Origin of the sequence: Flavobacterium sp. HJ-32-4 (assembly GCF_022532105.1) — a bacterium.
Taxonomy (GTDB): Bacteria; Bacteroidota; Bacteroidia; order Flavobacteriales; family Flavobacteriaceae; genus Flavobacterium.
Window position 1 is genome coordinate 2,896,176 of the sequence record NZ_CP092832.1, and the last position, 57,482, is coordinate 2,953,657.

The following is a 57,482-nucleotide window of genomic DNA, read 5'->3' on the forward strand; positions in this document are numbered from 1 at the left end:
GGCTGCCTTTGACGGGCTCAACGACCTGCAGCAACGCTATGCGGGCAAAGCCGACTTCATCGCGGTCACCTACCTCAGCAAGGCCCAACTGGCCGATGTGCTGACCGAACGACCGCTTCACTTCCGCCATTGTCGGACGACACAGGACGAGCTCGACAGCATCGGACTCTCGAACGGCTATCCTTTCACCCTGATCACAGTCGATGGCGTCATTGTGTACTGTACATCGGGTGGTCCTACTACTCCGGCTGCCGTTGAAAAACGGAGAGAAGCGTATGAGGAGGTGTTACGGGTGTATTGTGAGTGAAGGGCGCTTAAGGTCATCCCTACGCGTAGTTTACCTCAAAACCCTCCCGATTCTTTTTCGACGTTCTGCAGCCACAATCCGACAGATAGAGAATCGCCTTATATTATCAATCCGATGCTTGCAGCGACCTTGTAAAGAATTCAGGCAAGCCGCTGCTAATCAGAAACGGAGCTTAGATTGTTTTACAGCCACAGAAAGTTAGTTCAATAATTTTTCATAATTTCGACGAACCAATTCAAAACATCATGGAGCAAACCGATTTGAGACTCAAGCTAGAACAACTTCACCAACGGGTTGACTCTCTTAAAGATCAGATAAATACCGAGGAGGCTACTAAGAACGCTTTTGTAATGCCATTTATACAAATACTGGGGTATGACATCTTCAATCCGACAGAGGTGATACCGGAGTTTATTTGTGATATCGGCACTAAAAAAGGAGAAAAAGTAGATTACGTCATCAAAAAAGACGGTGAACCCATTCTAATAATCGAGTGTAAGCACTGGAAGCAAAATGCTGACGCACATAATTCCCAACTCCATAGATATTTTCATGTCTCGAAGGCTCGATTCGGTGTACTGACGAACGGTCATATTTACAATTTTTACGCCGACCTGGAAAAGCCAAATATCATGGATGAGAAACCGTTCTTCACCCTTGATTTGTCAAATCTAAAAGATGCGAGTTTGAAGATTTTGGAGAATTTCACAAAGACGGGTTATAGTCTTGAGAATATTCTCGACTCTGCTGAGGCGCTTAAGTACATTAAAGCAATTCGAAACGAGTTTGAAAAAGAGCTTCAAGATCCATCGGAACAGTTGGTCAAAATGCTGGTAAGCCGTTTTTTTGACAAATCCCTTACCGCTCCTCGTCTGGCGACATTCCGCGAGTATACTAAGAAAGCATTTTCCAACTCGATAAATGAATCCATAAACTTTCGATTAAAAAACGCTCTGAATATGAGCGAAACGGTGCCAACGAAGACCCAAACGGCAGCCTTAATAGATGAAAATGTTGAAATTCCTAAATTCGTAACTACAGAAGACGAAATGGAGGGTTCTCAAATTGTAAAGGCCATACTACGCGAAGTGCTACCGGCTTCACGCATCGCCTTCCGGGATACCCAGTCTTACTTCGGCATTCTTCTCGACGATAACAATCGTAAGCCGCTTTGCAGGTTACATTTCAATTCTGCTAATAAATACATTGAACTTTTCCAGAACGGAAAGGACAATGGAGAGAAAAAAATCTTGACATCGCTTGAAGATATCTACAATTACAAGAAAGAACTGCTGGCCACTGTCGGTAATTACGAATAGACTTATTTAACATACTTTGGGGCCCGTTTGGAACGATAATGGGAGAAAACCGAAGGACTGTTACTCTGATCCCTAAGATTTGCAGTCCACACTCGTAATGACGATAGTGTAGAATACACCTAGTATCCAACATGATGTGCAAGCAAGGCAGGACGCACAGAATTTATTAGAATTGGTAGGTACGGGCTGCAAATCCACGACCCTCAAAAGAATACTATAACGACAAATAATGGCGTCGGCATTTTGGACACTGGAAGACGGACGAGGCATGGCAAAGCGTTGGGCCTTGATGTCGGAACTATTGGAACTGATTACGCGCGAATTAAAGGAAATCGAGGGTGCGGAAGCGTTCTATGACTATCTGGAACGGCTCATATTCAGGGAAGAAAACGGTGATATCTATAATGGCTACGGTGGTTTTTATCGAAAAGACGAGTGCTTTACGCTTAATTTCGACTTGCGTTCGTTTGCCCCCAAAAACCGTGATTATTTTTGGCGGGCCACACAACGCGCCCTAACGCGACTAAAAATCGAGAACGACCCATTGCGGAAGGGAGACGAACTTCTATTGACGCAACTCCTGGATATGCACAAGCGAATAAAACAAGGCGAAGACCCCATGATTCTAAACTTTTATGACATCGTCGAACCCGACCCGCAAGAGAAACTTGGGCCTGGATGGGAAGTTTAGACTTTTGATGCTGAATTAAATATGGAAACACAGTTTGTTATCCATACCCAACCGGTTACCACTATTAGTATGAAACCCCTTTACTTTCTGTTTTTCCTAAGTTCTTTTCTCCTCCAACGCAACGATCTTGTATATGAGAAAGACAATCTAAGAATTGAAGTCGTCATCGACAAGGGCGGTAAGAATCTGGTGTACGGAAAACGTTCGGTGCTGACATTTTTTCTAAAGAACGTAAACCCCGGATCACTGCACATTATCGGGCTGGGCCTGAGACCCCTACCTGAGCATTATCCCAACAAGGTGCGACTGGAGATTACGCCGGATGCGAAAAGCAACTATGAGAAAGACGAACTAAAAATGACTATCAGTCTTCCGGCTAACGGGAAACGGCGTATTCATACGTTCTACATTCCGATAACGCGAGAATGAAACTGGAAACTTTGCAAAACTCAAAACGCAACCCTCAAAACGCAACCCTCAAAACCCAAAACTTCGGCCCACTTTCCCTTATATTTGCCCTTCCTACTCCTTTATAACAAGGCGCTATTGATGAAAACTACCCTACTGTTTCCGTTCCTGCTGCTGGCTGCCACATCCGTTGCGTCGGCACAAACGATGTCGGCCACCAATACCGGCGCGCTTTCCACCAACCAACTCATCTACTCGGTGGGCGAGGTTTTTGTCGTTCCGACCAATGCGAACCAGGCAAGTTCGGGATTGATCGGCGCGGTGTCGCGCATTGAGTTTACCTCATTGTCGATTGACGAGATCGACACGGCCGACCGGGTGCGGTTTTACCCGAATCCGACGTCGGGTTCGCTGTTTCTGGATATAGCCGAAGGCAGCGTCCGCCAGGTGTCGGTCTTCGACCTGTCGGGCAAATGCCTCGAAACCCAAACACTGCAAAACGGCCGGCTTGACCTGGGGCACCTCCCGACGGGCACCTATCTTATTGTAACGGATAATACACAACTTTCCCCTTTTAAAGTACTAAAACACTAATCATGAGGATTCTTTCTACTCTTTTACTTACTCTTTTCATTTCCTTGCAACTGTCGGCACAGGCCCCGCAGGGTATCAGTTACCAGGCCGTGGCGTTCACTACTTCCGGAAACCCGGTCATCAATGGCAACGTCGGCATTAAAGTCAGTATCCTTTCGAACTCGGTTTCGGGTCCGGTGGCGTACGCCGAAACGCATACAAAACCCACCAATGCACAGGGACTTTTCAACCTTAACATCGGACAGGGTACGCCGGTGACGGGCACGTTCGCGTCTATCGACTGGCAAAACGGGAGCAAGTTCCTGAAGGTGGAGGTTGACCCCGCCGGTGGCACGAACTATACCATCATCGGTACCAACCAACTTATGAGCGTGCCGTATGCCCTGTATGCGGAAAAAGTGAACTACGACGCGCTGCCGCAGACCATCAAGGCAAAAAGTAATACGAGCAAAGTGATCGTCATCTATACGAACAACATGGCGTACGGCTTTTATCAAAACAACAACTCAAGCGGGTATTGGGAAACGCAACCCCTGAGCGGCACACCACTGGGCGCCATCGCTACGGATACGAATATCGTCGTCTACACCACGACGAATGCCTACGGCTTTTACCAGAACAACGGATCTTCGGGCTATTGGGAGGCGCAAAGTTTGAGCGGAACCCCTATAGGCGCGGTGGCTTCCAATAAGAATATCGTGGTCTACACCACTACCGGGGCCTACGCCTTTTACCAAAACAACAACTCTTCCGGTTATTGGGAAACGCAGTCGCTGAGCGGAACGCCGCAGGGCGCCGCGGCGTCTAACGACAATATTGTGGTGTATACCAACAATACGGCCTACGCTTTTTACCAAAACAACGGCTCATCCGGATATTGGGAACCGCAAAGCCTTAGCGGGACGCCAAAGGGCGCGATCGCTTCGAAAAGTACGATTATGGTGTATACCACGAATACAGCCTATGGTTTCTACCAAAACAACGGTTCTTCGGGTTATTGGGAGCCGCAGAGTTTGAGTGGGGCGCCGGTTAATGCGGTGACGAAGTAGCGGGTGGAGGAACGGAGGAATGGAGAAACTGAGGAACTGAGTAACTGAGGAACTGAGAAACTGAGAAACTGAGGAATTGAGGAACGGAGGAACGGAGGAACGGAGGAACTGAGTAACTGAGGAATTGAGGAATTGAGGAATTGAGGAACTGAGGAACTGAGGAATTGAGGAATTGAGGAACTGAGGAATTGAGGAACGGAGGAACGGAGGAATTGGGAGCGCACAAACCGCTTCGGAACTGTAACATCCTCGATGTATGGCGACTTACAGGGAATCATCAATCAATCAATCATCATGAAATCCCTTCTCTTATCTTTTCTCGTGTGCTGGCTGTTGGCACCCGGCCTGGTGCAGGCACAAAATACCCCGAATTCTTTTGTTTCGGTGGATAACCGTAAAATGGCCTACAAAGTAGTCGGGCTTGAAAACCGGAAAGCCGGGCAACCCATTATCGTTTTTGAAAGTGGACTCGGGATGGGCGGTGGTAATTTCGAGCCGGTCTTTGCCCATTTGCCGAAAGACGCCTGTTACGTTGTGTATGACCGCAACGGCCTGGGCGAATCGGAAGCCGACGACCGTTTGAAAACCGATACGGATGTGGTGGAAAAGCTGCACCGCATGCTGCAACAATTACACTTAAAAGCGCCGTACCTCTTGGTAGGCCACTCGTTGGGAGGCCCGTTTATCCGTCTTTTCGCCTCGCGGTACCCCCAGGAAGTAGCCGGGATGGTGTTTATCGATCCTACCGATTTTATGCTTACCCCGGAACAGAATGAGACGGCGCGCCAAAAAGCAGAAAGCGCCATCGGCTACCGCGAACTCTGGCCCAAAATGCTGACAGAAATGAGCGCCGACGCCAACATGCCTGAGGGCGTGCGTATGGAAACGAAACGTGAACTCAGTGGAAGTACCCCTTCTTTTTTCCATGAATACCAAAACCTGGCTCCCCTCCCTGATATTCCGGTTGCGGTTTTGATTGCCTACAACCGACGTATTGAAAAGTTTGAAGAGGAAACGTCGATACGATGGGGCATCAAGCTCCGCCCCTGGATGGATGCGTTCGATAACGTCCGGATCGAGAACTACTCGGGCATGATCCAGAAAAACCGGAATTCATTTGTGCTGTTGCTTCCTGAATACAGCCATGGCATCCACAACCAGGATCCGGAGTTGGTCGCGGCGATGATTGGACGGGTGCTGAGGAATGGAGGAATTGAGGAATTGAGGAACTGAGTAACTGAGGAACTGAGTAACTGAGGAACTGAGGAATGGAGGAATGGAGGAACTGAGTAACTGAGGGATTGAGGAACTGAGCAACTGAGGAATGGAGGAACTGAGGAACGGAGGAATTGAGGAACTGAGGAGCGGAGTACTGCCTACCGCGCACCCCTCCGATGGCAGGCGGGTATACTAAAAACACCTTTCAAACATTACCGCGAAGTCGGAGACGTTCGCGGAGCTTAGTGCTTCGGGGAGATGTTGCGGAGCGGGAATTCGTTTGTGCTGTTGCTTCCTGAATACAGCCATGGCATCCACAACCAGGATCCGGAGTTGGTCGCGGCGATGATTGGACGGGTGCTGAGGAATGGAGGAATGGAGGAATTGAGGAACTGAGGAACTGAGGAACTGAGTAACTGAGGAACTGAGGAACTGAGGAATGGAGGAACTGAGTAACTGAGGGATTGAGGAACTGAGCAACTGAGGGATTGAGGAACTGAGCAACTGAGGAATGGAGGAACTGAGGAACGGAGGAATGGAGGAATGGAGGAATGGAGGAATTGAGGAACTGAGTAACTGAGGAACTGAGTAACTGAGTAACTGAGGAACTGAGGAACTGAGGAATGGAGGAACTGAGTAACTGAGGGATTGAGGAACTGAGCAACTGAGGGATTGAGGAACTGAGCAACGGAGGAATGGAGGAATGGAGGAACGGAGGAATTGAGGAACTGAGTAACTGAGGAGCGGAGTACTGCCTACCGTGCACCCCTCCGCTGGCAGGCGCGGGTATACTAAAAACACCTTTCAAGCATTGCCGCGAAGTCGGAGACGTTCGCGGAGCTTAGTGCTTTGGGGAGATGTTGCGGAGCGGGTGTAGTTAGCAGGTGGGTCTTTTTTGCCCGTCATTTGTTGTCACGTTATGTATTTTGCATTGTGTAGCACATTGTCTTTGTTGTCGGCTCAATGAAAATGTATAAATTTCCGTCACACCAAAAATTTAGTTTTTCGAAGTATTCTGCCATCCCATCTGACGGAACCACATTACTAAATGTCGATTTAATTTCACTGAAACTTCCTAATTGACATAAAAATTTCATAGGCTTTCCACTTTTCGGACATATTGGGATTTCAGGATCTTGTAACCAGTCTGGCTGTCCACAGATTCCTATACTATTATATTCGTCAATTTCTTCTTTCTCTTCTAAACGTACCCTCACACCTTCCCAAATTATCTTAGAATTTTTGTCAATTTCGTCAAACGCACTTGTCGAGGAAGCGGTGTCAATTGGGTCAATAATTGTCGGTTTGTTTGGATTGGTATAGTCAAGGAAAACGGAATATTCATCTGTGTAAATGGGATGAATTAAGTGCACTTTGAATGGTAGCCAGGAAAATATTGGGTCAGTATTATCAATAAAGCCCAAATATTGAAATCCTGCCATAAATTCATTTGCCGGGATCGTAAAGTCTTGTGGCGCTTCACCCCCAATTTGATGTTTTCCGTTTTCGTCTCTTACTATTTCGTATTGCACTTTTTTAGTCTTAAAAAGCTTGTCAAATAGTCCCATATGGCTCTTTTGTGTGTCGGTTTTAGAATGACTGCTACTGTTTTGCGGCTCAAACGCAATGCGCCAGGTTTGGAAACCGAATATTCCCCCGCTGGCGTATTCTTGTCTTCACAGTGCTAAAAGCTTATTTTCTGTAATTACTTTTTTCAGATTGTCACCCCAAAAAGCAATGTTGCCAAACCGGTCTACACAATCTTGAAGTGTATTCAATTTGTCTAAAGTCGGCAAAATGTGATTTTCAAAGTCCGATTTAAGTTCCGCTACAAAGTCATTCAAGTCCGTTTGCTCAGTCAAAACATAGCCCGTTTTGCTTTTAAATTTATACTCCTGTCGGCTGTCTGGCAAATACGAATTTTCTCTGAGATAAACCGTCAGGTCGTAAACTGTCGGCTTCTTTTTCTCGGTGTCGTTCATAGTAGCTTTTAATGCAACACCGATATTGAAACAAAAGTCAACGCTGTCCTTACTGTTCCAAGAGAAATTCTGTAAGTTGATTACCGTAAAGAAGTCGCCTTTTTCTTTCCACCAAGTTTGTCCACTAGTCCGATAACCGAAATTTTTCAAAGCAGGCTTCAAATACGTCTTGATAAACTGAGTTTGTTTTTCTTTTGCCGTCATTTCTGGTGTCAATGTTTTGTGTCGCTCTGCTTGCCTTATAGGTTCCACAAACATTCGCATATCCCTCCTGCATCATCCGCATACGCGAGGTTTGTAGTATCGCACTGTTCTCAACGGAGAAAAGGCTACAACGACGTGCCCCCTGGTACGAAAAACCCACAGCCATAGTTGCGGGTTTGCTCTTTCCTTTCGGGAAAGGGTTGAAAATACGAATTTGCGGGGAAAAACTGGCACCTATTTATAAGTAGGCACGAGCGTGACGCTCGCCAGCGGGGGCATTGCGGGTAGCCGCTTAGCTGTAGCTTTATTTAAGACCAATTTTAAAATAAAGAGATTCTAAAGATTGCCTATTTAAGAAAATGTCAGTTGCTATAAACGGCTCTGCTTTCGTATACCTGTCTTCAAGTATTATTGATGGATTTATATAAACCGAACTTGAAAAAACCTTCCCATTTGATAAAATAACGTTTGACCAAAGTGTCTGAAAATATTGATGTTCTACATTTGCGGAATCAAATAAAGTTATTATTTCTTCCCTACTTATTGTTGCTGTCCAAATATCGCTTTCACTTAATTTTTTTTCAATTCCTAAGTTCTTTCTTACAATTATTGTTTGATAATCGTTCATAGAACCAATACCGATAGAATATGCAATAATTGTCGCCGGTTTAGTACTAATATTGCAAATGCTAATTCTAATATGATCAAAGGGCTCATCACTAGTACCAATAACACTTAGTTTTACTTGCTCATCTTTCTTATACTTTAGAATTGTAAAAACTGCAAGTAATGTAGAAAGTCCTGCACCCCAAATTGTTAAAAAAAGTTCTATGGTTTCTTTAGTGTTCATAACAGTTACAGCTAGCTAATTTATAGATTCAACAAACATTCGCCTATGCCTCCTTCATCATCGCATACGCGAAGTTTGTAGTATCGCACTGTTCTCAAACGGCGAAAAGCTACCACCACGTGCCCCCTAGTACGAACATCCCACACCAGAGTTGCGTGTTTACTTTTACCTTTCGGGACAGGGTTGAAAATACGAATTTGCGGGGAAAAACTGGTACATATTTATAAGTAGTTATGAGCGTGAGGCTCGCCAGCGGCGGTTGTTAAGAACCTTCTATTAGCTGATGTATCGTCTACATAGGCCCATGGAAGTCATATCGATTCTCTCAGTTTAAATGAATTTCGCCATCAGGGAAAAACAATCGCAATATAAAAAATAGTATTGACAAGGCAGAAACTGCAATTACTCCCAACGATGACCATCGAATGGTAATAAGATACTCCGTGGATGAAACTCTATTTAAAGTTCTATGGTAGAACCAATTGGTTATGTTAGTTTTTTGGAGAAAACGAAAATACAAGGTCTGTCTAATAATACGCTGTTGCACTTTTTCGGCGTTGAAAATATTATATAACCCCGCGCCTAAAAATAGTATAGGAATTACTATGAGATATGTTGGAGCCACTTTCAAAAAATTAATCAAAATCGAACAAACGCCAAGTATAGGAGTAACTTACTCCAAAAGAGGCCGATCCAATACCAACTCCGACAGCATATTTGCACCGCTGGCGCGAGCGTCATGCTCGTGCCAAATACTACGGAAAAACCGTATCCAGGTTTACTTCTACCTTTCGGGAATGATTCGAAAATACGAATTTGCTGATACAATTAGTCCTTATTTACAAAAAGGCACTAGCGTGACGCTCGCGCCAGCGGGGGGAGAAACGAATTTATAAAAAACAAACGTTCCCAATTCACTTGACCCGCCATTTGCGATTAGCCGCTGTTAGTGACTAGCATAATTAGAATCTTCGTCTAGGCTTTTTGTATGTATTGTAGCCACGAATTAGTGGAATTCCTATCCTTGTATAAACTACTCTGTTTGATGAGTACAACATTCCTTGTTGACTTTCTCTCCGCCTTATCTCGTCTCGTTTTCTATATTCATTTATGAATTCCTGAACTCGGAAAGTCCATTCTCCATTTGTGGTTGTGTTTATAAAAGCTTTACGTGAAATCACAGCAACTCTGGCATATATACCAACTTGCGGAAATAAACAGCAAAAATTATTTCGCAAGCCTTCAGGATCATCAATTGAGCCATCCCCGAAAAAATCAAAGATAACAGGCACAGAACTTTTCAGCCACGGCTCCGGAAAACAAAACTCTGGAAACCAAACCTCAAATATTCCCGGTTTCTCCGTTTGATGTACTTCACTAATTCCGTCTCTTTTCCACTCTTTAAGAAAACGAGGAAAATCCCTTTTCAATCGTGTCCCGTCAACTACCCAAACCATGTTTTTATAAAAACGTTCTCGTGAGGTTCGTTCTTGAGGATGAATATTCGAATGTTTGAAATTCTAATACGAGACTATTAGCTGTAAGAACATCCGCAATGTGTTTTTTCGCTTGTTCTTTTATCAAATAAAGCTATTTCCTGCCAATCCGCTGGATAATTGTTTTTCCAAGTTCGGTGCCACTCTGTTTCCGGTTCCCACCAATTATCACAATCTGTTTTGCTTTTATGTGCCCAATGCCAAATTTTTCGTGTGCCACATTTTGCAATAACTGGCTTCGAACAGCAGCAGCACAATCCGTTAAGTTTCGGTTGAGCTTCTATTCGATTATCGCCTAATAAAGCAAAACGCATGTGTAGATTGTTTAGATTTTAACAGTTCTGGTCAATGCTTGCCACTAACTAGCTTATACCCCCCCGCTGCCGCAAGCGTCGCGCTCGTGCCTCATACTACAAAAACCCACACCCAGAGTTGCATGTTTACTTTCACCTTTCAAGAAAGGGTTGAAAATACGAATTTGCGGAGAAAATGGCACATATTTATAAGTAGGCACGAGCGTGAGGTTCGCGGCAGCGGGGGAATTAACTAGCAAGTTGTAGCTGATTGAATTGAAAACACGTTAAAGTTGAGTAATTTATTAAATGATTAATTTTTTGAACTTTAAAGTTGTATATTTGCCTTGTAACAATTTAAAATAATTAATTTATGAAAAGAAGACACCGGATCAATTTAAACACAAAGCCCAATGCTGCAAGAGCAAGTTTTTGAACTTTCTAAGAGAGTTCAAGGCAGCGATGAGTATATCTTCTAGAATACTTTTTGCTGCTAGAAAAGAAAATGAGGAAAACAATTTTAGATTTAGAATTGTCACAGAAAAAAGTTGAAAACATACTAGCCTCATTACAACTAATAGATTATTCTCAAGGTCCAATTCCAAATGACCAATACGGCAATATGCCTATGTGGGTGTTTGGAAAAAACATTAAAGGAAAGGAAGTGTATATCAAAATCACTTGTGCAAATAACGGACCTTTTTGTATTTCCTTCCATTATTCTAGATTTAGGATGAAATATCCTTTCAAAAACACATGAAGAGCCCTTTTACGGACAAAGAAATGAAGGTGGTAAGAGAGAAAGATGTTTTGCAATTTCGCAAGGAATCTTTCTCTTTCTACCGTTTTGCATATAAATGCGAAGATACTGGCGAATTATTTACTGACAGTGTCATGCAAGAATTAAATCTAAATCAGATTTATAATCAGTACAGAGAAAAATATAATATCCCATTTCCAGAAGAAATAAGGAAGATTAGAAAGAAGTATGGCTTGTCTGCTTCTAAAATGTCTTCAATTCTGGGTTTTGGGACAAATTCATATCGGCAATACGAAAATGGTGATATTCCATCAATTTCAAATGCTAAGCTTATTCATTTAGCTAAAAATCCCCTTACTTTTAAACAGATGGTTCTTGATTCCTCTGATTTAACGAAAAAAGAATCATCCGCCATTTGCGATAAAATTGATGAGTTAATTTCAAAAAATCATCATGATAAAACTTATTCACTTAAAGCATTATATACTAGGCAATGAATCTCCAGATAGATTTAGTGGCTACAAAAGTTCCAGACTTAGATAAGTTCTGCGAAATGGTCATTTTTTTTCTCAAAACAATTAACTCCTTTAAAGCCGGTCTTAAGCAGTCTACTTTTTTTGCTCGGATTTTCAAAAATTATCAGAAGACGACTTATTCTATTAGTGGAATGAGATATTTAGAGAATGATTTTGGACCTGCTCCACATCATTTTCATTCAATATTTGAAATGCTAAATGATATGGATTGTATTCATATTTCTTACGACAGTAAAAAATGGTTATTTAGGGGAGAGGTTTGAAGTTTCGCCAAAACAAATTATTTAATGAACATTTGTTTACGAAAGATGAAATACAGACACTTGAAGAAGTCGCATGTAATTTCAAATCTCAAAAACATTACAATAGGAATGATCAATATTTAAAATCTTGTGGTATTGACCCGAATACGTCAAGTAAATCGATTATTGATTATAACAAAGCGTTTGAACTATATAGTTTAGACGACAGCTTGGATAAAATAGCTGCTAACGTTTCGCGGATTACTCTTAGTCGACCAAGTTGTGGGAACTGAGTATTCTCCGCCACCCGCTGGCGCGAGCATCGCGCTCATGCCCCCTAGTACGAAAAAACCACATCTAGAGTTGCGAGTGTACATTTACCTCTCGAGAAAGGGTTGAAAATACGAATTTGCGGAGAAAAGTGGGACGTATTTATAAGTAGGCACGAGCGTGACGCTCGCGCCAGCGGGTTTTTTTTTTGTGCTTTACGCATATTGGTACGAGACTATTCTTGAAGAAGAAAGTTTTTTCCACTACCCCAGGATCCATTTATTAGAATTGCAAATTGAGTATTAGGGGTTGTAACATAATCCTCAAAATTTTCTCAATGTATTTACTTTCCATACACGCTCTAATTTTAGCTAGGTCTCATAACGTTTCGCGGGTCGGACGCAGTTTGTTGGATTATGGAAATGAGTATTTTCTGTTACGAGACAACGAAGATGCGTTCACTTAATCAGCAACCCTCCCATTGTGCCTAGCCGCTGTTAGCTGCAGCCTTTATAATATCTGATTCCAAAAATCAATATAGAATTTATCATATTTATTTTCACCAAAAATAGTCTATATACTTGAATCCAACGCTCTTTAAAAAGAACTTTTTTTCCCACGTTAGATGGGCTGCTCTCATCAAAATTGATATACCAACCTTTTCTTGATTTTTCAGGAAATCGTTTAAAATATTTCGCGCGCTCTAAAAGAAGCCAACGAATAAATACTTCCTGCTCGTCTAATCCTAAACCAAAAATACAAATGTCTTTCTCAAAAAGGATCTTCAACCAAGTTCTTTCAAATTCGGGATTGATTACATCACGATGTTGAAATGGAAAATGTTTCTTTACCTGATTAACCATTAGTAAATAATGATTTAATCCAAGCTTTATGCTCCGTTTATAATTGGTTTGACCGTTAATATGCCAAATTGAAAAAGTCATCAAACGGATTTGATTTTAACGAATTTGAATAATAACTATCCCAAGGATAGAAGTCAGATAAAACTCGATGGTTAGGTATTTTGTGTCTAAATGAATTACAACGAGCAGCTTTTTCAAGAACTAAGTCAAAGTTCGTAGTCAAAATTGGAAGCTGTAATGAAATTATTTTTGAAATAATATTACGATGATGTTCGTCAGGTTCCCAATCTAATTTCTTAATGAATGCTCTCTGAATATTTTGGGATTTACTAGCTGAAGCTAAATCTAAGACATCATGAAATTCGGTAAGCGTAATTCCCTTTGGAATAAAGTTTATGTTTTCTCCCGGATATCTCATTATAAATTTCAACCAACATTTGTTCCCACGATCTTTCTGGAGGATTTTTTGGAATACCTAATTAATACCGTTTCCGATACAACCAAAGCTAATATTTCTAGAACCCTATTAACTTTCAGAAGATCTTTCTCGATTTTATTCATTGGGATTGTTTAAGTTCACAGCCAACGTTTCGCGATTCAGGAGACAGTTGCCAAGGTTTTGGAGCCGATTACTCCTCCGCTACCACCCAAATGTAATTAGAAAACCTGATTTTTTTAATAAACTCTAAACCTTGGCAATTACGCCTAGACCGCTGTTATGGGATTTAATCACTGATTTTTTTTACCATCATTAAACATTCACTTTTCTAAACTTCTCCTTTTTCATCGGTAATGCTTCAAAGGTCAATCGGGCTATGATTGGGATAATTACCCGCTAAAATTACGTTTTGAGTAATTTTTCCTCTAATCATTTCTTGAACATTGTCCGTCGGCAATAATCGCTATTATCCTAAATGAAAAACTAATTCCGTTGTCAATAATCTCATTTTAACGCTTTGAGAATCGTAAATCTTTTAATTTTTTTATTTATACATAGTTTGGTTAAATATTAATAGTAAAGTAAGAAAAAGCAAAAGAAAGAAGAGGCCATTCGTGCCATGCTCGCGAATCTTCCGCTAATGTAGACAAACAATGAGGGCCCAACTCACACGTCACTTCCTAAAGGCGCTCCTCTTTTGTTGGCTCCGGCTGTTCGCTAGTTCCTTAAAACGGTTGTTTATTTCGATGGCAATTTGAACAATCATCGTCTACCAAGACTATCGGATAACTTTAATTTACCATTTATCTCCGGTTATCCTAAATTTATACACATAATTTCAAGGTTGGTCATTTTTAAATTTCGTATAACTAATTCATAGACTCAACACAAAACTTCCATACCTCCCTCCATTCATCCGCATAAGGCTGAAGTTTTGTGTCATCGCACTGGTTCTCAAACGGACAAAGAAGCTCCAAATACGCAGCTGGCCGCCGTTTAGGTCCTCTCGTATCGTAACTGTCCGGTTTATAACTAACCCCCTGCAACCCTATCGAAACGTACAAATTTTATTCCAAAACACACCTTACTCCCCGCGGTTTGTTCCTATTGAGGAATGTAATCCCTTCCCCATGCTGTAAGAGGGTACCGGGCCGGCTATTATGACATTACACAAAAAACTTATCCAAAAGCGCCCTACCACCCTCCACCCCACCCTTTCTTCTTTCCTGCCCGCCAAGGCATCGAAGCGGCCACTAGGGCCTTTCGGCAAAAAAAATACAGCGTAGTGGCGGCCACCATGCCTTCCCGGCACGCCGAAACGGTTTGGTGGGAAACCACGAGGGCATTCCACGGCGCGCCGAAACCGTCAGGTGGTAACCACTGAGGGCCTTTCGGCAAAAGAAGAGCGAGCATGGTGGTGGAAAATAAAGGGGGGGGGGGGGGGGGGGGGGGGGGGGGGAAAAAATTGTGCAAAAATGAGGAACTGAGGAAAGTGAGGGAACTGAGGGAACTGAGGAAAACTTGAGGAAACTGAGAGAACTGAGGAACTGAGTGACTGGAGAAACTGAGGAAACTGAAGTAGTAAACTGAGTAACTGAGAAAATGCAAGGCAACTGAGCAACTGAGCAACTGAGCAAATGAGTGACTGAGGAAACACTGAGGACAACTCGAGGAACTGAGGAAACTGAGGAAAACTGGGGAAAATGAGGAACTGAGCAACAGTGAGGAAATACTGTAGTGACTGAGGAACTGAGGAACTGAGGAATTGAGGAAACTGAGTAACTGAGGAACTGTAGGAACTGAGGAAACTGAGAAACTGAGGAACTGAGTGACTGAGTAACTGAGCAACTGAGGTGAACTGGGTAACTGAGTGAACTTGAGGAATTGGGTAACTGAGGAACTGAAGAGTTGAGTAGCTGAGTACTGCCCAACTGCGACCGCTACTATCAACTATGAACCATGAACCATGAACTAAGAAACCATCACACTCCCCAACTTCCTAACCCCTAACTTTCCTCCCTAATACCCCATCAAACTAACAATTCCCGTTAACGGAATCACTGCCCAGCGTGGTCTTGGAGTTGAGTTCGTACCCGAGTTCATACACCGCTTTTTCAAGCAGGCAGTATTTCAGGAGGAAGTCGATCTCTTTCTTGTAGGCGATATTGAGGTTACCGCCCTGTGGCCGTTTCGGTATTACGGTCTGCAAAAAAAGACGCCTACGAAATAGTGAAAACAGCATGTCGCCCGCCCGGAAGAGGTCTTCCTGTTCATACGGTAATTTGTCGCTGTTGTTGAAAATCGTGGCATAGATTGGCGTAGTGGGAACGACCGGAACATACCCGCCACGTCTCATCAGCGGCGGTTGTTTCACCTTGCGGTCACGGATGGTTGCTTTCGGGTTCGCCTTCGAAGTCGAGTAAGTAGAAATCCATCGTCCGTTCACCAACACTTGGCCGATGGTCGGTAGCGGCCGTGGATGCGGATGCGTTCCGACTTCATCTTCGTCCAGTCGAAATCGAGGAATTCCTTCCGGATTTCCTTTTTATGGTCGATGGAAGCGGTTGGCGAGTTCGAGTGCGAGTCCGTCGAGTTTGTGCAGGTTGTTTTCCAGGATGTTCAACCGGTTCGGGAACTGGTACGTTCCCCAAGGCGGTTTTTCAGCCATACGGTATATAATCGCCGTTATAGGTCGTCGGCGTGAAAGCCGTGTCGTGGATGTCGCTGCCGAGGGCGATATGCATCTCCGCCGTGCGCGTCGGCCAGTGTGCGAATGCGCTGGAAGATAACTGAGTTCCGGCCCAATCGATGATGTTCGTGCGGCACTTCGTTCAGTTTTCAACCGCGTGAATAACAGCGGCACAGCGGGCAGGTCCTTGATCTTTATTTACTTGTTTTTGAGGTTGTCGAAGATGCGGTCGCGTTTCTAGTATATGCATTTAAAACCCTCCATTCTGCATCGCCCTGGTTGGGCACGAGGTTCCTGCAGTAGGCCCAAGCGTGATGTCGCCTTCCGGACAGCGTGACGTTGATCGACCCCAGGTAGGCCGGCGACGATTTGAAGTCCATGTGCGCTCGGTCAGGAACCGGCTGATTTCATAATAAGGGTTCGTACTGATATAAATCCGACGGGAAGATCTTCAAAACACGAACGCATCGTTGTAAATGATCGAGGTGTTGCTTTGCTCGACGCCCATGAACCGCCGACGAACGGTATATCGCGGTCTTTGAGTTTCTTCCCGCGGTGGAAGCGCCACTTTTTCTTCCTTATCGGACCCTGCAATCTTGTCGAAAAGCAAACTTTCCGGAAATCTTCCTGGTGGAGCGCGTTCGATCAGGAACCCATGCCTGTTTGCCCCTTTTGACGGGCGCGATGATGGTGTTCGTATCCAAACTCCTCCTCTGCCATGGAAACGCTACCGGCATGAAGTAGTGATGGTAGAAGGCTTCCTTAAAGTTGACCTCATTTTTTTTTTTTTTTTTTTTTTTTTCTTTCTTTTTTCTTTTTTTTTTCCCATTGTTTTCTTTTTTTTTTTTTTTTTTTTTTTTTTTTTTCCTTTTTTTTTCTTTTTTTTGAGAGCAACACCCCGTAATAGGTATTCTTTTCCGACTTGGGATACGGAACCAAATCGATGACTTCTATGTACTTCAGCGTGGACGCTTTCCCTCAGTACCAACGTTTGTTGAGGATGTATTCTTCCAGGATATTCGAACAGAACACATTGCCCCCCCCCCCCCCCCCCCCCCCTTGAATTCGTCATCGGCGAAAGCGGTTTGCCAGTCGGTCTTGAAGACAGAGACGGGTTGACGAAACGCATCTTCATTTATTTTGGCCTCTTTCATGGCCTTTCAATTTTGAAAGAGGTTGGAACGGCAGTGACTGGTGCAATTCCACATAATTCCAATTCTTTGTCCCAATAATAGCTGTAGCCCGAAAAACCAGGTCGGTCACGTGCACCGGACGGTTTCCGATTTCCGCAATCGGCAGGCGCACCATGCCGGCACGTGGGTGGTCTTTGTCGAGACTGGCCACCATGAGCGTTTCATCCGAGCGGGCATCGTCCCATTTGTTATAGGCCATCAGTTGGGTCGTCAGGACGTATCGCAGAACACGATGTTGTTTGGTTTGCTGCAACGACGGGCGTTCGTGGCGGATGCTTGGTTGGATTTTGAAATGAGCATGGTGAGCTGGTTTTGGTGCTCCCAGTTCCAAGTGATAGACCTCGTATTTTCCGGAGTTCAGGTATTCTGTCTTTTCCTTCCGCCATCGGTTCGGAGACCATGAATTCGAAAAACCGGACCGTAGATGCCCACAGGGAGGAACTCAAGGTGGCGGAAAGGAAGGATTTCTGAAGGTGGATCGCCTCATTGCCGCGCTGGATGGAAAACGGATTGATATCCGGCGTAATTGGGCCAGAAATTCGGGCGGTAGGAACTCTTTCTGTTCGGTTTGGTGGAGTTCGGTAACGTAGTCCTGGAGTTCTTTCCGGGTGTTCCGCCACGTGAAATAGGTGTACGACTGCGTTAAAAGCCCTGTTTGGCCAGTTCGTTCATGATTTTCGGACGGGTGAAGGCTTCTGAGAGGAACAACACATCCGGATGTTTGCGTTTGACGCGGTCGATGATCCAGCCCCAGAAGAAGAACGGCTTGGTGTGCGGGTTGTCGACGCGGGAAGACGCGGATGCCGCATTCTTCAATCCAAAGAAGAGGAGTACATCGCGGGAATTCATTCCACATATTCTGCCAGTCGGTTGGTTTCGAACCAGATCGGCTGGATTGTCTTGGTATTTTTTAGGTGGATTTTCGGCGTATTGTACGGATCCATCCGGCCGCCATTTGAACAACATTCCTTGTGTTCCTTTCACCCCACGGATTGGTCGGGTGCGGCCTGCAGGGCTGGGGGGGGTGTAATACATCAGCAATTTCCCGATACGCTACGGCCTGTGCATTTTTTACCCAGCGACTTAAAGTCCCGTCGAGGGTGCCGAGATCGGGGTGGATGGATTTGTGTCCGCCGTATTGCGAACCAATAGCCCAGGGCGAGCCGACATCGCCGGGTTGGGCGTTTGTGGCGGTTGTTCTTGCCTTTGCGGGGTCCACCTCCACGATGGGGTGCACGGGCGGGAAGTATAAGGTATCAAAAGCCCATGGCGGCGACGCGAGGCAAAAAGGACGTTCACAGTCTTTGAACGTGCCGTGGGTATGGGGTTTGTCGGAGGCCGATCGGGGGAAGAATTCGTCCCAGGTGGCTGGAAAAAGTTGCTTTTTTACGATCTACGTAGACACGGAGTTCGTCGGAAGCGTTTTCGATGTACCTAACGGGATACTTCAGGAAAGATGTCGTGTAATCCCGGAGACAGCGCCAATTGGATGGCTTCGTCGTAGCGTTTTTTTCATCGGTAAAGGCAGCAGCGTGCTTTTTTCAGGAACTCCTTCCCTCTTTGGACGCGGCTTTCTGCACCGGTGCCAACGAAGACCCAAACCCGGGCCCCCAGCCTTAATAGATGAACATGTTGAAATTCCCTAAATTCGTAACACTAACAGAAGACGAAATGTGAGGGTTTCTCAAATTGTAAAGAGCCATTACTACGCGAAGTGCTTACCGGCTTTCACGCAATCGCCTTCCGGGGATACCCAGTCCTTACTTCGGCATTCTTCTCGACGATAACAATCGTAAGCCGCTTTGGACAGGTTACATTTCAATTCTGCTAATAAATACATTGAACTTTTCCAGAACGGAAAGGACAATGGAGAGAAAAAAATCTTGACATCGCTTGAAGATATCTACAATTACAAGAAAGAACTGCTGGCCACTGTCGGTAATTACGAATAGACTTATTTAACATACTTTGGGGCCCGTTTGGAACGATAATGGGAGAAAACCGAAGGACTGTTACTCTGATCCCTAAGATTTGCAGTCCACACTCGTAATGACGATAGTGTAGAATACACCTAGTATCCAACATGATGTGCAAGCAAGGCAGGACGCACAGAATTTATTAGAAATTGGTAGGTACGGGCTGCAAATCCACGACCCTCAAAAGAATACTATAACGACAAATAATGGCGTCGGCATTTTGGACACTGGAAGACGGACGAGGCATGGCAAAGCGTTGGGCCTTGATGTCGGAACTTTGGAACTGATTACGCGCGAAATTAAAGGAAATCGAGGGTGCGGAAGCGTTCTATGACTATCTGGAACGGCTCATATTCAGGGAAGAAAAACGGTGATATCTATAATGGCTACGGTGGTTTTTATCGAAAAGACGAGTGCTTTACGCTTAATTTCGACTTGCGTTCGTTTTGCCCCCAAAAACCGTGATTATTTTTGGCGGGCCACACAACGCGCCCTAACGCGACTAAAAATCGAGAACGACCCATTGCGGAAGGGAGACGAACTTCTATTGACGCAACTCCTGGATATGCACAAGCGAATAAAACAAGGCGAAGACCCCATGATTCTAAACTTTTATGACATCGTCGAACCCGACCCGCAAGAGAAACTTGGGCCTGGATGGGAAGTTTAGACTTTTGATGCTGAATTAAATATGGAAACACAGTTTGTTATCCATACCCAACCGGTTACCACTATTAGTATGAAACCCCTTTACTTTCTGTTTTTCCTAAGTTCTTTTCTCCTCCAACGCAACGATCTTGTATATGAGAAAGACAATCTAAGAATTGAAGTCGTCATCGACAAGGGCGGTAAGAATCTGGTGTACGGAAAACGTTCGGTGCTGACATTTTTTCTAAAGAACGTAAACCCCGGATCACTGCACATTATCGGGCTGGGCCTGAGACCCCTACCTGAGCATTATCCCAACAAGGTGCGACTGGAGAATACGCCGGATGCGAAAAGCAACTATGAGAAAGACGAACTAAAAATGACTATCAGTCTTCCGGCTAACGGGAAACGGCGTATTCATACGTTCTACATTCCGATAACGCGAGAATGAAACTGGAAACTTTGCAAAACTCAAAACGCAACCCTCAAAACGCAACCCTCAAAACCCAAAACTTCGGCCCACTTTCCCTTATATTTGCCCTTCCTACTCCTTTATAACAAGGCGCTATTGATGAAAACTACCCTACTGTTTCCGTTCCTGCTGCTGGCTGCCACATCCGTTGCGTCGGCACAAACGATGTCGGCCACCAATACCGGCGCGCTTTCCACCAACCAACTCATCTACTCGGTGGGCGAGGTTTTTGTCGTTCCGACCAATGCGAACCAGGCAAGTTCGGGATTGATCGGCGCGGTGTCGCGCATTGAGTTTACCTCATTGTCGATTGACGAGATCGACCACGGCCCGACCCGGGTGCCGGTTTTTACCCGAATCCGACGTCGGGTTCGCTGTTTTCTGGATATAGCCGAAGCAGCGCGTCCGCCCCAGGTGGTCCGGTTCCCTTCGACGGGGGGGGGGGGGGGGACTGTCCGGGCAAATGCCTCGAAAACCCCAAAAACACTGCCAAAACGGCCGGCTTGGACCTGGGGGCCAAACCTCCCGCACAGGGCAAACCTTATCTTATTGTAACGGATAATACACAACTTTTCCCCCTTTTTAAAGTATCTAAAACACTAATACATGAGGATTCTCCTTCTACTTTCTTTTTACTTACTCCTCTTTTCATTTCCTTGCAACTGTCGGCCACAGGGCCCCCGCAGTGGTATCCAAGTTACCAGGCCGTGGCGTTTCACTACTTCCGGAAAACCCGGTTTCCATCAATGGCAACGTCCGGCATTTAAAGTCAGTAATCCTTTCGAACTCGGTTTCGGGTCCGGGTGGCGTACTGCCGAAACGCATACAAAACCCCACCAATGCACAGGGACTTTTTCCCAAACCACCTTTAACATCGGGAACAGGGTTAAACGCCGGTGGAACGGGCGAAGTTTCCGCGTCTTCTATCGACTGGGCAAAACGGAAGGCAAGTTCCCTGGAAGGGTGGAGGTTTGACCCTCCGACCGGTGGCACGAACCTTATAAACCAATCAATCGGTACCGAAACCAATCTTTAATTGAAGCGTGGCCGTATTGCCCTTGTAATGCGGAAAAAAGTGAACTACGACGGCGCTTGCCGCAAGGACCATCACAAAGGCAAAAAAGTAAATACGAGCCAAAGATGATCGTCCCATCTTATACGAACAACATGGCGTACGGCGTTTTTATCAAAAACAAAACAAACTCAAGCGGGAGTATTGGGAAAAACGCAACCCCTGAAGCGGCACACCACTGGGCGCCATCGCTAACGGATACGAATATCGTCGTCTACACCACGACGAATGCCTACGGCTTTTACCAGAACAACGGATCTTCGGGCTATTGGGAGGCGCAAAGTTTTGAGCGGAACCCCTATAGGCGCGGTGGCTTCCAATAAGAATATCGTGGTCTACACCACTACCGGGGCCTACGCCTTTTACCAAAAACAACAACTCTTCCGGTTTATTGGGAAACGCAGTCGCTGAGCGGAAACGCCGCCAGGGCGCCGCCGGCGTCTAACGACAATATTGTGGTGTATACCAACAATACGGCCTACGCTTTTTTACCAAAACAACGGCTCATCCGGATATTGGGAACCGCAAAGCCTTAGCGGGACGCCAAAGGGCGCGATCGCTTCGAAAAGTACGATTTATGGTGTATACCACGAATACAGCCTATGGTTTCTACCAAAACAACGGTTCTTCGGGTTATTGGGAGCCGCAGAGTTTTGAGTGGGGCGCCGGTTAATGCGGTGACGAAGTAGCGGGTGGAGGAACGGAGGAATGGAGAAACTGAGGAACTGAGTAACTGAGGAACTGAGAAACTGAGAAACTGAGGAATTGAGGAACGGAGGAACGGAGGAACGGAGGAAACTGAGTAACTGAGGAATTGAGGAATTGAGGAATTGAGGAACTGAGGAACTGAGGAATTGAGGAATTGAGGAACTGAGGAATTGAGGAACGGAGGAACGGAGGAATTGGGAGCGCACAAACCGCTTCGGAACTGTAACATCCTCGATGTATGGCGACTTACAGGGAATCATCAATCAATCAATCATCATGAAATCCCTTCTCTTATCTTTTCTCGTGTGCTGGCTGTTGGCACCCGGCCCTGGTGCAGGCACAAAATACCCCGAATTCTTTTGTTTTTCGGTGGATAACCGTAAAATGGCTACAAAGTAGTCGGGCTTGAAAACCGGAAAGCCGGGCAACCCATTAATCGTTTTTGAAAGTGGACTCGGGATGGGCGGTGGTAATTTCGAGCCGGTCTTTGCCCATTTGCCGAAAGACGCCTGTTACGTTGTGTATGACCGCAACGGCCTGGGCGAATCGGAAGCCGACGACCGTTTGGAAAACCGATACGGATGTGGTTGGAAAAGCTGCACCGCATGCTGCAACAATTACACTTAAAAGCGCCGTACCTCTTGGTAGGCCACTCGTTGGGAGGCCCGTTTATCCGTCTTTTCGCCTCGCGGTACCCCCAGGAAGTAGCCGGGATGGTGTTTATCGATCCTACCGATTTTATGCTTACCCCGGAACAGAATGAGACGGCGCGCCAAAAAGCAGAAAGCGCCATCGGCTACCGCGAAATCTGGCCCAAAATGCTGACAGAAATGAGCGCCCGACGCCAACATGCCTGAGGGCGTGCGTATGGAAACGAAACGTGAAACTCAGTGGAAGTACCCCTTCTTTTTTCCATGAATACCAAAACCTGGCTCCCCTCCCTGATATTCCGGTTGCGGTTTTGATTGCCTACAACCGACGTATTGAAAAGTTTGAAGAGGAAACGTCGATACGATGGGGCATCAAGCTCCGCCCCTGGATGGATGCGTTCGATAACGTCCGGATCGAGAACTACTCGGGCATGATCCAGAAAAACCGGAATTCATTTGTGCTGTTGCTTCCTGAATACAGCCATGGCATCCACAACCAGGATCCGGAGTTGGTCGCGGCGATGATTGGACGGGTGCTGAGGAATGGAGGAATTGAGGAATTGAGGAAACTGAGTAACTGAGGAACTGAGTAACTGAGGAACTGAGGAATGGAGGAATGGAGGAACTGAGTAACTGAGGGATTGAGGAACTGAGCAAACTGAGGAATGGAGGAACTGAGGAACGGAGGAATTGAGGAACTGAGGAGCGGAGTACTGCCTACCGCGCACCCCTCCGATGGCAGGCGGGTATACTAAAAACACCTTTCAAACATTACCGCGAAGTCGGAGACGTTTCGCGGAGCTTAGTGCTTCGGGGAGATGTTGCGGAGCGGGAATTCGTTTTGTGCTGTTGCTTCCTGAATACAGCCATGGCATCCACAACCAGGATCCGGAGTTGGTCGCGGGCGATGATTGGACGGGTGCTGAGGAATGGAGGAATGGAGGAATTGAGGAACTGAGGGAAACTGAGGAACTGAGTAACTGAGGAAACTGAGGAACTGAGGAATGGAGGAACTGAGTAACTGAGGGATTGAGGAACTGAGCAACTGAGGGATTGAGGAAACTGAGCAACTGAGGAATGGAGGAACTGAGGAACGGAGGAATGGGAGGAATGGGAGGAATGGAGGAATTGAGGAACTGAGTAAAACTGAGGAACTGAGTAACCTGAGTAACTGAGGAACTGAGGAACTGAGGAATGGAGGAACTGAGTAACTGAGGGATTGAGGAACTGAGCAACTGAGGGATTGAGGAACTGAGCAACGGAGGAATGGAGGAATGGAGGAAACGGAGGAATTGAGGAACTGAGTAACTGAGGAGCGGAGTACTGCCTACCGTGCACCCCTCCGCTGGCAAGGCGCGGGTATACTAAAAAACACCTTTCAAGCATTGCCGCGAAGTCGGAGACGTTCGCGGAGCTTAGTGCTTTGGGGAGAATGTTGCGGAGCGGGTGTAGTTAAGCAGGTGGGTCTTTTTTGCCCGTCATTTGTTGTCACGTTATGTATTTTGCATTGTGTAGCACATTGTCTTTGTTGTCGGCTCAATGAAAATGTATAAAATTTCCGTCACACCAAAAATTTAGTTTTTTCGAAGTATTCTGCCATCCCATCTGACGGAAACCACATTTACTAAATGTCGATTTAATTTCACTGAAACTTCCTAATTGACATAAAAAATTTCATAGGCTTTCCACTTTTCGGACATATTGGGATTTCAGGATCTTGTAACCAGTCTGGCTGTCCCACAGATTCCTATTACTATTATATTCGTCAATTTCTTCTTTTCTCTTCTAAACGTACCCTCACACCCTTTCCCAAATTATCTTAGAATTTTTGTCAATTTCGTCAAACGCACTTGTCGAGGAAGCGGTGTCAATTGGGTCAATAATTGGTCGGTTTGTTTGGATTGGTATAGTCAAGGAAAACGGAATATTCATCTGTGTAAATGGGATGAATTAAGTGCACTTTGAATGGTAGCCAGGAAAATATTGGGTCAGTATTATCAATAAAGCCCCAAATATTGAAATCCTGCCATAAAATTCATTTGCCGGGATCGTAAAGTCTTGTGGCGCTTCACCCCCAATTTGATGTTTTCCGTTTTCGTCTCTTACTATTTCGTATTGCACTTTTTTAGTCTTAAAAAAGCTTGTCAAAATAGTCCCATATGGCTCTTTTTGTGTGTCGGTTTTAGAAATGAACTGCTTACTGTTTTGCGGCCTCAAAACGCAATGCGGCCAGGTTTGGAAAACCGAAATATTCCCCCGCTGGCGTATTCTTGTCTTCACAGTGCTAAAAGCTTATTTTCTGTAATTACTTTTTTCAGATTGTCACCCCAAAAAGCAATGTTGCCAAACCGGTCTACACAATCTTGAAGTGTATTCCAATTTGTCCTAAAGTCGGCAAAATGTGATTTTCAAAGTCCGATTTAAGTTCCGCTACAAAGTCATTCAAGTCCGTTTGCTCAGTCAAAACATAGCCCGTTTTGCTTTTAAATTTTATACTCCTGGTCGGCTGTCTGGCAAATACGAATTTTCTCTGAGATAAACCGTCAGGTCGTAAAACTGTCGGCTTCTTTTTCTCGGTGTCGTTCATAGTAGCTTTTAATGCAACACCGATATTGAAAACAAAAGTCAACGCTGTCCTTACTGTTCCAAGAGAAATTCTGTAAGTTGATTACCGTAAAGAAGTCGCCTTTTTCTTTCCACCAAGTTTGTCCACTAGTCCGATAAACCGAAATTTTTCAAAGCAGGCTTCAAATACGTCTTGATAAAACTGAGTTTGTTTTTCTTTTTGCCGTCATTTCTGGTGTCAATGTTTTGTGTCGCTCTGCTTGCCTTATAGGTTCCACAAACATTCGCATATCCCTCCTGCATCATCCGCATACGCGAGGTTTGTAGTATCGCACTGTTCTCAACGGAGAAAAGGCTACAACGACGTGCCCCCTGGTACGAAAAACCCACAGCCATAGTTGCGGGTTTGCTCTTTCCTTTCGGGAAAGGGTTGAAAAATACGAATTTGCGGGGAAAAAACTGGCACCTATTTATAAGTAGGCACGAGCGTGACGCTCGCCAGCGGGGGCATTGCGGGTAGCCGCTTAGCTGTAGCTTTATTTAAGACCAATTTTAAAATAAAGAGATTCTAAAGATTGCCTATTTAAGAAAATGTCAGTTGCTATAAACGGCTCTGCTTTCGTATACCTGTCTTCAAGTATTATTGATGGATTTATATAAACCGAACTTGAAAAAACCTTCCCATTTGATAAAATAACGTTTGACCAAAGTGTCTGAAAATATTGATGTTCTACATTTGCGGAATCAAATAAAGTTATTATTTCTTCCCTACTTATTGTTGCTGTCCAAATATCGCTTTCACTTAATTTTTTTTCAATTCCTAAGTTCTTTCTTACAATTATTGTTTGATAATCGTTCATAGAACCAATACCGATAGAATATGCAATAATTGTCGCCGGTTTAGTACTAATATTGCAAATGCTAATTCTAATATGATCAAAGGGCTCATCACTAGTACCAATAACACTTAGTTTTACTTGCTCATCTTTCTTATACTTTAGAATTGTAAAAACTGCAAGTAATGTAGAAAGTCCTGCACCCCAAATTGTTAAAAAAAGTTCTATGGTTTCTTTAGTGTTCATAACAGTTACAGCTAGCTAATTTATAGATTCAACAAACATTCGCCTATGCCTCCTTCATCATCGCATACGCGAAGTTTGTAGTATCGCACTGTTCTCAAACGGCGAAAAGCTACCACCACGTGCCCCCTAGTACGAACATCCCACACCAGAGTTGCGTGTTTACTTTTACCTTTCGGGACAGGGTTGAAAATACGAATTTGCGGGGAAAAACTGGTACATATTTATAAGTAGTTATGAGCGTGAGGCTCGCCAGCGGCGGTTGTTAAGAACCTTCTATTAGCTGATGTATCGTCTACATAGGCCCATGGAAGTCATATCGATTCTCTCAGTTTAAATGAATTTCGCCATCAGGGAAAAACAATCGCAATATAAAAAATAGTATTGACAAGGCAGAAACTGCAATTACTCCCAACGATGACCATCGAATGGTAATAAGATACTCCGTGGATGAAACTCTATTTAAAGTTCTATGGTAGAACCAATTGGTTATGTTAGTTTTTTGGAGAAAACGAAAATACAAGGTCTGTCTAATAATACGCTGTTGCACTTTTTCGGCGTTGAAAATATTATATAACCCCGCGCCTAAAAATAGTATAGGAATTACTATGAGATATGTTGGAGCCACTTTCAAAAAATTAATCAAAATCGAACAAACGCCAAGTATAGGAGTAACTTACTCCAAAAGAGGCCGATCCAATACCAACTCCGACAGCATATTTGCACCGCTGGCGCGAGCGTCATGCTCGTGCCAAATACTACGGAAAAACCGTATCCAGGTTTACTTCTACCTTTCGGGAATGATTCGAAAATACGAATTTGCTGATACAATTAGTCCTTATTTACAAAAAGGCACTAGCGTGACGCTCGCGCCAGCGGGGGGAGAAACGAATTTATAAAAAACAAACGTTCCCAATTCACTTGACCCGCCATTTGCGATTAGCCGCTGTTAGTGACTAGCATAATTAGAATCTTCGTCTAGGCTTTTTGTATGTATTGTAGCCACGAATTAGTGGAATTCCTATCCTTGTATAAACTACTCTGTTTGATGAGTACAACATTCCTTGTTGACTTTCTCTCCGCCTTATCTCGTCTCGTTTTCTATATTCATTTATGAATTCCTGAACTCGGAAAGTCCATTCTCCATTTGTGGTTGTGTTTATAAAAGCTTTACGTGAAATCACAGCAACTCTGGCATATATACCAACTTGCGGAAATAAACAGCAAAAATTATTTCGCAAGCCTTCAGGATCATCAATTGAGCCATCCCCGAAAAAATCAAAGATAACAGGCACAGAACTTTTCAGCCACGGCTCCGGAAAACAAAACTCTGGAAACCAAACCTCAAATATTCCCGGTTTCTCCGTTTGATGTACTTCACTAATTCCGTCTCTTTTCCACTCTTTAAGAAAACGAGGAAAATCCCTTTTCAATCGTGTCCCGTCAACTACCCAAACCATGTTTTTATAAAAAACGTTCTCGTGAGGTTCGTTCTTGAGGATGAATATTCGAATGTTGAAATTCTAATACGAGACTATTAGCTGTAAGAACATCCGCAATGTGTTTTTCGCTTGTTCTTTTATCAAATAAAGCTATTTCCTGCCAATCCGCTGGATAATTGTTTTTCCAAGTTCGGTGCCACTCTGTTTCCGGTTCCCACCAATTATCACAATCTGTTTTGCTTTTATGTGCCCAATGCCAAATTTTTCGTGTGCCACATTTTGCAATAACTGGCTTCGAACAGCAGCAGCACAATCCGTTAAGTTTCGGTTGAGCTTCTATTCGATTATCGCCTAATAAAGCAAAACGCATGTGTAGATTGTTTAGATTTTAACAGTTCTGGTCAATGCTTGCCACTAACTAGCTTATACCCCCCCGCTGCCGCAAGCGTCGCGCTCGTGCCTCATACTACAAAAACCCACACCCAGAGTTGCATGTTTACTTTCACCTTTCAAGAAAGGGTTGAAAATACGAATTTGCGGAGAAAATGGCACATATTTATAAGTAGGCACGAGCGTGAGGTTCGCGGCAGCGGGGGAATTAACTAGCAAGTTGTAGCTGATTGAATTGAAAACACGTTAAAGTTGAGTAATTTATTAAATGATTAATTTTTTGAACTTTAAAGTTGTATATTTGCCTTGTAACAATTTAAAATAATTAATTTATGAAAAGAAGACACCGGATCAATTTAAACACAAAGCCCAATGCTGCAAGAGCAAGTTTTGAACTTTCTAAGAGAGTTCAAGGCAGCGATGAGTATATCTTCTAGAATACTTTTTGCTGCTAGAAAAGAAAATGAGGAAACAATTTTAGATTTAGAATTGTCACAGAAAAAAGTTGAAAACATACTAGCCTCATTACAACTAATAGATTATTCTCAAGGTCCAATTCCAAATGACCAATACGGCAATATGCCTATGTGGGTGTTTGGAAAAAACATTAAAGGAAAGGAAGTGTATATCAAAATCACTTGTGCAAATAACGGACCTTTTTGTATTTCCTTCCATTATTCTAGATTTAGGATGAAATATCCTTTCAAAAACACATGAAGAGCCCTTTTACGGACAAAGAAATGAAGGTGGTAAGAGAGAAAGATGTTTTGCAATTTCGCAAGGAATCTTTCTCTTTCTACCGTTTTGCATATAAATGCGAAGATACTGGCGAATTATTTACTGACAGTGTCATGCAAGAATTAAATCTAAATCAGATTTATAATCAGTACAGAGAAAAATATAATATCCCATTTCCAGAAGAAATAAGGAAGATTAGAAAGAAGTATGGCTTGTCTGCTTCTAAAATGTCTTCAATTCTGGGTTTTGGGACAAATTCATATCGGCAATACGAAAATGGTGATATTCCATCAATTTCAAATGCTAAGCTTATTCATTTAGCTAAAAATCCCCTTACTTTTAAACAGATGGTTCTTGATTCCTCTGATTTAACGAAAAAAGAATCATCCGCCATTTGCGATAAAATTGATGAGTTAATTTCAAAAAATCATCATGATAAACTTATTCACTTAAAGCATTATATACTAGGCAATGAATCTCCAGATAGATTTAGTGGCTACAAAGTTCCAGACTTAGATAAGTTCTGCGAAATGGTCATTTTTTTCTCAAAACAATTAACTCCTTTAAAGCCGGTCTTAAGCAGTCTACTTTTTTGCTCGGATTTTCAAAATTATCAGAAGACGACTTATTCTATTAGTGGAATGAGATATTTAGAGAATGATTTTGGACCTGCTCCACATCATTTTCATTCAATATTTGAAATGCTAAATGATATGGATTGTATTCATATTTCTTACGACAGTAAAAATGGTTATTTAGGGGAGAGGTTTGAAGTTTCGCAAAACAAATTATTTAATGAACATTTGTTTACGAAAGATGAAATACAGACACTTGAAGAAGTCGCATGTAATTTCAAATCTCAAAAACATTACAATAGGAATGATCAATATTTAAAATCTTGTGGTATTGACCCGAATACGTCAAGTAAATCGATTATTGATTATAACAAAGCGTTTGAACTATATAGTTTAGACGACAGCTTGGATAAATAGCTGCTAACGTTTCGCGGATTACTCTTAGTCGACCAAGTTGTGGAACTGAGTATTCTCCGCCACCCGCTGGCGCGAGCATCGCGCTCATGCCCCCTAGTACGAAAAACCCACATCTAGAGTTGCGAGTGTACATTTACCTCTCGAGAAAGGGTTGAAAATACGAATTTGCGGAGAAAAGTGGGACGTATTTATAAGTAGGCACGAGCGTGACGCTCGCGCCAGCGGGTTTTTTTTTGTGCTTTACGCATATTGGTACGAGACTATTCTTGAAGAAGAAAGTTTTTCCACTACCCCAGGATCCATTTATTAGAATTGCAAATTGAGTATTAGGGGTTGTAACATAATCCTCAAAATTTTCTCAATGTATTTACTTTCCATACACGCTCTAATTTTAGCTAGGTCTCATAACGTTTCGCGGGTCGGACGCAGTTTGTTGGATTATGGAAATGAGTATTTTCTGTTACGAGACAACGAAGATGCGTTCACTTAATCAGCAACCCTCCCATTGTGCCTAGCCGCTGTTAGCTGCAGCCTTTATAATATCTGATTCCAAAAATCAATATAGAATTTATCATATTTATTTTCACCAAAATAGTCTATATACTTGAATCCAACGCTCTTTAAAAAGAACTTTTTTCCCACGTTAGATGGGCTGCTCTCATCAAAATTGATATACCAACCTTTTCTTGATTTTTCAGGAAATCGTTTAAAATATTTCGCGCGCTCTAAAAGAAGCCAACGAATAAATACTTCCTGCTCGTCTAATCCTAAACCAAAAATACAAATGTCTTTCTCAAAAAGGATCTTCAACCAAGTTCTTTCAAATTCGGGATTGATTACATCACGATGTTGAAATGGAAAATGTTTCTTTACCTGATTAACCATTAGTAAATAATGATTTAATCCAAGCTTTATGCTCCGTTTATAATTGGTTTGACCGTTAATATGCCAAATTGAAAAGTCATCAAACGGATTTGATTTTAACGAATTTGAATAATAACTATCCCAAGGATAGAAGTCAGATAAAACTCGATGGTTAGGTATTTTGTGTCTAAATGAATTACAACGAGCAGCTTTTTCAAGAACTAAGTCAAAGTTCGTAGTCAAAATTGGAAGCTGTAATGAAATTATTTTTGAAATAATATTACGATGATGTTCGTCAGGTTCCCAATCTAATTTCTTAATGAATGCTCTCTGAATATTTTGGGATTTACTAGCTGAAGCTAAATCTAAGACATCATGAAATTCGGTAAGCGTAATTCCCTTTGGAATAAAGTTTATGTTTTCTCCGGATATCTCATTATAAATTTCAACCAACATTTGTTCCCACGATCTTTCTGGAGGATTTTTTGGATACCTATTAATACCGTTTCCGATAACAAAAGCTAAATTTCTAGAACCTATACTTTTCAGAAGATCTTTCTCGATTTTATTCATTGGGATTGTTTAAGTTCACAGCCAACGTTTCGCGATTCAGGAGACAGTTGCCAAGGTTTTGGAGCCGATTACTCTCCGCTACCACCAAATGTAATTAGAAAACCTGATTTTTAATAAACTCTAAACTTGGCAATTACGCCTAGCCGCTGTTATGGGATTTTAATCACTGATTTTTTTTACCTCATAAACATTCACTTTTCTAACTTCTCCTTTTTCATCGGTAATCTCAAAGGTCAACGGCATGTTGGGATAATTACCCGCTAAAATTACGTTTGTAATTTTTCCTCTAATCATTTCTTGAACATTGTCGTCGGCAATATCGATATTACCTAAATGAAAAACTAATTCCTTGTCAATAATCTCATTTACGCTTTGAGAATCGTAATCTTTTAATTTTTTATACATAGTTTGGTTAAATATTATAGTAAGGCCATTCGTGCATGCTCGCGAATCTTCCGCTAATGTAACAACAATGAGGCCCACCACACGTCACTCCTAAAGGCGCTTCCTCTTTTGTGGCTCGGCTGTTCGCTAGTTCCTTAAAACGGTTGTTTATTTCGATGGCAATTTGAACATCTCGTCTACCAAGACTATCGGATAACTTTAATTTACATTTATCTCCGGTTACTAAATTTATACACATAATTTCAAGGTTGGTCATTTTTAATTTCGTATAACTAATTCATAGACTCAACAAACCTTCCATACCTCCTCCATCATCCGCATAAGCGAAGTTTGTGTCATCGCACTGGTCTCAAACGGACAAAGAGCTCCAAATACGCAGCTGGCCGCCGTTTAGTCTCTCGTATGTAACGTCCGGTTTATAACTAACCCCCTGCAACCCTACGAAAGTACAAATTTATTCCAAAACACACCTTACTCCCCGCGGTTTGTTCCTATTGAGGAATGTAATCCCTTCCCCATGCTGTAAGAGGGTACCGGGCGGCTATTATGACATTACACAACTATCCAAAAGCGCCCTACCACCTCCACCCCACCCTTTCTTCCTGCCCGCAAGGCATCGAAGCGGCCACTAGGGCCTTTCGGCAAAAAAATACAGCGTAGTGGCGGCCACCATGCCTTCCCGGCACGCCGAAACGGTTTGGTGGGAACCACGAGGGCATCCCGGCGCGCCGAAACCGTCAGGTGGTAACCACTAGGGCCTTTCGGCAAAAGAAGAGGGCATGGTGGTGGAAAATAAGGGGATTGTGCAAAATGAGGAACTGAGGAAGTGAGGAACTGAGGAACTGAGGAACTGAGGAACTGAGGAACTGAGGAACTGAGTGACTGAGAAACTGAGGAACTGAGTAACTGAGTAACTGAGAAACTGAGGAACTGAGCAACTGAGCAACTGAGCAACTGAGTGACTGAGGAACTGAGGAACTGAGGAACTGAGGAACTGAGGAACTGGGGAACTGAGGAACTGAGCAACTGAGGAACTGAGTGACTGAGGAACTGAGGAACTGAGGAATTGAGGAACTGAGTAACTGAGGAACTGAGGAACTGAGAAACTGAGAAACTGAGGAACTGAGTGACTGAGTAACTGAGCAACTGAGGAACTGGGTAACTGAGGAACTGAGGAATTGGGTAACTGAGGAACTGAATAGTTGAGTAGCTGAGTACTGCCAACTGCGACCGCTACTATCAACTATGAACCATGAACCATGAACTAAGAACCATCAACTCCCAACTCCTAACCCCTAACTCCTCCCTAATACCCCATCAAACTACCAATTCCCGTTAACGGAATCACTGCCCAGCGTGGTCTTGAGTTGAGTTCGTACCCGAGTTCATACACCGCTTTTTCAAGCAGGCAGTATTTCAGGAGGAAGTCGATCTCTTTCTTGTAGCCGATATTGAGGTTACCGCCCTGGGCCGTTTCGGTATACGTCTGCAAAAAGACGCCTACGAAATAGTGAAACAGCAGCTCGCCCGCCCGGAAGAGGTCTTCCTGTTCATACGGGTATTTGTCGCTGTTGTTGAAAATCGTGGCATAGATTGCGTAGTGGAACGACCGGAACATACCCGCCACGTCTTTCAGCGGCGGTTGTTTCACCTTGCGGTCACGGATGGTGCTTTCGGGTTCGCCTTCGAAGTCGAGTAAGTAGAAATCATCGCCGTTCACCAACACTTGGCCGAGGTGGTAGTCGCCGTGGATGCGGATGCGTTCCGACTTCATCTTCGTCCAGTCGAAATCGAGGAATTCCTTCCGGATTTCCTTTTTATGGTCGAGGAAGCGGTTGGCGAGTTCGAGTGCGAGTCCGTCGAGTTTGTGCAGGTTGTTTTCCAGGATGTTCAACCGGTTCTGGAACTGGTACGTCAGGCGGTTTTTCAGCCATACGGTATAATCGCCGTTATAGGTCGTCGGCGTGAAAGCCGTGTCGTGGATGTCGCTGCCGAGGGCGATATGCATCTCCGCCGTGCGCGTCGCCAGTGTGCGAATGCGCTGGAAGATACTGAGTCCGGCCCAATCGATGATTTCGTGCGGCACTTCGTTCAGTTTCAACCGCGTGAACAGCGGCACATCGGGCAGGTCCTTGATCTTTATCTTCTTGTTTTTGAGGTTGTCGAAGATGCGGTCGGTTTCTTCCAGCATAAACCTCCACGCATCGCCCTGGTTGGGCACGAGGTCCTGCATTAGGCCCAGCGTGATGTCGCCTTCCGACAGCGTGACGTTGATCGACCCCAGGTAGGCCGGCGACGATTTGAAGTCCATGCGCTCGGTCAGGAACCGGCTGATTTCATAATCAGGGTTCGTACTGATATAAATACGACGGAAGATCTTCAACACGAACGCATCGTTGTAAATGATCGAGGTGTTGCTTTGCTCGACGCCCATGAACCGCGACGAACGGTATTCGCGGTCTTTGAGTTTCTTCCCGCGGTGGAAGCGCACTTTGTCTTCCTTATCGGACCCGGCAATCTTGTCGAAAAGCAACTTCCGGAAATCTTCCTGGTGGAGCGCGTCGATCAGGAACCCATCCTGTTTGCCCATTTTGACGGGCGCGATGATGGTGTTCGTATCCAACTCCTCCTCTGCCATGAACGCTACCGGCATGAAGTAGTGCTGGTAGAAGGCTTCCTTAAAGTTGACCTCGAGCAACACCCCGTAATAGGTATTCTTTTCCGACTTGATCCGGAACCAATCGATGACTTCTATGTACTTCAGCGTGGACGCTTTCCCTCCGTACCACCGTTTGTTGAGGATGTATTCTTCCAGGATATCCGAACAGAACACCTTGCGGAATTCGTCATCGGCGAAAGCGGTTTGCCAGTCGGTCTTGAAGACAAACGGGTTGACGAACGCATCTTCATTTATTTTGGCCTCTTTCATGTCCTTTCAATTTTGAAGAGGTGGAACGGCAGTGACGGGTGCAATTCCACATAATTCCATTCTTTGTCCCAATAATAGCTGTAGCCCGAAACCAGGTCGGTCACGTGCACCGGACGGTTTCCGATTTCCGCAATCGGCAGGCGCACCATGCCGGCACGTGGGTGGTCTTTGTCGAGACTGGCCACCATGAGCGTTTCATCCGAGCGGGCATCGTCCCATTTGTAATAGGCCATCAGTTGGTCGTCAGACGTATCGCAGAACACGATGTTGTTGGTTTGCTGCAACGACGGGCGTTCGTGGCGGATGCGGTTGATTTTTGAAATGAGCATGGTGAGCTTGTTCTGGTGCTCCCAGTTCCAGTGATAGACCTCGTATTTTTCCGAGTTCAGGTATTCTTCTTTTCCTTCCGCCATCGGTTCGGAGACCATGAATTCGAAAACCGGACCGTAGATGCCCAGGGAGGAACTCAAGGTGGCGGCAAGGAAGTATTTCTGAAGGTGGATCGCCTCATTGCCGCGCTGGAGGGCAAACGGATTGATATCCGGCGTATTGGGCCAGAAATTCGGGCGGTAGAACTCTTTCTGTTCGGTTTGGGTGAGTTCGGTAACGTAGTCCTGGAGTTCTTTCCGGGTGTTCCGCCACGTGAAATAGGTGTACGACTGCGTAAAGCCCTGTTTGGCCAGTTCGTTCATGATTTTCGGACGGGTGAAGGCTTCTGAGAGGAACAACACATCCGGATGTTTGCGTTTGACCTGGTCGATGATCCAGCCCCAGAAGAAGAACGGCTTGGTGTGCGGGTTGTCGACGCGGAAGACGCGGATGCCGCATTCTTCAATCCAGAAGAGGAGTACATCGCGGAATTCATTCCACATATTCTGCCAGTCGGTGGTTTCGAACCAGATCGGCTGGATGTCCTGGTATTTTTTAGGTGGATTTTCGGCGTATTGTACGGATCCATCCGGACGCCATTTGAACCATTCCTTGTGTTCCTTCACCCACGGATGGTCGGGTGCGGCCTGCAGGGCGTAATCCATCGCAATTTCGATACCTACGGCCTGTGCCTTTTTTACCAGCGACTTAAAGTCGTCGAGGGTGCCGAGATCGGGGTGGATGGATTTGTGTCCGCCGTATTGCGAACCAATACCCCAGGGCGAGCCGACATCGCCGGGTTGGGCGTTTGTGGCGTTGTTCTTGCCTTTGCGGTTCACCTCCCCGATGGGGTGCACGGGCGGGAAGTATAAGGTATCAAAGCCCATGGCGGCGACGCGAGGCAAAAGACGTTCACAGTCTTTGAACGTGCCGTGGGTATTGGGTTTGTCGGAGGCCGATCGGGGGAAGAATTCGTACCAGGTGCTGAAAAGTGCTTTTTTACGATCTACGTAGACACGGAGTTCGTCGGAAGCGTTTTCGATGTACCTAACGGGATACTTCAGGAAGATGTCGTGTAATTCCGGAGACAGCGCCAATTGGATGGCTTCGTCGTAGCGTTTTTCATCGGTAAAGGCAGCAGCGGCTTTTTTCAGGAACTCCTTCTCCTCTTTGGACGCGGCTTTCTGCACCGATTTGATATACTCCGCTCCTTCCAGCAATTCCGATTTCACGTATTGGTTGTCGTGGATTTTGCGTTCGGTGCCGCGTTGCCAGTTGAGGGGATAATCGACCCATCCTTCTACTAAATAGGAATAGAAACCTTGCTTTTCTACGGTGAATTCGGCGGTCCATTCGTCATTGCCGAGTGGTTGCATCCGGACTTCCGACCATTTCTTCTCCGATTCGTGGCGGTATTTTACACAGCATTCCATGACATCGTGCCCATCGGCAAACACGTCGGCCGTTACGACCACTTTCTGGCCGACCACACGCTTTATAAAATGAGCGCCGCCGTCGAGTTGCGGTTGTACGTTCTCGATGACGACGCGGGTCTGTTTTTGCATTTTGTGTTATTTTTATGATTCCTAATTTAGGAAAAAACACACTATTTGGTACCTTTCCCAAAGATTTATGGAAACATCAACGAAACCGGCTAAAGTCCCAAAATCCTTGCAGATTCCTTGGCCAATCCGCGCAACGGTAAAATTTTTGGCATCGGTTTCTACTCCCCTCGCCACTTCCTTTTGTGCCCGGCTTTTCACCACGCCGCTGAAACACCGTCCGCCGAAACGCGAACTCGGAATGGAAGCGGAAAGCGTGAAAGAGCGGATACACGTGCCAGCCATCGGAAAAGACATCGTGCTGTATCGCTATGGCGAAGGCACACGCCGCGTATTATTGGTGCACGGCTGGTCAGGACGGGGTACCCAATTGGTGAAAATTGCTGATGCCTTCCGCAAAAACGGATTTGCCGTGGTGAGTTTCGATGCCCCTGCACACGGGCGTTCACCGGGCCATACGACGCTGATGCCTGAGTTCATCGCCTCGATCTTTGAAGCGGAAAAGCAGGCCGGACCGTTTGACGTGGTCGTCGGCCACTCGCTGGGCGGCATGTCGGTGCTGAACGCATTAAAAGACGGACTTCGCGTGCAAAAAGCCGCAATCGTAGGCAGTGGTGACGTGATCGGCGATATTTTTGATGGTTTCATTAAACGGATGGAACTTGACCCGAAGATCAGCGTGGAGATGAAGCGGTATTTCGAACGGCGGTATCCGGGTAAAACCATGGAGGACTATTCCTCGTATCTCTCGGCAAAGGAAATAAAGGTGCCCGTGCTGGTGGTGCACGACCAGGACGACCACGAAGTGCCGGTGGGCTGTGCGTATCATATCGCCGACCATCTGCCAAACGGAAAACTCATGATTACAGAGGGGCTTGGTCACCGAAAAATACTCGGCGACGCTACCGTAATCGAATCGATACTTAATCACACGCTATGAAACAGATTTTAATTTTGTTGGCCTTTATGGCCGTGAGTTGCCAAGGGCAGTCGCAGTCGCAGTCTCAGGCGCCGTCGACGGCCGTTGGAAAAGACGGGAAAGTGGTCAAGACCGACGCCCAATGGAAGGCCGAACTCACGCCGGAGCAATACGATGTGTTGCGCCTGAAGGGTACGGAACGTCCGTTTACGGGGGAATACAATGAGCATTTTGAGAAGGGTACGTACGTGTGTGCTGCCTGCGGGAATCCGTTGTTTGTCTCCGATTCGAAATTCAAGTCGGAATGCGGATGGCCATCGTTTGACAAAGCGATCAAAGGCTCGGTGGTTTTCCTGGAAGACAACTCGTTTGGTATGAAACGTACGGAAGTGGAATGTGCGCGTTGCGGCGGCCACCTCGGTCACGTGTTCGACGACGGCCCGACGGCTACGGGGGATCGGTATTGCACGAATTCGGTGTCGATAAAGTTTGTGGCTGGGAAGAAGTAGGTGAGGGTTGAGGGTTGAGGGTTCATAGTTCATAGTTCATAGTTCAGGGTTCAGGGTTCAGGGTTCAGGGTTCAGGGTTTAGGGTTGGGGCCGCGGTCGGCAGATTGAAAGTTCCTAAAGTACTTGATGAAACCGCTTAGTAATCTTTTTATGAGCAATATCTGCGCTCTGGCCGAATTGAATCCCTCGTTTCCCATAAAGCCAAGATCAAGAGCTACGAAACACTGTGCTTCCAATTCGTACAGAGAACCCCGTGCCATATGGAGAAAATGGAGTGTGTCTTTATTGGTTCTTCTGCCACACCCTTCCGCTATGTTAGAAAGGATTGAAATCGTGGATCTGCGCATTTGTGAGACCAATCCGAATCGTTCTTCACTGGGAAAAACAGTAGTTAGCCTATAAATAACGGTTGTGAGTTTCCGTGCTTCGGTCCATACTTCGAGTTCGGTGTAATTCATTGTTAAGGCCATTTTTTGACTTGTCCAAACATCCAAAAAACAGGCCATATGGTTTTACGGTAAATCCGTACTTTTTCCTAAAATTGCGTATCTTCTACACCACCCAGAACCATCAACCATCAACCATCAACCATCAACCATCAACCATCAACCATCAACCATCAACTATCAACCATGAACTCCTCCTACAAAATCCAAAAAACCGAAGCCGAATGGCTGGAGCAACTCGGCCCCGAACGCTATAAAATCCTAAGGCAAAAGGGAACCGAGTTTCCGCATACCGGAAAATACAACCTTCATTTCGAGCAGGGCACGTATGCCTGTGGCGCATGTGGGGAACCGCTTTTCGCGAGTGACTCTAAGTTCAATTCCCATTGTGGTTGGCCGTCGTTTGACGAGGCGCTTCCGGGTAAAATCGAGTATGTGCAAGACCGAACGCATGGGATGATCCGCACGGAAATCCTGTGTGCGACCTGTGGCAGCCACCTGGGACACGTTTTTGATGATGGCCCGACGGAAACCGGACAACGGTATTGCGTGAATTCGGCGTCGGTGGATTTTAGAAATGAGTGAAGGATTTAGAACTGAGCAACTGAGGAACTGAGTAACTGAGTAACTGAGGAATGAGGAACTGAGCAACTGAGGAACTGAGGAACTGAGGAATTGAGTAACTGAGGAACTGAGGAACTGAGGAATGGAGGAATGGAGGAATGGAGGAATGGAGGAACTGGGGAATTGGCGAACGGAGGAACTGAGGAATTGAGGAATTGAGGAACTGAGTAACTGAGGAGTTGAGGAACTGGCGAACAGAGGAACTAAGGAACTACGGGCATTCGGCCATCCGGTAATTGTGGCCCCATGGACTTACGGACTCAGGAACTAAGGGACTCAGGGACTTAGGGACTTAGGGACTAAGGGACTTAAGGACTAAGGGACTTAGGGACTCACGAACCCCCAACAAAAAAGGGACGATCTCTATTGGAGACCGTCCCTTTTCTATTGGAGCGTTCAAGACGTAAAGCAACGGAAGCCTGCGCTGTAACCCTCGCCTTTTACGGTATTCTTACATTTCCTCGCTTCCGCCCTTTTCTACGCTATCGAAGTTTCATAATTGCTGAGTTCCCACCTGCCTTACGTCATCTTAGAGTGCCGCCCTTCTACGCCAGATGCGCTTCTCAGTTCCTCAGTTCCTCAGTTCCTCAGTTACTCAATTCCTCAATTCCTCAGTTCCTCAGTTACTCAGTTACTTCTTCTACTTCAAAATAAAACTCACGCTTACCACAGCACTGATCTCAATCTCTCCGGCTGCCAGCGTGTCATTGCCGCCCATTGCATCTTTAGCCATGGCCATAGCGCGCATTTCATACATCGGACGCGGGTAGTCGACAGGAGAATTGTCGGTGACGGTAAAGGCCGAACCCAATTGCTGTCCGAGGGCTGATGTAAAGTCGAGGGCTTTCTTCCGGGCGTCTTCAATGGCTTTTTTGCGGGCTTCCGACTTGAGGGTTTCCGCTTTTGAAGAGGCGAATTCGATGCCGTAAATGTTGTTGACGCCCTGGTCGACAAGGCCTTCCATCAATCCGTCGTATTTCGTCAAATCACGGATCAGGATGCGGATGGTTTGTGTGGCAACGTAGTTGTGCTTTTTCTTTTCGTAATCGTACTCGTCGTTGAGCGTCACGCGTTGGGTGCGGAAGTCGGCGTCGGCTATGCCTGCCTTGCGGATGTATTTCACGACCGCATCGGTGCGGCTGTCATTTTCCTTCTTCACATCGGCGGCCTTCGAGCCCTTGGTTTCGATCGATACGTTGATGCTTACCTGGTCGGGTGCCACTTTAACTTTGCCCTCGCCATTCACCGTGATCAACGCGGGTTGCTGGGGTACGGGTGGCGGAAGTTGTGCCCAGGCAGAGGCGCCAGCCAACAGAACGGTCATTAAAAAAATCTTTTTCATAGTCAATATGTATTAAAGGTTTGTAAACAGGTTCAAAGCTTTCCCGACTTGGCCAAAATAAAAAGTACCACGATGGGAACCGCGAGGAGCACGACGATTGGTAGATGGCGTGAGACCAGATCCGGTTGGTGTGCCAAGGTCAGGAGATAGCCGCCTACCGCGCCGCCGAAGTGGGCGGTGTGGCCGATGTTGTCGGTTCGGGTGCGCATGCCATAAATCGAATAGAACAGGTAGAGTATGCCGAATATATAGGCTGGAATATCAATGGGAATGAACATGATGTTGATGTCCCCGTTTGGATTGAACAGTATGGCCGAGTATAGAACGCCGGTAACGGCACCCGAAGCCCCTATTGCCCGGTAACTGTATTCATCTTTGTGGAAATAGAGGGTGAACAGACTTCCAAAAGCGAGGCTGCCAAAATAGACCACCAGAAACCAGAACGAACCCATTTCCAAAATCACCGTGGGCGCAAAAAAATACAACGTCAACATGTTAAATCCGAAGTGCATGATGTCGGCATGCAGAAAGCCGGATGTCAGCATCCGATAGTGTTGTCCGGCCCGGATGCTCCCGATGTGGAACTCATATTTGCGAAAAAACGAAAGGTCGTCGAAGCCCTTGAAACTGACGAAAGCCGTCACGGCGATGATGACAAGTAAGGCGGGTTGTAGGAGTTCATTCATACCGGGCGAAGGTATTACATAAGATGTTAAGTACATCGGAATTTAAGAAATTCACAAGAAATCGACCTATATTTGCCCCAAATTATGATTGCATGCAATTACTCGCCTTTTGGTTGCTGTATCCGCTGCTTTGGTGCATTTCCGTCCTTCCGTTTCCTTTGCTCTACGCGCTCTCTGACCTGACGTACTTCTTCGTCTATCGTGTGTTCGGATACCGGAAGAAAGCCGTCCGTAAAAACCTCGACATCGCCCTTCCCCATCTTTCGGTGGCGGAACGTCGCGTGGTGGAACGGAAGTTTTATGCCCATATGTGCGACATGTTCCTCGAAATGATCAAAACGCTGACCATTTCTACCAAAGAGATGAACCGGCGTTTTCGCTACACCAATATCGAATTACTCCATGAGTATGAGAAAACCGGCCGGAGTCTCATCCTTATGTGCGCGCATTACGCCAGTTGGGAATGGCTGATCGTGATGGCCGAGCATATCCATGTGTATCGTACGGTAGCGGTCTATAAACGTATCGCAAACCAACGTTTTGACAAATTGGTACGCGACATCCGTGCGCGCCTCAATACCGAACTCATTGAGGCCCAAAAAGCCATCGAAGTGTTACACCAACAGAAAGAAGAAGGTATTCTGGCCGTTTACGGTTTTCTCGGCGACCAATCGCCCCAACTTACGAAGGCGCGTCACTGGGACACGTTTATGGGGCAGGAAGTTCCGATCCACACCGGTGGGGAGATGTTGGCGAAGAAACTCAACCTCAACATCGCCTATTGCCGCGTTACAAAGAAGAAGCGGGGCTATTATGAAGCGACGATTATCCCGTTGGCGGAAAATCCGAGGGAGTACCGCGATTACGAGATTACTACCAAATACTTAAAGGAAGTAGAGAAACAGATACTGGAAGCGCCGGAATTCTACTTCTGGACGCACAAGCGCTGGAAGCACACCGGTAAAAAGAAAAAGCCGGTTATGCAGGAAACCACCGCGTAACCAAATCCCGTTCAAACGACCCGGCCTGGTGGTGGCGGAACTCGTTCGACTTCCGGTCGTAATGATAGTCACCCGCCCATTCTTCATGGTGCGCTGCCAATTGCCGAATCGCCTCACACACATAGCGGATTTCGTCGTTGGTGGTGGTAGGATGGATTGACATCCGCACCCATCCCGGTTTTTCATGAAGGTCACCTGAATCGATCATGCACGTAAGGCTGTGCGACGTTTCCTGGTCGACGTTCAGCAGGTAGTGGCCATAAGTGCCGGCACAACTGCAACCGCCCCTGGCCTGTATACCGAAACGGTCGTTCAGCAACTTCACGGCAAGGTTGAAGTGGAGCCCGTTGATGTAAAAACTAAAAATGCCCAGTCGGTCTTTTTGTTTGCCGGCCAATAGGTTTAGGTTCGGAATCGTCTCCAACTCGTTGAATACGTAGGAAATCAGCTTTTCTTCCCGTTCGTGTATCTTGTCGACACCCATTTCTTCTTTCAGCCGGATGGCAAGGGCGGCCCGGATGACCTGCAGGAAACCGGGGGTTCCGCCGTCTTCACGGACTTCAATATCGCTGATATATTTGTGTTCACCCCAGGGGTTCGTCCAACTGACAGTGCCACCACCCGGATTATCTGGTACGAGGTTGTGGTAGAGTTTGCGATTGAAGACGAGGATACCCGTGCTTCCGGGTCCACCGAGGAACTTATGTGGCGAGAAGAAAATGGCATCCAACGAACACTCCGGATCGGAAGGGTGCATATCAATCGTATCGTACGGCCCTGAACAGGCGAAATCGACGAAACAGAGTCCACCATGCCGGTGCATCACTTTCGCCACTTCGTGATACGGTGTCCGGATACCCGTAACATTCGAACAGGCGGTAATCGATGCGATCTTCAGCGAGCGGTCTTCGTATTTGCGTACTTCGTTTTCGAAGGTTTCGAGGCAAAGGAGTCCTTCCGGACACGATGGGACCACCACTACATCGGCCGTTGTCTCCAGCCAGGAGGTTTGATTCGAATGGTGCTCCATGTGGGAAATGAACACCACCGGCCGTTCGGTCGGCGGCACGGTCGCTTTCAGGTGTTCGGGTAAGCGCAGGCCCAGAATCCGTTGGAACTTATTGACGACTCCCGTCATGCCGGTTCCATAGGTGATCAGGACGTCATCGGATCCGGCGTTGACGTGGCGTTTGATGATGTCGCGCGCTTCATGATAGGCCAGGGTCATGGCGGTTCCGGATACGGTCGTCTCGGTGTGGGTATTGGCTACGAAGGGGCCGAATTCATTCAGTATTTTCTCTTCGATCGGACGATACAGGCGTCCGGAGGCGGTCCAGTCGGTATAAATGATGCGACGCGTTCCGAAAGGGGAGTCAAATTCCTGCCCGATGCCCACAATGTGTTGGCGAAATCGATTGAAATAGGCTTCGAGTTCAACGGAAAGTGCAGTATCGGCAATCATACCCGGATTTTTTTGAGAATGTCCAAAAGTACGGATTTATTTTCTTAGCCCGAATAGCATTCAAAAGGTTGCATCTCGGGATTAACGAACCTGCAAATTCTAATTTTAATTGCATTTTTATTAAAAACACATGCTGTATGAACGTTAGTAATATGAAAAAAGTAGATTATCTCCGTTTTTTGAATAAAAACATGAAAAGTAAATCAAATAATGTAAGAAGTTCAATAATTATATAGTTTTGCCTCCGATAACTAAAACAAATCAAACTCATGAAAAAAATTCTTTATCTCTTTGTAGCTATCGCTGCTATGACAACCGTTTCTTCCTGCAGCAGTGATGATGATGGCGGAGGAAGTGGATCACTAAAAATTGGAAGCAGTACGTTCACGCCGTCTACTAACACAGATGTTCTACTTTACAATACAACGGATGTTGAAGCCGGCACAGATGTTTCTGTCCGCTATTTCAGTCTCATACTGGGTAGTATGACTTCTCCTTCTTATCTGGAGCTAGAGGTAAGTTACAATACCGCGACAGGTATAGACGGAACGTACGCAATTAGCAATACTATTATGGCCGGTAAAGCAACGGTTAGTTTTGAAACACCTGAATTGGCCTATGATTCGACTCCGGCACAGGGCACATTGAAAGTAAAAGATTTAGGTAACAATCAATTCCGACTCGAATTTAACTCGGTTTCATTGGCTGACATTGACAACATAAGTCCGACCATTGTTGCAAAGGGTACGATAAGTCCTTTCTTCAGTCCTTTCTAATCAAGAGTTCTTGAATGACGAGTAAAAGAAAAGCGACCAATAAGGTCGCTTTTAATTTATATCCCCGCGATGTCCGCGATTTCCTTCAACACCTTCTCCGCCAGTGCATCGGCCGCCGCCTGTGTTCCGGCTTCGGTATAGATCCGGATGATAGGCTCGGTGTTGGATTTCCGCAGGTGTACCCACGAATCCGCAAAGTCGATCTTTACCCCGTCAATGGTTGAAAACGTCTCGTGGGAGTACTTACGAAGCATCTCCTCAAGGATGGCATCAACGTCCAATTCCGGTGTCAGCTCGATTTTGTTTTTACTCATAAAATACTGCGGATACGATGCCCGAAGTTCTGACACCTTCATTTTGTTATTCGCCAGGTGTGTGAGGAATAAGGCCACGCCCACGAGGCTGTCACGTCCGTAATGAAGTTCCGGATAGATGATGCCCCCATTACCTTCTCCCCCAATCACGGCGTTGTTTTTCTTCATCAGTTCGACTACATTGACTTCGCCAACGGCACTTGCCTCATATGAGCCACCGTGTTTCAGGGTGATATCGCGAAGCGCCCGGGAAGACGACATATTCGAGACGGTATTGCCAGGCGTTTTAGACAACACATAATCCGCCACGGCCACCAGCGTATATTCTTCCCCAAACATTTCGCCGTCTTCGCTGATAAACGCGAGTCGGTCGACATCCGGATCGACCACAATACCAAAATCGGCTTTTTCCTCCACTACCAACCGGAAGATGTCGCCCAGGTGTTCTTTCAGTGGTTCTGGATTGTGGGGGAAGTGACCGTCGGGCGTACAATACAATTTGACACATTCAACGCCCATCTGTTCGAGTAATTTCGGGATGATAATACCCCCTGATGAGTTGACGCCATCGACCACCACCTTGAAATTAGCCGCCTTCACTGCTTCGGCATCGACCAAGGGCAGGTTGAGGACTTCGTCAATGTGGATGTCCATATACGCGTCATTTTCGGTGATTGTGCCGAGATCGTCTACGGATGCGAATGCGAACGCATCGTTCTCGGCAATCTCCAATATCTTCGCTCCGTCGGCACCTGACAGGAATTCGCCTTTGGCGTTCAGAAGCTTTAAGGCATTCCATTGTTTCGGGTTATGGGAAGCGGTAAGGATGATACCACCGTCGGCCTTCTCAAGCGGCACGGCTACCTCAACGGTAGGCGTGGTTGACAGTCCCAGATCAATTACGTCGATCCCGAGTCCGATCAGCGTATTCGCCACCAGTTGATGGATCATCGGTCCGGAGATACGGGCATCGCGGCCGATCACCACGGTCAGCTTTTCTTTTTGGACGTGTTGTTTCAGGAAGGTCCCATAGGCGGATGCGAATTTCACCGCATCCACGGGTGTGAGGTTATCGCCCGGTGCGCCGCCAATGGTGCCACGAATGCCGGAAATGGATTTGATCAGGGTCATATGCTGGTGTTTTCGGCAAAGATACAGGAAAGCCCTAATTTCCGCCGACACATAGCCGATGAACGTAACCATTTCGTAACTTAGTCGAAAATTCGTCTGTATGAGACACTTCTACCTCCTTGCCTTTTTAGTGTCCGCTACCCTCAGCGTGGCACAGCAACAAGTCTTAGTAGGAACGCAATGGCAATTGACCACTCTTACGATAGGAGGTATCTCGTATGGGGTGCCTGACAATGACGAAGCTAATCCCGCCGCTTTTTGGTTTATGGAAACAGAGGGGAATTATATGATGGAAACGGATCTCTGCAATCTGCTATTCGGAAACTGTGCCTCGGTCGACGACAGCTCGTTTACGCTCGTGCAGCCGATTTACACCACGCTGAGTCTCTGCAATTATGGGGAGAACATGTTTTTTGAAGGCCTGTACTTTTCGTTTTTCATGCAGGCAGGCGAAACGCCCACAGCCTACACCTACTCTATCGTCTACCTGGGCGATTACCCCACCCTTTTGGTAACGGCGCCCAATGGCGACCAGGCGCAATATGGCGCTTATTTTGCGGGTACCGATTCGTCTGTGCGCCAAGGCCTTGCCGTAACGCCAAATCCGGCAACTTCCTATGTGGATGTTACGTTATCGGGCGGTCAAAGCGGGGCGTTAGCTGTCTATGACCTAACCGGAAGAAAGTGCCAGTCGCAACACGTTTCCGCCGCCGAACGGGTCGATGTCAGCCGTCTGTCTGGGGGATGTTACCTGTTTTCGGTGACGACGCCTTCCGGAACCGCGACGCAAAAAGTGCTGATCCGCTAAAACGGATTAAGTACCCAAGGCAATCGAACTACAGCCATCCGGTAACAACGTCGCTGAGTTAGAAAAAAATGTACTTTAGTCGTAAACACAGTGGGCATGAAAAAACACTTCTCCATCGCTCTTTTGGCTGCATTCGTTATTTGCAAGGCGCAGAATGTGACGCTATTCGCAAATGAATGGTATTTGGATCATATGCAAATCGAAGGAATCGACTATCCGGCGCCGACGTCCGGACCCCTGGCGGACATCCAATTCAGCGTTCAATCGGGGGATGGCCCCTCTTTTTATGCCTGGACCGTGGCGTGTAAGCAGCGGACGGGATATGTCTCTTTTCCGTCAGATAACCAGCTGACGTTTTCATCCAGTTGGGGCTGGTATGGAATGGGCTGTAACTCGCCCGAGGATGCCGCGTTTGAAACGAGCTATACCTCTTTCTTTACGGTTCCGTCTACTACATTTGACTATGAAATCGTATCAGACGGACCTGAAAACTGGATGTTAGTCATGATAAATCCCGCAGGAAATAAGCTGTATTTTAAGTCCACAGCATTGCCGCCGGATATCTACATCCTGCTTTCCAGCGACTGGAAACTTCATCACATCAACGCCAATGGGTCAGATGTATATCCAACACCCACTTTTCAAACGTATGGCGTTCATCTAGATTTTACGCAACGTCCCAGCGGTATGGAATTGGCCACCGGCGCATGCCAGCCTGGTATTGGCCAGTTGACATTCAATAATGACGCGTCGTTTCTCCTTGGTCCGGTTGCCTGGTTGCAGCCCGGCTGCATGAACCCCACTGACAACGCATTCAACAACTTGTATGAATCGACCTATTATCCAATAGGACAATATTATTATACGCTCACGGATATTTCTCCTTTGTGTGGCTGCCCACAGGCGGTTTACGAATTGGCCGTTACTTCACCTACTGGGAATGTGGCCTACTACAACTCTCAATCACTGTCGACAATTGATTTCGTAAAACCGATTGTATCGATCTCCCCAAACCCTGCCACTGACTTTGTCGATCTTAACGTTCGCAACGCAACGAAGGCCTCCCTCTCGATCTGCGACCTGACGGGCCGCGTGATCCGTTCACAATCGGTTGAGGAAACCGAACACCTTGACGTCTCTGGCCTTTCCACCGGTGTTTACCTTTTCAACGTAACGACGCCTTCTGGAACTACCACGCAAAAAGTAGTGATCCGCTGAAACCGATTGCCGGATTGAAAGCGGCTTCGTATCTTTGAGGAAACCGCCTCCATGAATTTCCTCGCCCATATCTATCTTTCCGGCGATAATGAGTTGGTGCAGATCGGCAACCTGATGGCCGACGGCATCCGCGGGAAGCGGTACGACGAGTTCCCTCCCGACGTTCGGACAGGCATCCTGTTGCATCGTGAAATCGACACCTTCACCGACGCACATCCCATTTTCCGCGAAAGCACCAAACGCCTCCACAGCCAGTACCACCATTATGCCGGTGTGATCGTCGATGTGTTTTACGATCATTTCCTCGCACACAACTGGGCGTTGTATTCCACCCAACCGCTGGAGGATTTTGTGGCCCGATTCTATGATAACCTTGAGCGGCATTACGACCTGCTGACCGACCGCACCCGCGATATGATGCCGCCCATGATCCGGCACAATTGGCTGCTGTCGTACCGCGATGTCGACGGGATCGCCCGCATCATGACACAAATGGACCATCGAACCGGAAACGTATCGGGCATGCGGGACTGCGTGGGGGAATTGCTGGAATATTACGAGGAATTTGGCGCGGAATTCCGGGTTTTCTTCGAAGAACTCCGTACCTTCTGTCGCCAAAAATTACCCCTGTTATGAGGCGTGTCGTTGTCGCTCTTTTACTGACCACACTGTCTGTCTACGGTCAAACCGGACTCGTGAAACCACATGCCATGGTCGTGTCGGCCCGCAAAGAAGCCTCGGAAATCGGCGCAGCCGTCATGCGAAAGGGGGGCAATGCCTTCGATGCCATGGTCGCAACCGAACTGGCCCTGGCCGTGGCGTATCCGTATGCCGGCAACCTGGGCGGCGGTGGATTCCTGGTCTTCCGAAAAGCGAATGGCGAGACAGGTGCCCTTGACTACCGCGAGAAAGCCCCGATGGCCGCCCAACGGGATATGTACCTCGACGCCAGTGGCAACGTTATTCCGGGCAAGAGCACGGAAGGCGCGTTGGCGGTAGGCGTTCCGGGTACGATCGCCGGTATTTTCGCCGTACACGAGCGGTTCGGGAAGTTGCCCCTGCGCGACCTTTTCGAACCCGTTATCGCGTTGGCGGAAAAAGGCGTAATCATTACTGAAAACCAGGAAAAACAACTTGTCACCCACCAGAACGCCATCGTACGCGCGAGCGGACCGGATTGTTATATGGCACAGAATTACATCGCCGGGGATACGTTGAAATATCCGGCGTTGGCAGCTACGCTGAGACGCATCCTCCAAAACGGCCGTGACGAATTCTATAAAAAGGAAACGGCACAGAAAATGGTGGCGTTCCTCCAGTCAAAGGGCGGTATTGTCACATTGGAAGACCTGGCCGCGTATGAGGCAAAATGGCGGACGCCGGTGGTGTTCACCTATAAGAATGTCAAAGTTATTTCGATGTCGCCGCCGTCAAGCGGAGGCATTACGCTGGCGCAGATACTGAAGATGCTGGAACCGTATCCGTTGGAAAAATACCTTCCGAACAGCCCGGAGGCCATGGCCCTAATCACGGAAGCCGAACGACGCGCCTATGCCGATCGCAACCACTTTCTGGGTGATCCTGATTTTGTCACGATTCCGCAGACCGAACTGCTCGATCCGAAATACCTGAAAAACCGTATGAAGTCGTTCGACCCGCAGCGCGCTACGCCTTCTGCTGAAGTGGCACACGGCGCAATCACGATTTCCGAAAGCAATGAAACTACCCATTACTCGATTGTCGACGCCGAAGGCAATGCCGTGGCGGTGACCACGACGCTCAACGGGGCGTTCGGCAGTAAACTGTACAGCGACGAACTCGGCTTTTTCTTAAACAATGAAATGGACGATTTCAGTTCAAAACCCGGTGTGCCGAATTCTTACGGATTGGTGGGCGCGGAAGCCAATGCCATTGCGCCGGGTAAGCGCATGCTGAGTTCGATGACTCCGACCATTGTGGAGCGAAAGGGCAAACTGCTGATGGTATTGGGAACGCCGGGCGGCTCTACCATTATCACCTCTGTGCTACAGGTACTGCTGGATGTGTGCGTCTGGGGGATGAACATGCAACAGGCCGTCAACCAGCCCCGCTTCCACCACCAATGGCTGCCGGATGAAATCATGGTCGAACCGGGTAAATTCCAACGTGAAACCCTTGACGCCCTGACAGCGAAAGGCTATAAAATCAATGAGAAGAGTGCGCCGGTTATCGGCAAGGTTGATGCCATTCTGGTGCAACCTGACGGACAACTGGAAGCCGGTGCCGATCGTAGGGGGGATGACGCGGCGGCGGGGTTTTGAAGGAGGGTTGGGAGTTCATGGTTCATAGTTGAGGGTTCTTGGTTCTTGGTTCTTGGTTCTTGGTTCTTGGTTCTTGGTTCTTGGCTCATCGTTCATTGTTCATTGTTCATCGTTCATTGTTAACTGTTAATTGAAAAAAATCTGTGTTACGAAAGTTGCTTCATCAATTTGAATTCTTCATCGTCTGGGCCAAATTAAGGTTCACGCCGAAGCAGTTCATTTTTCTGTCGAGCGTGTTGGTCGGTCTGTCGGCGGCACTGGCTGTGATGGTGCTGAAGACGTTTGCCCACGGGGTTTTTTCCTTTGCTACGTATATCAACGGCATCCTGAAGTTGAGTTTCATCAATAGTATCCTGCCTGTGGTGGGCATCCTGCTCACGGTTTGGGTGGTGCGTAAAGTGCTGAACGGTTCCATTGAAAAAGGTACGTCGCAGATCTTGTATGCCGTCGCCAAAAAAGCGGGAATCATCCCGAAGAAACAAATGTATGCGCAGATCGTGACCAGTTCCCTCACGGTGGGACTGGGTGGTTCGGCCGGACTTGAGAGCCCTATCGTGATTACCGGAGCGGCCTTCGGTTCGAACTATGCGCAGCAGTACAAACTCAACTACAAAGACCGCACGATCCTGATTGGTTGTGGCGTGGCGGCGGGAATTGCGGCGGCCTTCAACGCGCCGATCGCCGGGGTGTTGTTTGCAGTGGAAGTGCTGCTGGTCGATGTCAGTATCGCGGCCTTCACCCCTATCATGATTGCCGCTGCCACCGGTGCGCTGGTTTCGCAGTTGGTGCTGGACGAAACCATACTGTTGTCGTTTCGGCAACGGCAGGAATTTGATTACCACAACATTCCCTTTTATGTCGTGCTAGGCTTGCTAACCGGGTTCATTTCTGTGTATTACATGCGGAATTTCACCCGCGTCGAACACTTCTTCAGCAAGTTGAAAGGCAATCCGTATCGGAAGGCTTTATTGGGTTCGTCGTTGTTGGCCGCGATTATTTTCCTCTTTCCTACCCTGTTTGGGGAAGGCTATGAAAGCATCAAGGTGCTGTCGGATACCGACCCCGGACAATTGCTTGAGAACACGCTTTTCTCCGACTTCCGTGACAACCGGTGGGTGCTGTTGGTGTTTGTGGGGCTGACCGTATTAATGAAAGCCTTTGCCACGGGACTCACACTGGGCTCGGGCGGAAATGGTGGTAACTTTGCCCCTTCGCTTTTCCTGGGTTCGTATAGCGGTTTCTTTTTCGCGAGCCTGCTCAATATGACCGGATTGGTCAAGGTACCGGTCAGTAACTTTACGATGGTCGGTATGGCGGGCATTTTGTCGGGACTCTTCCATGCCCCGCTGACGGCCATCTTCCTTATTGCCGAAATCACGGGTGGCTATAGCCTGATGATTCCTCTGATGATTGTATCGTCAATCAGCCTGGCGGTTTCCAAACGCTTCGAACGGCATTCGATGGACATCAAGCATTTGGTCAAGAAAGGCCAGGCATTTACGAGCAATAAAGACCGTAATGTACTTACGACACTCGATGTGGCACAGATCGTACATACCGATTACCTGACGCTGTCGCCCGCCGACAATCTGGAAAAACTGGTCGACCTGATCTCGCATACCGACCAGGTCGTGTTTGCCGTCATAGATGGGGAACGAAATCTTCTCGGCATGATCTATTTCAACGACATCCGCGAGATTATCTTCAGTAATTTCAAGGTAAAGTATACCTCGATTGAGGAAGTGATGCGACCGTCTCCCGAGATCGTATCGCCTGATGACAGCATGGAAACGGTGATGAACCGGTTTGAAAGCGGAAAAATCGCCTACCTTCCCGTCGTCAGGGAGGGTAAATATGTGGGCATCATCGCCAAATACGAGGCGTTGGAGGCGTATCGGGCGAAATTGAAATCGATGACGATTGATTAACGGACGACGAGTTTTTTCGTAACCGTACCTCCGTCCGACGCGATGGTAGCCAGATAGATACCCGAAGGCAACGTCAAGGCTACCGGACGATCGCCCACAAACGTCGTCTCCATCACCTTTACGCCCGTCATCGAATACACCGCAACCGTACCGGATGCTACGCCAGAAATCGTGACGGATTCCCGGGCCGGGTTGGGACGTACGACAACACTAACTGTTTCGGTGTCGGGAAGTGCCAGGCTATTGTTCCATACCTGCCCGAAATTGCTGCCAAAGACATAACTCGCCAGTGCCGGCATATCCACAAAAGGATTCCGGTTGTTCTGCCAGGTATAGACCACATTGTTGTGGTGCATTTCGAAGTCGTCGGCGGGGTCGGATGTATTCCAGGCCAAAAGTGTCGCCAAATCACCAATGGATCCCACGGTGGAATCCGGTAAATTGCCATTCGAAAGGCTCAATGCGTTGTAACGGCAGGCCATGTAAAACAAGGCTCGGGCTACGTCTCCGTGCCAGCTTCCCAGTGTTCCGGTCGGGCCGTTGTAATCGTTAAGTCCATAATCGCGGTTGTTACGCGAACTGTTTTCCGGACCGTCTTCTGCCCGGATGTGATGCGCGTCGCCATGGCCGGCATCGATATCATCGGCATTGGTGGTCGCCCAGTTGTCGATGCCATCCGCCACTGAATTCGTGCCATCGCTGAAGCCGCCACGCGACTGAGGGAAGATGTGTTCGCGGTTCCAGGAGCCGGTATTGCTGGCCGTACTCTGGAATTTGTATTTGGCGCGTGGTTGTTCAACATACATCAGCCACACCTGGTTGCTGTTCAGCGGGTTCTGGTCGGCTTCCTTCAGGATGTCGGTCACATCGCCATAATTCTGCGCATGCACCGTGGCCGGATTGGCAATGATATCCTGGATAGCCTGTTTAAGCTGGGCACCACTTTTACCGTTGAGGGAGTTATAATAACCCGCGGGTGCCGTTGAGGCCACGAGTCCGTATGTCGGATTCACGGGCGTGCCCCAGGCAGCAACTGTGTAGTCGTTGTCGATGACCCAAAGACTGAGGTTGGTATTCAACCGCACGTAGCCGACCGGAAGCGGCGCGACATTAATCAGTAATTGCTCATCCCCTTCATTCAGCGTATCATCCGTCAGGATAATATTCGTCGAAGCCGTGGTAAGTCCGGATGGGATCGTAACCGTCGTAAGTCCGGTAAAATCAGCCGTCGTAAACGTCCCATTCGCCAGTCCAAAATTGATCGTCACGTTTGAGGCTACCGGTGATTGGGCTGTAAAGGTAACGACCATTGTCTGTCCTTCTCCTAGTTCGGTTGCCGTAGTCGACACCGTAATGCCATTGAACAGCACGCCGGTTCCGTCATTGTTCGCGCCGGGTGTCGGGGCTTTCACTTCATAGGTGCCGTCGGTTTTGCGTTGTATGGACTGGGTGGTCGGGCTGTTGTTCGCATTCTCGTCGTATTGCACGTTGATGCCCAAAGCCGTCATGAGCGTAGTGGCATCGGGATCGTTCGTCTCGTAAATCAACCCTGATATAAGGTTGTTGGATGTGGCGGCCGATCCATATGGAAAATTAGATGGGTTGCCGAGGTAAATCCCGATGGCATCGGCGCCGTTCTGCATCAGGCTATCATAGGGAAAATACTGCTGGGGAACCGGCGATGTGGCTGAGCATCCGATGACGATGAGTCCGTTTACGTCGGTTACGAGCCCATCCAAATCCATCGTATAATATACATCAGAACTACCGCCCGACCCGCCGTTCATCAGCACGAGTACGTAGCCGTCAAGTGGAAAATTGGGCGTGGCCGACTTCAATTCGACGAATTCTGCGGTGTCGGTACCGGGCGTGTCGGTGTCAAGCTCGTTGATGACGACTTGGGAAAAAACGGAAGAGACGGAGAAAACCCCGAAAATAAGCAGTAAAATGCGCTTCATGCCAGAATGATTACCCGGCAAAGGTACACCTTCAATCGAAGTAGTTGAAAATTTAACTTTCGAAGTCGTCTTTGTTATGTTCTTGTATGCCTTACTTTTGCGCGAAATTAAAACGCATGAAAAAGATCGGTGAATACCGCAGGCTATTGGGCGTCGACGCAACCGTGACGTTGGCCGAACTGAAGAAAATCTACCGCGACGAGATGAAAGCCTGTCATCCTGACCGTTTTCAGCATGACGAAACCGAGAAAGAGGCGGCCGAATTGCGCAGCCGCGAGGTCATCGAAGCCTACCATTTCCTGGTGTCGATCAACCCGGCTACGCTGGAAGCCGAAAAGCCGGAGTTTGAGGCGACGGTTACCAACCAAACCATCATCGACTATAAATACGAGAACGTGCGATTGGAAATCACCTTCGATAATGGCATTACGTATGAGTACATAAGCGTACCAAAGGCGACGTATATCAAGATGATCAACGCCGATTCGCCCGCGCGGTTCGCGAAACGACACATCCTTCGTAACTTCCCGTACCGTAAAGTCAGCAACGCGTCGTAAGCCGGCTATTCGCTTTTTTCTGCCTAACTTTGCGGAAACCCTAGACGATGAAAATCGAACAGATTTATACCGGGTGCCTGGCGCAGGCAGCGTATTACCTCGAAAGTGAAGGCGAGGCCGCCATTTTCGATCCGCTGCGCGAGGTACAGCCCTATTTAGACCGCGCGGCCAAAGACGGCGCGACCATCAAATACATCTTTGAGACGCACTTCCACGCTGATTTTGTCTCGGGTCATCTCGACCTGGCACACAAGAGTGGCGGAACGATTGTATATGGCCCCACGGCCCAACCGAAGTTCGACGCGCTGATTGCTGCCGACGGACAGGAATTCAAAGTGGGGGCGTATACGGTGAAGGCCCTGCACACACCGGGGCACACCCTTGAGAGTACCTGTTACCTGCTTTCAGACGAAAACGGCACGATGAAAGGGATCATTACAGGCGATACGTTATTCATTGGTGATGTGGGCCGACCCGACCTGGCGCAGGCCTTGTCAGACGACCTCACCCAGGAAAAACTCGCCGGACTGCTTTACGACAGCCTCCGCAACCGGATCATGCCCTTGCCGGATGACCTGACGGTGTATCCGAGCCACGGTGCGGGCAGCGCCTGTGGTAAGAATATGAGTAAGGAAACCACCGATACACTGGGCAACCAAAAGAAAACCAACTATGCGTTGCGCGCCGATATGACAAAGGCCGAGTTCATCGCCGAGTTGTTGGACGGATTGGGAGCGCCGCCGGCTTATTTCCCCCAGAATGTACGCCTCAACATCGAAGGCTATGACAGCCTTGACGAGGTGTTGCGTTCGGGGAAAAAAGCGTTGCCGGCCGAAGCCTTCCGCCATCTTGCGGAACAGGAGGAAGCCCTTTTGCTTGACGTGCGCCATGAAAACGACTTTGTTGCCGGCCACATTCCCGGTTCGATTTTTATAGGGATACAAGGCGGATTTGCCCCCTGGGTAGGCGCCTTGGTTCGGGATGTGCGCCAGCCGCTGTTACTGATTATCCCAGAAGGACGGGAAGAAGAAACCCTGACACGTTTGTCACGTGTTGGATTTGATCACGTACTGGGCTATCTGGAAGGAGGCATCGATAACTGGAAATCAGCAGGCTACGAAACCGACACCATGGATTCGGTATCACCGGATGCGTTTGCGTCGGCCCTTACGCCTGACACTGTAATTGTGGATGCTCGCAAACCCGGCGAATTCGAAGCCGAGCACGTAGAAGGGGCCCACAACCTGCCGCTGGATACGGTGAACGAGCGACTTTCCGACATTCCGGATACGCCATTTTACCTGCATTGCGCCGGTGGTTATCGCTCGGTCATCATGGGATCGATTTTAAAAGCACGTGGCATCCACCATTTTACCAACGTCGAGAAAGGCATTTCAGGCATCCGACAGGCGGGCGTTCCGCTTACCGCTTTCACCTGTAGTTCGGGCAACTGACGACGCCCAAAAATAGGTTAAAGTATACCTTATCCTGAGTGATTTAGGCTATTTTTGCACACACTAAAACCAAATAAAAACTGATGAGACATTTAATTCTGGCGCTGTTTGGATCACTATTGATCGTATCATGTAACAAAAACGGATACACCATCGAAGGTGAGGCCAAGGGCGTCAAAGACGGAACGGAAATCGTATTACAAAAACAAGACTCAACGGGCATTGTACGCCTTGATACCGTCAAAGTGAAAGACGGCAAATTCAACTTCGAAGGCGAAACCGAAGGTCCGGGCCTTCACCAATTGACCCTCAAGGATAACCCTTCGGGCGGTGCTGTATTGATCCTTGAACCTGGCGACATCAAGGTGACGCTTGACAAAGACACCATCTACAAAAGCCGTGTGTCGGGCACGTTCAATAACGACGAACTGGCTGCTTATCTTGATAAAGACATCAAGATACGTAACAAGCAACAGGCGTTCGCCAAGCAGAACATGGCCCGTTACCAGGAAGCCATGAGCAAGAAAGATACGGTTACGGTCAACCAGATTCAGGCAGAGGGACAGAAAATGTATAAAGAGCATGAGAAGCTGGCCAAAGAGCAGGTTAAATCGAATCCGAAGGCGTTTATTTCGGTGCTGTTGCTGACCCAGTTCCTGAGCGCGGGTGAAAAGGAAATGCCGTTTATCGAGAAGAGCTATAACAACCTTGATGCTGCCTTGAAGGAAACCCAGGAAGGAAAAAGAATCAAGAAAGCGATTGACCGGTATAAAAAAGACCTCGAAGCGCAAAAGAACACCTCTGTAGGCCACAAGGCCCCGGATTTCAAAGCAAAGAATGCAGCCGGACAGGAGGTATCGCTTTATTCATCACTCGGTAAAGTGACGATCGTTGACTTCTGGGCTTCATGGTGCCCGCCTTGCCGCAAAGAAGCCCCTGCCATGGTTTCGTTGTATAACGAGTTCCACTCGGCCGGACTCAACATAGTAGGTGTTTCACTGGACGGGGACAAAGCCGCCTGGTTAAAGGCCATCGAAACCGATAAACGCACCTGGACCGACCTTTCCAACCTGAAATCATGGGAAGATCCGGTGGCGCGTATGTATGCCCTTCGCAGTATCCCGACGATCATCGTATTGGATGCTAAGGGTATGATTGTAGCAAAAGACCTGCATGGAGAGGAACTTCGCGCGAAAGTGGCGGAACTCCTGG

At 46.8% G+C, this 57,482-nt stretch carries 56 protein-coding genes and 2 pseudogenes (2 of these 58 cut by a window edge); 32 read left to right on the top strand and 26 right to left on the bottom strand.

The annotated features are described in order from the left end of the window. From MKO97_RS12350 to MKO97_RS12380, 7 genes are all read left to right on the top strand, one after another. On the top strand, window positions 1-307 hold the 3' portion of the coding sequence (locus MKO97_RS12350) for a hypothetical protein (protein WP_241103520.1). Its footprint begins 254 nt before the window's first position; the window shows 307 of its 561 coding nt (coding positions 255-561); its start codon lies beyond the left edge, outside the window; the stop codon is at window positions 305-307. 245 nt (window positions 308-552) lie between these two features. Beyond that, window positions 553-1,626: a type I restriction endonuclease gene (locus tag MKO97_RS12355; protein WP_241103521.1), complete on the top strand. Its 1,074-nt coding sequence runs from the start codon at window positions 553-555 to the stop codon at window positions 1,624-1,626. Between the two features lie 229 nt (window positions 1,627-1,855). Then, entirely contained in the window at window positions 1,856-2,317 is a 462-nt protein-coding gene (locus tag MKO97_RS12360) for a hypothetical protein (protein ID WP_241103522.1), read from the top strand. A 69-nt stretch (window positions 2,318-2,386) separates the two neighbouring features. Next, window positions 2,387-2,746: a hypothetical protein gene (locus MKO97_RS12365; RefSeq protein WP_241103523.1), complete on the top strand. Its 360-nt coding sequence runs from the start codon at window positions 2,387-2,389 to the stop codon at window positions 2,744-2,746. Between the two features lie 120 nt (window positions 2,747-2,866). Further along, on the top strand, window positions 2,867-3,319 hold the full coding sequence (locus tag MKO97_RS12370) for a T9SS type A sorting domain-containing protein (protein WP_241103524.1): 453 nt from the start codon (window positions 2,867-2,869) through the stop codon (window positions 3,317-3,319). 2 nt (window positions 3,320-3,321) lie between these two features. After that, window positions 3,322-4,368 (top strand): hypothetical protein, encoded by a 1,047-nt coding sequence (locus MKO97_RS12375; RefSeq protein ID WP_241103525.1) that lies wholly within the window; start codon window positions 3,322-3,324, stop codon window positions 4,366-4,368. 294 nt (window positions 4,369-4,662) lie between these two features. Next, window positions 4,663-5,601, top strand: coding sequence for an alpha/beta fold hydrolase (locus MKO97_RS12380; RefSeq protein WP_241103526.1), 939 nt, complete (start codon window positions 4,663-4,665; stop codon window positions 5,599-5,601). Window positions 5,602-6,503: 902 nt separating this feature from the next. Here the strand turns inward: MKO97_RS12380 and MKO97_RS12385 are convergent. The 5 genes from MKO97_RS12385 to MKO97_RS12405 form a co-directional block, all read right to left on the bottom strand. Beyond that, window positions 6,504-7,154 (bottom strand): hypothetical protein, encoded by a 651-nt coding sequence (locus MKO97_RS12385; protein ID WP_241103527.1) that lies wholly within the window; start codon window positions 7,152-7,154, stop codon window positions 6,504-6,506. Between the two features lie 108 nt (window positions 7,155-7,262). After that, entirely contained in the window at window positions 7,263-7,772 is a 510-nt protein-coding gene (locus MKO97_RS12390) for a DUF4304 domain-containing protein (protein ID WP_241103528.1), read from the bottom strand. Between the two features lie 304 nt (window positions 7,773-8,076). After that, window positions 8,077-8,622, bottom strand: coding sequence for a hypothetical protein (locus tag MKO97_RS12395; protein ID WP_241103529.1), 546 nt, complete (start codon window positions 8,620-8,622; stop codon window positions 8,077-8,079). A 962-nt stretch (window positions 8,623-9,584) separates the two neighbouring features. Then, window positions 9,585-10,079, bottom strand: a complete 495-nt coding sequence (locus tag MKO97_RS12400) for a hypothetical protein (protein WP_241103530.1) — start codon at window positions 10,077-10,079, stop codon at window positions 9,585-9,587. A 77-nt stretch (window positions 10,080-10,156) separates the two neighbouring features. Next, window positions 10,157-10,432 carry a competence protein CoiA family protein gene (locus tag MKO97_RS12405; RefSeq protein ID WP_241103531.1) on the bottom strand — a complete coding sequence of 92 codons (276 nt, stop codon included), beginning with the start codon at window positions 10,430-10,432 and terminating at the stop codon, window positions 10,157-10,159. A 735-nt stretch (window positions 10,433-11,167) separates the two neighbouring features. Here MKO97_RS12405 and MKO97_RS12410 point away from each other — a divergent pair. Both MKO97_RS12410 and MKO97_RS12415 read left to right on the top strand, forming a co-directional pair. After that, a complete protein-coding gene (locus MKO97_RS12410) occupies window positions 11,168-11,668 on the top strand; it encodes a type II TA system antitoxin MqsA family protein (protein ID WP_241103532.1) in 501 nt (166 codons plus the stop codon). Beyond that, window positions 11,665-11,970 carry a hypothetical protein gene (locus MKO97_RS12415; RefSeq protein WP_241103533.1) on the top strand — a complete coding sequence of 102 codons (306 nt, stop codon included), beginning with the start codon at window positions 11,665-11,667 and terminating at the stop codon, window positions 11,968-11,970. The genes MKO97_RS12410 and MKO97_RS12415 overlap by 4 nt, the downstream gene beginning before the upstream one ends. A gap of 484 nt (window positions 11,971-12,454) precedes the next feature. Here the strand turns inward: MKO97_RS12415 and MKO97_RS15165 are convergent. The 7 genes and pseudogenes from MKO97_RS15165 to MKO97_RS12440 all read right to left on the bottom strand — a co-directional run. Further along, a pseudogene (locus MKO97_RS15165) lies at window positions 12,455-12,538 on the bottom strand (P-loop NTPase fold protein); the annotation flags it as partial. A 178-nt stretch (window positions 12,539-12,716) separates the two neighbouring features. Continuing rightward, the gene (locus tag MKO97_RS12420) at window positions 12,717-13,163 is read right to left on the bottom strand and encodes a hypothetical protein (protein ID WP_241103534.1); all 447 of its coding nucleotides are present in this window, start codon (window positions 13,161-13,163) and stop codon (window positions 12,717-12,719) included. Window positions 13,164-15,556: 2,393 nt separating this feature from the next. Beyond that, entirely contained in the window at window positions 15,557-15,973 is a 417-nt protein-coding gene (locus MKO97_RS12425) for a hypothetical protein (RefSeq protein ID WP_241103535.1), read from the bottom strand. Between the two features lie 93 nt (window positions 15,974-16,066). Then, on the bottom strand, window positions 16,067-16,189 hold the full coding sequence (locus MKO97_RS15070; RefSeq protein ID WP_256463640.1) for a hypothetical protein: 123 nt from the start codon (window positions 16,187-16,189) through the stop codon (window positions 16,067-16,069). A gap of 748 nt (window positions 16,190-16,937) precedes the next feature. After that, window positions 16,938-17,339, bottom strand: coding sequence for a hypothetical protein (locus MKO97_RS12430; RefSeq protein WP_241103536.1), 402 nt, complete (start codon window positions 17,337-17,339; stop codon window positions 16,938-16,940). Window positions 17,340-17,341: 2 nt separating this feature from the next. Further along, the gene (locus tag MKO97_RS12435; RefSeq protein WP_241103537.1) at window positions 17,342-17,734 is read right to left on the bottom strand and encodes a hypothetical protein; all 393 of its coding nucleotides are present in this window, start codon (window positions 17,732-17,734) and stop codon (window positions 17,342-17,344) included. 311 nt (window positions 17,735-18,045) lie between these two features. Further along, entirely contained in the window at window positions 18,046-18,252 is a 207-nt protein-coding gene (locus MKO97_RS12440) for a hypothetical protein (RefSeq protein WP_241103538.1), read from the bottom strand. Between the two features lie 953 nt (window positions 18,253-19,205). Between MKO97_RS12440 and MKO97_RS12445 the strand changes: the two genes are divergently transcribed. The 8 genes from MKO97_RS12445 to MKO97_RS12480 all read left to right on the top strand — a co-directional run bounded on the left by MKO97_RS12445 (window position 19,206) and on the right by MKO97_RS12480 (window position 23,913). After that, a complete protein-coding gene (locus tag MKO97_RS12445) occupies window positions 19,206-19,355 on the top strand; it encodes a hypothetical protein (RefSeq protein ID WP_241103539.1) in 150 nt (49 codons plus the stop codon). A 763-nt stretch (window positions 19,356-20,118) separates the two neighbouring features. Next, the gene (locus MKO97_RS12450) at window positions 20,119-20,478 is read left to right on the top strand and encodes a hypothetical protein (protein WP_241103540.1); all 360 of its coding nucleotides are present in this window, start codon (window positions 20,119-20,121) and stop codon (window positions 20,476-20,478) included. Between the two features lie 120 nt (window positions 20,479-20,598). Then, the gene (locus tag MKO97_RS12455) at window positions 20,599-21,054 is read left to right on the top strand and encodes a hypothetical protein (RefSeq protein ID WP_241103541.1); all 456 of its coding nucleotides are present in this window, start codon (window positions 20,599-20,601) and stop codon (window positions 21,052-21,054) included. A gap of 585 nt (window positions 21,055-21,639) precedes the next feature. Further along, window positions 21,640-21,894 carry a hypothetical protein gene (locus MKO97_RS12460; protein ID WP_241103542.1) on the top strand — a complete coding sequence of 85 codons (255 nt, stop codon included), beginning with the start codon at window positions 21,640-21,642 and terminating at the stop codon, window positions 21,892-21,894. Between the two features lie 790 nt (window positions 21,895-22,684). After that, window positions 22,685-22,906, top strand: coding sequence for an alpha/beta fold hydrolase (locus MKO97_RS12465; protein WP_241103543.1), 222 nt, complete (start codon window positions 22,685-22,687; stop codon window positions 22,904-22,906). Continuing rightward, complete coding sequence (locus MKO97_RS12470) at window positions 22,885-23,136, top strand: alpha/beta fold hydrolase (protein WP_241103544.1); 252 nt, start codon at window positions 22,885-22,887, stop codon at window positions 23,134-23,136. Before MKO97_RS12465 ends, MKO97_RS12470 begins: the two co-directional genes overlap by 22 nt. 23 nt (window positions 23,137-23,159) lie before the next feature. Beyond that, window positions 23,160-23,510 (top strand): hypothetical protein, encoded by a 351-nt coding sequence (locus tag MKO97_RS12475; RefSeq protein WP_241103545.1) that lies wholly within the window; start codon window positions 23,160-23,162, stop codon window positions 23,508-23,510. A 262-nt stretch (window positions 23,511-23,772) separates the two neighbouring features. Then, window positions 23,773-23,913, top strand: a complete 141-nt coding sequence (locus MKO97_RS12480; protein WP_241103546.1) for a hypothetical protein — start codon at window positions 23,773-23,775, stop codon at window positions 23,911-23,913. A 2,117-nt stretch (window positions 23,914-26,030) separates the two neighbouring features. On the opposite strand, the gene MKO97_RS12485 is transcribed toward MKO97_RS12480, so the two are convergent. From MKO97_RS12485 to MKO97_RS12495, 3 genes are all read right to left on the bottom strand, one after another. Then, window positions 26,031-26,576 (bottom strand): hypothetical protein, encoded by a 546-nt coding sequence (locus MKO97_RS12485; protein ID WP_241103529.1) that lies wholly within the window; start codon window positions 26,574-26,576, stop codon window positions 26,031-26,033. 962 nt (window positions 26,577-27,538) lie between these two features. Further along, window positions 27,539-28,033: a hypothetical protein gene (locus MKO97_RS12490; RefSeq protein WP_241103530.1), complete on the bottom strand. Its 495-nt coding sequence runs from the start codon at window positions 28,031-28,033 to the stop codon at window positions 27,539-27,541. Window positions 28,034-28,037: 4 nt separating this feature from the next. Then, on the bottom strand, window positions 28,038-28,385 hold the full coding sequence (locus MKO97_RS12495; RefSeq protein ID WP_241103547.1) for a competence protein CoiA: 348 nt from the start codon (window positions 28,383-28,385) through the stop codon (window positions 28,038-28,040). Between the two features lie 392 nt (window positions 28,386-28,777). Between MKO97_RS12495 and MKO97_RS12500 the strand changes: the two genes are divergently transcribed. Together MKO97_RS12500 and MKO97_RS12505 are read left to right on the top strand one after the other, a co-directional pair. Next, entirely contained in the window at window positions 28,778-29,122 is a 345-nt protein-coding gene (locus MKO97_RS12500) for a type II toxin-antitoxin system MqsR family toxin (protein WP_241103548.1), read from the top strand. Beyond that, complete coding sequence (locus MKO97_RS12505; protein ID WP_241103549.1) at window positions 29,119-30,135, top strand: type II toxin-antitoxin system antitoxin SocA domain-containing protein; 1,017 nt, start codon at window positions 29,119-29,121, stop codon at window positions 30,133-30,135. The genes MKO97_RS12500 and MKO97_RS12505 overlap by 4 nt, the downstream gene beginning before the upstream one ends. A 133-nt stretch (window positions 30,136-30,268) precedes the next feature. Here MKO97_RS12505 and MKO97_RS15170 read toward each other — a convergent pair. From MKO97_RS15170 to MKO97_RS12525, 5 genes and pseudogenes are all read right to left on the bottom strand, one after another. Further along, a pseudogene (locus MKO97_RS15170) lies at window positions 30,269-30,478 on the bottom strand (P-loop NTPase fold protein); the annotation flags it as partial. Window positions 30,479-30,669: 191 nt separating this feature from the next. Beyond that, the gene (locus MKO97_RS12510) at window positions 30,670-31,572 is read right to left on the bottom strand and encodes a hypothetical protein (RefSeq protein ID WP_241103550.1); all 903 of its coding nucleotides are present in this window, start codon (window positions 31,570-31,572) and stop codon (window positions 30,670-30,672) included. A gap of 159 nt (window positions 31,573-31,731) precedes the next feature. After that, complete coding sequence (locus tag MKO97_RS12515) at window positions 31,732-31,977, bottom strand: hypothetical protein (protein WP_241103551.1); 246 nt, start codon at window positions 31,975-31,977, stop codon at window positions 31,732-31,734. Between the two features lie 1,306 nt (window positions 31,978-33,283). Next, entirely contained in the window at window positions 33,284-34,906 is a 1,623-nt protein-coding gene (locus MKO97_RS12520; protein ID WP_241103552.1) for a trehalose synthase, read from the bottom strand. Further along, window positions 34,903-36,840 (bottom strand): alpha-1,4-glucan--maltose-1-phosphate maltosyltransferase, encoded by a 1,938-nt coding sequence (locus tag MKO97_RS12525; RefSeq protein WP_241103553.1) that lies wholly within the window; start codon window positions 36,838-36,840, stop codon window positions 34,903-34,905. Before MKO97_RS12525 ends, MKO97_RS12520 begins: the two co-directional genes overlap by 4 nt. A gap of 67 nt (window positions 36,841-36,907) precedes the next feature. Between MKO97_RS12525 and MKO97_RS12530 the strand changes: the two genes are divergently transcribed. Both MKO97_RS12530 and msrB (MKO97_RS12535) read left to right on the top strand, forming a co-directional pair. Next, window positions 36,908-37,777, top strand: coding sequence for an alpha/beta fold hydrolase (locus MKO97_RS12530; protein WP_241103554.1), 870 nt, complete (start codon window positions 36,908-36,910; stop codon window positions 37,775-37,777). Then, the gene (gene msrB / locus MKO97_RS12535) at window positions 37,774-38,265 is read left to right on the top strand and encodes a peptide-methionine (R)-S-oxide reductase MsrB (protein ID WP_241103555.1); all 492 of its coding nucleotides are present in this window, start codon (window positions 37,774-37,776) and stop codon (window positions 38,263-38,265) included. Before MKO97_RS12530 ends, msrB (MKO97_RS12535) begins: the two co-directional genes overlap by 4 nt. Before the next feature lie 71 nt (window positions 38,266-38,336). On the opposite strand, the gene MKO97_RS12540 is transcribed toward msrB (MKO97_RS12535), so the two are convergent. Then, window positions 38,337-38,771 carry a four helix bundle protein gene (locus MKO97_RS12540; protein ID WP_371820402.1) on the bottom strand — a complete coding sequence of 145 codons (435 nt, stop codon included), beginning with the start codon at window positions 38,769-38,771 and terminating at the stop codon, window positions 38,337-38,339. Between the two features lie 126 nt (window positions 38,772-38,897). Here MKO97_RS12540 and msrB (MKO97_RS12545) point away from each other — a divergent pair, with 126 nt between their 5' ends. Then, window positions 38,898-39,296 carry a peptide-methionine (R)-S-oxide reductase MsrB gene (gene msrB / locus MKO97_RS12545; RefSeq protein WP_241103556.1) on the top strand — a complete coding sequence of 133 codons (399 nt, stop codon included), beginning with the start codon at window positions 38,898-38,900 and terminating at the stop codon, window positions 39,294-39,296. Between the two features lie 679 nt (window positions 39,297-39,975). Here msrB (MKO97_RS12545) and MKO97_RS12550 read toward each other — a convergent pair. Then, on the bottom strand, window positions 39,976-40,677 hold the full coding sequence (locus MKO97_RS12550; protein ID WP_241103557.1) for an SIMPL domain-containing protein: 702 nt from the start codon (window positions 40,675-40,677) through the stop codon (window positions 39,976-39,978). A gap of 32 nt (window positions 40,678-40,709) precedes the next feature. Next, window positions 40,710-41,363: a rhomboid family intramembrane serine protease gene (locus MKO97_RS12555; protein WP_241103558.1), complete on the bottom strand. Its 654-nt coding sequence runs from the start codon at window positions 41,361-41,363 to the stop codon at window positions 40,710-40,712. Window positions 41,364-41,386: 23 nt separating this feature from the next. On the opposite strand from MKO97_RS12555, the gene MKO97_RS12560 reads away from it, so the two are divergent. Further along, a complete protein-coding gene (locus MKO97_RS12560) occupies window positions 41,387-42,364 on the top strand; it encodes a lysophospholipid acyltransferase family protein (RefSeq protein WP_256463641.1) in 978 nt (325 codons plus the stop codon). On the opposite strand, the gene MKO97_RS12565 is transcribed toward MKO97_RS12560, so the two are convergent. After that, window positions 42,342-43,826, bottom strand: coding sequence for an aminotransferase class V-fold PLP-dependent enzyme (locus MKO97_RS12565; RefSeq protein WP_241103560.1), 1,485 nt, complete (start codon window positions 43,824-43,826; stop codon window positions 42,342-42,344). The two genes, MKO97_RS12560 and MKO97_RS12565, sit on opposite strands and share 23 nt — an antisense overlap. 269 nt (window positions 43,827-44,095) lie before the next feature. On the opposite strand from MKO97_RS12565, the gene MKO97_RS12570 reads away from it, so the two are divergent. Next, window positions 44,096-44,602 carry a hypothetical protein gene (locus MKO97_RS12570; RefSeq protein ID WP_241103561.1) on the top strand — a complete coding sequence of 169 codons (507 nt, stop codon included), beginning with the start codon at window positions 44,096-44,098 and terminating at the stop codon, window positions 44,600-44,602. Window positions 44,603-44,658: 56 nt separating this feature from the next. Here the strand turns inward: MKO97_RS12570 and glmM are convergent, their stop codons facing one another. Next, window positions 44,659-46,047, bottom strand: a complete 1,389-nt coding sequence (glmM, locus tag MKO97_RS12575; RefSeq protein ID WP_241103562.1) for a phosphoglucosamine mutase — start codon at window positions 46,045-46,047, stop codon at window positions 44,659-44,661. Between the two features lie 100 nt (window positions 46,048-46,147). Here glmM and MKO97_RS12580 point away from each other — a divergent pair, with 100 nt between their 5' ends. The 5 genes from MKO97_RS12580 (at window position 46,148) to MKO97_RS12600 (ending at window position 52,301) form a co-directional block, all read left to right on the top strand. Beyond that, window positions 46,148-46,855: a T9SS type A sorting domain-containing protein gene (locus MKO97_RS12580; RefSeq protein WP_241103563.1), complete on the top strand. Its 708-nt coding sequence runs from the start codon at window positions 46,148-46,150 to the stop codon at window positions 46,853-46,855. A 96-nt stretch (window positions 46,856-46,951) separates the two neighbouring features. Then, the gene (locus tag MKO97_RS12585; protein WP_241103564.1) at window positions 46,952-48,073 is read left to right on the top strand and encodes a T9SS type A sorting domain-containing protein; all 1,122 of its coding nucleotides are present in this window, start codon (window positions 46,952-46,954) and stop codon (window positions 48,071-48,073) included. Between the two features lie 51 nt (window positions 48,074-48,124). Further along, window positions 48,125-48,709: an ACP phosphodiesterase gene (locus tag MKO97_RS12590; protein WP_241103565.1), complete on the top strand. Its 585-nt coding sequence runs from the start codon at window positions 48,125-48,127 to the stop codon at window positions 48,707-48,709. After that, a complete protein-coding gene (gene ggt / locus MKO97_RS12595) occupies window positions 48,706-50,373 on the top strand; it encodes a gamma-glutamyltransferase (RefSeq protein WP_241103566.1) in 1,668 nt (555 codons plus the stop codon). Before MKO97_RS12590 ends, ggt begins: the two co-directional genes overlap by 4 nt. Before the next feature lie 143 nt (window positions 50,374-50,516). Then, window positions 50,517-52,301, top strand: a complete 1,785-nt coding sequence (locus tag MKO97_RS12600; RefSeq protein ID WP_241103567.1) for a chloride channel protein — start codon at window positions 50,517-50,519, stop codon at window positions 52,299-52,301. Here the strand turns inward: MKO97_RS12600 and MKO97_RS12605 are convergent. Further along, window positions 52,298-54,259 carry an endonuclease gene (locus MKO97_RS12605; protein WP_241103568.1) on the bottom strand — a complete coding sequence of 654 codons (1,962 nt, stop codon included), beginning with the start codon at window positions 54,257-54,259 and terminating at the stop codon, window positions 52,298-52,300. The two genes, MKO97_RS12600 and MKO97_RS12605, sit on opposite strands and share 4 nt — an antisense overlap. A gap of 116 nt (window positions 54,260-54,375) precedes the next feature. Between MKO97_RS12605 and MKO97_RS12610 the strand changes: the two genes are divergently transcribed. From MKO97_RS12610 to MKO97_RS12620, 3 genes are all read left to right on the top strand, one after another. Then, the gene (locus tag MKO97_RS12610; protein WP_241103569.1) at window positions 54,376-54,816 is read left to right on the top strand and encodes a KTSC domain-containing protein; all 441 of its coding nucleotides are present in this window, start codon (window positions 54,376-54,378) and stop codon (window positions 54,814-54,816) included. A gap of 47 nt (window positions 54,817-54,863) precedes the next feature. Then, on the top strand, window positions 54,864-56,270 hold the full coding sequence (locus MKO97_RS12615) for a rhodanese-like domain-containing protein (RefSeq protein ID WP_241103570.1): 1,407 nt from the start codon (window positions 54,864-54,866) through the stop codon (window positions 56,268-56,270). An 83-nt stretch (window positions 56,271-56,353) separates the two neighbouring features. Then, window positions 56,354-57,482: the 5' portion of a TlpA disulfide reductase family protein gene (locus MKO97_RS12620; protein ID WP_241103571.1), read on the top strand. It continues 14 nt past the right edge of the window; the window shows 1,129 of its 1,143 coding nt (coding positions 1-1,129); its start codon is at window positions 56,354-56,356; the stop codon falls past the right edge of the window.

Excerpts from the sequence above, each read along its gene's own strand:
- MKO97_RS12405 (WP_241103531.1), bottom strand. The coding sequence starts at position 10,432 with ATGCGTTTTGCTTTATTAGGCGATAATCGAATAGAAGCTCAACCGAAA.
- MKO97_RS12555 (WP_241103558.1), bottom strand. The coding sequence starts at position 41,363 with ATGAATGAACTCCTACAACCCGCCTTACTTGTCATCATCGCCGTGACG.
- MKO97_RS12400 (WP_241103530.1), bottom strand. The coding sequence starts at position 10,079 with ATGGTTTGGGTAGTTGACGGGACACGATTGAAAAGGGATTTTCCTCGT.
- msrB (WP_241103556.1), top strand. The coding sequence starts at position 38,898 with ATGAACTCCTCCTACAAAATCCAAAAAACCGAAGCCGAATGGCTGGAG.
- MKO97_RS12380 (WP_241103526.1), top strand. The coding sequence starts at position 4,663 with ATGAAATCCCTTCTCTTATCTTTTCTCGTGTGCTGGCTGTTGGCACCC.
- MKO97_RS12520 (WP_241103552.1), bottom strand. The coding sequence starts at position 34,906 with ATGAAAGAGGCCAAAATAAATGAAGATGCGTTCGTCAACCCGTTTGTC.
- MKO97_RS12370 (WP_241103524.1), top strand. The coding sequence starts at position 2,867 with ATGAAAACTACCCTACTGTTTCCGTTCCTGCTGCTGGCTGCCACATCC.
- MKO97_RS12420 (WP_241103534.1), bottom strand. The coding sequence starts at position 13,163 with ATGACTTTTTCAATTTGGCATATTAACGGTCAAACCAATTATAAACGG.
- MKO97_RS12495 (WP_241103547.1), bottom strand. The coding sequence starts at position 28,385 with ATGCGTTTTGCTTTATTAGGCGATAATCGAATAGAAGCTCAACCGAAA.
- MKO97_RS12570 (WP_241103561.1), top strand. The coding sequence starts at position 44,096 with ATGAAAAAAATTCTTTATCTCTTTGTAGCTATCGCTGCTATGACAACC.
- MKO97_RS12395 (WP_241103529.1), bottom strand. The coding sequence starts at position 8,622 with ATGAACACTAAAGAAACCATAGAACTTTTTTTAACAATTTGGGGTGCA.
- MKO97_RS12485 (WP_241103529.1), bottom strand. The coding sequence starts at position 26,576 with ATGAACACTAAAGAAACCATAGAACTTTTTTTAACAATTTGGGGTGCA.
- MKO97_RS12390 (WP_241103528.1), bottom strand. The coding sequence starts at position 7,772 with ATGACGGCAAAAGAAAAACAAACTCAGTTTATCAAGACGTATTTGAAG.
- MKO97_RS12415 (WP_241103533.1), top strand. The coding sequence starts at position 11,665 with ATGAATCTCCAGATAGATTTAGTGGCTACAAAAGTTCCAGACTTAGAT.
- MKO97_RS12590 (WP_241103565.1), top strand. The coding sequence starts at position 48,125 with ATGAATTTCCTCGCCCATATCTATCTTTCCGGCGATAATGAGTTGGTG.
- MKO97_RS12585 (WP_241103564.1), top strand. The coding sequence starts at position 46,952 with ATGAAAAAACACTTCTCCATCGCTCTTTTGGCTGCATTCGTTATTTGC.
- MKO97_RS12385 (WP_241103527.1), bottom strand. The coding sequence starts at position 7,154 with ATGGGACTATTTGACAAGCTTTTTAAGACTAAAAAAGTGCAATACGAA.
- MKO97_RS12430 (WP_241103536.1), bottom strand. The coding sequence starts at position 17,339 with ATGCGTTTCGTCAACCCGTCTCTGTCTTCAAGACCGACTGGCAAACCG.
- msrB (WP_241103555.1), top strand. The coding sequence starts at position 37,774 with ATGAAACAGATTTTAATTTTGTTGGCCTTTATGGCCGTGAGTTGCCAA.
- MKO97_RS12605 (WP_241103568.1), bottom strand. The coding sequence starts at position 54,259 with ATGAAGCGCATTTTACTGCTTATTTTCGGGGTTTTCTCCGTCTCTTCC.
- MKO97_RS12565 (WP_241103560.1), bottom strand. The coding sequence starts at position 43,826 with ATGATTGCCGATACTGCACTTTCCGTTGAACTCGAAGCCTATTTCAAT.
- MKO97_RS12455 (WP_241103541.1), top strand. The coding sequence starts at position 20,599 with ATGAAAACTACCCTACTGTTTCCGTTCCTGCTGCTGGCTGCCACATCC.
- MKO97_RS12500 (WP_241103548.1), top strand. The coding sequence starts at position 28,778 with ATGCTGCAAGAGCAAGTTTTGAACTTTCTAAGAGAGTTCAAGGCAGCG.
- MKO97_RS12360 (WP_241103522.1), top strand. The coding sequence starts at position 1,856 with ATGGCGTCGGCATTTTGGACACTGGAAGACGGACGAGGCATGGCAAAG.
- MKO97_RS12440 (WP_241103538.1), bottom strand. The coding sequence starts at position 18,252 with ATGAATTCCCGCGATGTACTCCTCTTCTTTGGATTGAAGAATGCGGCA.
- MKO97_RS12525 (WP_241103553.1), bottom strand. The coding sequence starts at position 36,840 with ATGCAAAAACAGACCCGCGTCGTCATCGAGAACGTACAACCGCAACTC.
- MKO97_RS12615 (WP_241103570.1), top strand. The coding sequence starts at position 54,864 with ATGAAAATCGAACAGATTTATACCGGGTGCCTGGCGCAGGCAGCGTAT.
- MKO97_RS12375 (WP_241103525.1), top strand. The coding sequence starts at position 3,322 with ATGAGGATTCTTTCTACTCTTTTACTTACTCTTTTCATTTCCTTGCAA.
- MKO97_RS12355 (WP_241103521.1), top strand. The coding sequence starts at position 553 with ATGGAGCAAACCGATTTGAGACTCAAGCTAGAACAACTTCACCAACGG.
- MKO97_RS12450 (WP_241103540.1), top strand. The coding sequence starts at position 20,119 with ATGAAACCCCTTTACTTTCTGTTTTTCCTAAGTTCTTTTCTCCTCCAA.
- MKO97_RS12365 (WP_241103523.1), top strand. The coding sequence starts at position 2,387 with ATGAAACCCCTTTACTTTCTGTTTTTCCTAAGTTCTTTTCTCCTCCAA.
- MKO97_RS12610 (WP_241103569.1), top strand. The coding sequence starts at position 54,376 with ATGAAAAAGATCGGTGAATACCGCAGGCTATTGGGCGTCGACGCAACC.
- MKO97_RS12530 (WP_241103554.1), top strand. The coding sequence starts at position 36,908 with ATGGAAACATCAACGAAACCGGCTAAAGTCCCAAAATCCTTGCAGATT.
- ggt (WP_241103566.1), top strand. The coding sequence starts at position 48,706 with ATGAGGCGTGTCGTTGTCGCTCTTTTACTGACCACACTGTCTGTCTAC.
- MKO97_RS12540 (WP_371820402.1), bottom strand. The coding sequence starts at position 38,771 with ATGGCCTGTTTTTTGGATGTTTGGACAAGTCAAAAAATGGCCTTAACA.
- MKO97_RS12460 (WP_241103542.1), top strand. The coding sequence starts at position 21,640 with ATGATCGTCCCATCTTATACGAACAACATGGCGTACGGCGTTTTTATC.
- MKO97_RS12490 (WP_241103530.1), bottom strand. The coding sequence starts at position 28,033 with ATGGTTTGGGTAGTTGACGGGACACGATTGAAAAGGGATTTTCCTCGT.
- MKO97_RS12560 (WP_256463641.1), top strand. The coding sequence starts at position 41,387 with ATGTTAAGTACATCGGAATTTAAGAAATTCACAAGAAATCGACCTATA.
- MKO97_RS15070 (WP_256463640.1), bottom strand. The coding sequence starts at position 16,189 with ATGGCTGAAAAACCGCCTTGGGGAACGTACCAGTTCCCGAACCGGTTG.
- MKO97_RS12515 (WP_241103551.1), bottom strand. The coding sequence starts at position 31,977 with ATGTATAAAAAATTAAAAGATTACGATTCTCAAAGCGTAAATGAGATT.
- MKO97_RS12580 (WP_241103563.1), top strand. The coding sequence starts at position 46,148 with ATGAGACACTTCTACCTCCTTGCCTTTTTAGTGTCCGCTACCCTCAGC.
- MKO97_RS12510 (WP_241103550.1), bottom strand. The coding sequence starts at position 31,572 with ATGAATAAAATCGAGAAAGATCTTCTGAAAAGTATAGGTTCTAGAAAT.
- MKO97_RS12410 (WP_241103532.1), top strand. The coding sequence starts at position 11,168 with ATGAAGAGCCCTTTTACGGACAAAGAAATGAAGGTGGTAAGAGAGAAA.
- glmM (WP_241103562.1), bottom strand. The coding sequence starts at position 46,047 with ATGACCCTGATCAAATCCATTTCCGGCATTCGTGGCACCATTGGCGGC.
- MKO97_RS12505 (WP_241103549.1), top strand. The coding sequence starts at position 29,119 with ATGAAGAGCCCTTTTACGGACAAAGAAATGAAGGTGGTAAGAGAGAAA.
- MKO97_RS12470 (WP_241103544.1), top strand. The coding sequence starts at position 22,885 with ATGCTGCAACAATTACACTTAAAAGCGCCGTACCTCTTGGTAGGCCAC.
- MKO97_RS12550 (WP_241103557.1), bottom strand. The coding sequence starts at position 40,677 with ATGAAAAAGATTTTTTTAATGACCGTTCTGTTGGCTGGCGCCTCTGCC.